Here is a 55,572-nt window from a genome sequence, read left to right on the forward strand (position 1 = left end):
AAAAAATCCAGATGCGAAGTGACAGTGCTGGAACTGGCACCGGTACTGATGGGACGCCAGCTTGATAAAACGGCAGGAGAAATGCTCAAGAAGATCAGCGAAGGACAGGGAATCCAGATCCACACCGGCGTACAGATCGAAGCCATCGAAGGCGGCGAAAAAGCAGAAGGCGTACGCCTCGCTGACGGCACCGTGATCCCGGCTGAACTCGTTATCGTATCCTGCGGCGTAAGAGCAAACACCGCACTTGCAAAAGAAGCAGGCATTGAGACAGACCGAGCAGTGATTGTCAACGAGAAGATGGAAACAAACATTCCGGATATCTACGCATGCGGAGACTGCGCACAGTACGAAGGCATCAATTATGCCATCTGGCCGCAGGCAGTAGAAGAAGGAAAAACAGCCGGAGCACAGGCGGCAGGAGACGACAACACCTACAGCACCGTACCGGCAGCATTAAGCTTCCACGGCATGAACACCGCCCTCTTCGCAGCAGGCGACAACGGACAAAATCCGGACCTCATCTACAAAACCGTAGAATACAAAGACGAAGGAAAAAAACAGTACCAGAAATACTACTTCCTCAACAACCGCCTCTGCGGCGTCATCCTCATCGGAGACACCAGCCGCATGGCAGAAATGACCGAAGCATTAAAACATCACAGACAGTATAAAGAAATAATTAAATAATGCTAATTTTGGGGACGTGTTCCGATGCACCGGAACACGTCCCCAAAAAAATAACCAAAAAAACATCAAATCAGCTTCTTTTTTTTGAATATAATGATGCATAGTATGATGATGAGAATGCAGAGTATGACGACGCTTCCATAGCCGTTGTCGAGCCCCGGCATGTTTTTGAAGTTCATTCCAAACCATCCGGTGATGAGGGTGAGCGGGAAGAAGATGGTGGAAATTACGGTCAGGAACTGCATGTTGTTGTTCTGCCGGGCATCGATCTGGGACTGGTAGGCTTCTTTAATCTGCTGTGCGTAATCCAACAGATGGTTTGTTTTACTCAGCAGCCGGTCGGCCCGGTCTCCGATCGTGCCAAAATACTTGAGATGCTTCTTGATAAAAAAGCCATTTTCATTCTCTTCAAGTGCGCGTCCAAGATCCATGATTTCATCATAATAGCTGCGGAATGTGAGCAGTTCGCGCCGCAGGGGAATCAGTTCGTGCTGAAAGTTTTTTACTTTTTCCTGTATGACATCCTCTTCCATTTGAAATAGTCGTTTTTCATAATTGCTCAGAATTTCCGGATCCAGACTGATAAACTCAGAAATATAATTATAGAGGAATCGTTCTTTTGTTTCACCCTGATGTGCTTTCTTCTGCTGTATTCGATATATCAGCCGGTCGGAGAATCCATCATCATCTACGATTACGATATTATGACGATTGACAAAGAGGTAAATGCGGTATCTGCTTCCGAGGACATCTGCCAGTTTGGGAATGCAGAAAGTGCTTACGAGACATTCCTGCTGGGTTTCCAGTTTGCAGAACCGGATTTTGGATAAGGAAATTTCATTTTCATATATGATATTTGCCTGCTCCAGAATATCCGGAGCATGTTTGGAGTCTGTTACAAATATTGCAGGCTCCCGCGCTGTTTCCCATTCGGCAAATGGAATGGGAAGGAGTTGTTCTCCATATTGATAAATCATAAAATCACCTGTATTTCCTGTCTTGTTGTTTGATTATAAAAGTAACCTGTAAATAAAGTGCAAATATTATGTTAGATCTGTGTAAATCATTCCGAATCCTGATCCGGCTGCGGGCGATGGCTCCGGTCTGCCATGGCCTTGATGGATGAGGCGTACTCGGAAGGTGTCATTCCGGTTACCTTTTTAAACTGCCTGGAAAAATAGTGGATGGAGGTGTAACCGAGTTTTTCTGATATCTGTGTAAAATTCATCTGTTCGGTGCGTATCAGTTCCTTTGCAGCTTCGATCTTCATATTGGAAAAGTATTCGATGATGCCAAGACCGGATTTTTTGCTGAATATTTTCTGGAGCTGAGATCTCCCGATCAGATTGTCTTTGCAGATTGTTTCGATTGTGACCCGCCCGGAAAGGTGCTGGCCGAGGTAGGCAACGACCCGGTTAAAGACCTCTGTATCGATATTTTCTTTCATGGTCTTGTCCGGCTTGTCCGGCTTGTCCGGCTTTTCGTCTGCCGGGGTGGAAAGATCGGAATATTTCCGGTAGAAATAGATCATCAGTTCCTCCAGATAAAGCTGAATCAGCTGGCCGGAAGCAGGAGGCTGAGAAGACTTTGGACGGAGCACTGTCTGATATGGATCGTCAAGCCGGCCCTCCAGAAAATTGCCGGCTTCTGTAATGATCCGGGCGAGCAGGCTCCTGGCAAAATCGTCGGTTCGTAAAATCTTTTTCCGGAAAAAGTTCATTATCGGGCTTTTTGAGGAAAAGGAGATGACGATCAGATTTGGCGCAATACTTCCATTTGCCTTTACCCAGTGAAATTCATTCGGCTCGTGAAAAGCAATGTCCCCCTTTTTCAGTGTGTAGATCTGATCACCGGCGCCGATGGTGACTTCCCCTTTATCCACACAGACAAATTCCCAGAAATTATGAGATTCTCCAGGAAAAGAAAAAGTACTCATGTATTCAAAATAATGAAGGGAAAATAACTGGTCAATAAGTAGTTCTTTTCGAAAAGAAATTCCTTTATATGTCATCGCATCCATCGCCTTTCTAATTATCATACGCTATCGGTTTCTTCTTGTCTCCATCATAGCCCATTCCGGTATAAAATGTCAAAGTAAAAATGCAGATTGTACAAATGAAATCAAATATCAGACAAAGATTTTTCCTCGGTTTTATCATACAATGATGTCAGAAACAAAAAGCGTGAAGAGGAACGGAAAAGTTCTGAAAAAAATAAGGAGGTTTCGGATATGAAAAAACCAGTTTTAGTAATTATGGCAGCAGGAATGGGAAGCAGATACGGCGGATTAAAGCAGATCGACCCTGTTGATAAAGAAGGACACATTATCATGGATTTCTCTATCTTTGATGCGAAGCGTGCAGGATTTGAGAAAGTCGTATTTATTATTAAAAAAGAGAACGAAGCTGATTTTAAAGAGGCAGTAGGAAAGAGAATGGAAGAGATCATGGATGTTGCGTATGTATTCCAGGATCTGAATAACATTCCGGAGGGCTTCGAGGTGCCGGAAGGACGCGTGAAACCTTGGGGTACTGCACATGCTGTTTTAAGCGCCATCGATGAAGTGGACGGACCGTTCGCGGTTATCAATGCGGACGACTACTACGGACGCCATGCGTTTGAAGTGATTTACAACTATCTGACAACACACGAAGATGACGATAAATACCGTTACACGATGGTTGGTTACCGTCTGAAAAATACAGTTACAGACAATGGCCACGTGGCACGAGGAATCTGCGAGCTGGATGAGAACAAACAGCTTGTTGCAATTAATGAAAGAACACGCATCGAGAAGAGAGACGGAGGCATCGCCTACTCTGAAGATGATGGGGAAACATGGGTATCTGTAGATCCGGACACGCTTGTATCCATGAATATGTGGGGATTCACAAGAAGTATTCTGGACGAGATCAAGGCAGGATTCCCGGCATTCCTTGAGAGTGGCCTGAAAGAAAACCCGATGAAGTGCGAATACTTCCTCCCGGCTGTTGTAAGCAAACTGCTTGGAGAAGAACGTGCAACAGTAACTGTTCTGGAATCGGAAGACAAATGGTACGGTGTAACTTATAAGGAAGACAAACCGGTTGTTGTAGCTGCCATTCAGGCACTTAAAGACGCAGGAGTATATCCGCAGAAATTATGGGAGGACAAATAGAGATGGCGCGTGTAAATAAAGTACAGATCGATGAAGCGATTGCAAATTTTCAATACGAAGGAATGCTGATTGATGAAAGACCGTACGGAAACGGACATATCAATGATACATTTCTTCTGACATTTGAGATTGCAGAGATGGGAAAGATCAAAGTGATTCTTCAGAGAATGAATAAAGAAGTATTCACAGACCCGGTAGCTCTGATGGAAAATATTATCGGAGTAACATCCTATCTGAGAAAGAAGATCATTGAAAACGGCGGAGATCCGGACAGAGAGACACTTAATGTTATTCCGGCCGTAGACGGTAAGCCGTACTTTGTTGACTATAAAGGAGAATACTGGCGTTCCTACAAATTTATCACAGATGCTTCCAGCTACGATCAGGTAGAAAAACCGGAAGACTTTTACCAGAGTGCATATGCATTCGGAAACTTCCAGAGACTTCTGGCGGATTATCCGGCAGACAGCCTGCATGAGACAATCAAAGGCTTCCATGATACAAAAGCAAGATTTGAAACATTTAAAAGGGCGGTAGAGGCGGATGTCTGCGGACGCGCAAAATATGTACAGGATGAAATCAATTTTGTTCTGGAACATGAGGACGTGGCAAATGTATTCGGAGAACTTCTGGAAAAGGGAGAAATTCCGCTTCGTGTTACACATAATGATACAAAGTTAAATAACGTTATGATTGACAACCTGACCGGAAAGGGCATCTGCGTCATCGACCTTGATACAGTAATGCCGGGTCTTGCGATGCATGACTTTGGTGATTCCATTCGTTTTGGTGCAAGTACAGCGGCAGAGGATGAACAGGATTTAAGCAAAGTATCCTGTGATATGAATCTGTTCGACGTATATGTAAACGGATATCTGGAAGGATGCGGCGGCAAGCTCACTCCAAGAGAAGTTGAGCTGCTTCCGATGGGTGCCAAAGTGATGACATTCGAGTGCGGTATGCGGTTCCTGACAGACTATCTCGAAGGCGATCATTATTTCAAGATCCACAGAGAAAACCACAATCTGGACAGATGCAGAACACAGTTTACACTGGTCAAGGATATGGAAGCAAAGTGGGATACAATGAACGAAATCGTGAAAAAGTATCAAAAATAGTGAAAAGTGTGATATAATCAACCTGATAATGTAAGAAATGAATCAATTTATCAAGGAGGAAAAGGCATGTCTATTTTAGTAACAGGAGGGGCGGGCTTTATTGGAAGCCATACCTGTGTGGAGCTCTTAAATGCAGGATATGAAGTAGTTATTGTGGACAATTTATATAACTCTTCTAAAGAAGCTCTGAAAAGAGTGGAGGAGATCACAGGAAAAACTGTGAAATTCTATGAAGCAGACATCCGCGACAAAGAGGCAATGAATGAAATTTTCGATAAAGAAGCAGATATCGAATCTGTTATTCATTTTGCAGGACTCAAAGCAGTAGGAGAATCTGTTGTAAAACCGATCGAATACTATGATAATAATATTGCCGGTACACTTGTGCTGTGTGATGTTATGAGAAATCACGGCGTGAAGAATATTATTTTCAGCTCTTCTGCAACGGTTTACGGAGATCCGGCATTTATCCCGATCACAGAAGAATGCCCGAAAGGAACATGTACCAACCCATACGGCTGGACAAAATGGATGTTAGAGCAGATCCTGACGGATTTACATACAGCAGATCCGGAATGGAACGTGGTACTGCTCCGCTACTTCAATCCGATCGGTGCGCATAAGAGCGGAAAAATCGGCGAGGATCCGAAAGGAATCCCGAACAACCTGATCCCGTACATTACTCAGGTTGCTATCGGCAAATTAGAGAAACTCGGCGTATTCGGAAATGATTACGATACTCATGACGGCACAGGAGTGCGCGATTACATCCACGTTGTAGACCTTGCTATTGGACATGTACGCGCTGTAGAAAAGCTGAAAGAAAAAGCGGGCGTATCCGTATACAACCTGGGAACAGGAAATGGATATTCCGTACTTGACATGGTAAAAGCATTCAGCAAGGCATGCGGAAAAGAAATCCCTTACGAGATTAAACCGCGCCGTGCAGGAGACATTGCAACCTGTTACTGTGACGCTACAAAGGCGAAGAATGAACTGCACTGGGTAGCAGAACGCGGACTGGAAGAAATGTGCGAAGACTCCTGGAGATGGCAGAGCCAGAATCCGGATGGATATGGAGATAAATAATATAAAAATGGGAAAAACAGCAGGGAGAAACTTAAATGTTTCTCCCTGTATCTTCTCTTCGAAGTGACCGGCTGATGCCTTTGACGGAGGATGAATACTCCAACGGGGACATTCCGGTTGCTTTTTTAAATTGTTTGGAAAAATACTGCAGCGAGCTGTAGGAAAGAAAATATGCAATTTCTGTAAAATTCATCGTACCATCACGAATAATATCCTTGGCACGTTCGATTTTCATATTGTTAAAATATTCAATAACGCCGCAGCCTTTTTCTTTGTGAAACAGGGACTGCAGGGCAGAACGGCTTAGAGAATGTGCCTCACAGATATCTGAGATTGTAAGCTGTTCGCAGATGTGAAATTCCATATATTCAATGATTTTTTCTATACGTTCACTCTTATTCATTACGCGTTCTGGAGAAATCTTTGGCACCGGGTTTTGCGGAGAAACATTTTGGGTGTTGGCGTGATTCCTTGCAACGGTAATCAGGAAAAACTCCAGATAAAGAAGAATCAGCTGTTCAGAGCCGAACGGTGTATTGGGGCGCAGTTTGACCTGTTCGATGGATGGAAGGTTCATCGGAGTGGCAAGTGTTTCGCGTGCAATGCTGATCAATTTGGATATGAGGGTACGTTCTTCCATTGTCAAAGTACAACGCTTCTGCCTGAATATCTGCATAGCAGAAGAGTGGGTAACGAATGATACGGCAACAAGATTCGGAGATGTATTGCCGACAGATTCGATTGCATGAAATTCGTTTGGCTCGTGGAAGATGATATCACCCGCATGAAGAAGATACTGTTCCTCACCGGCCTGGATCCGGACACTTCCCTTGTCTACATAGGCAAATTCCCAGAAATCATGAGCTTCGCCATGAAAAATAAAATCCCGTATGTATTCAAAATAATGTATGGTAATAATGGAATTAATGACAATTTCTCTTTTTAAATGTGTTTTTACATAGGTCATGAAGCTGCCTCCTTTTCGTTATTGTAGCAGAATATGGATAATAAGACAAGAAAATCATATAATAAGGCAAGCGGGTTTATGCAAAACCATGTATAATTGGAAATACAATAGGGTGAAACTGAACAAAATGGACAAAAAGGAAGGAAATTGGTATGATTGAGATCACTAAAGCAGGTACAACTCTTATATTCGATGAGAATAAGCTGACCTTTGAGATGCGAAGAGATCAGGAAGCATGGAGATGGGCCGGTAATTATGTACCGAAGATGATTTGTGAAGAAGGAGAATTTCTGTTTCAGGATGCCAGCAGAATTTCACATGAAAAAGCCGAGAATGGAACGGGAAGCGGAATCCTCAGTGTTTATGAGGGATTTTGTGTAAACGGTACAGAAACTCCTTACACCTTTGAAACATTTGTGTGGATTGAAGAGGCGACGGGGGACGTATTTTTTGAGTGGATTCCTGTAAAAGAAGAGGGGCTTCAGGTGCAGAAAGTACTCTGGCCGGGTGAAATGGAATTTGAAGAAGCGAAAGAAGACTGGTATACACTTCTGAACCAGGAACAGGGCATGTTGATCCCGAATACATGGCCGCAGGAGTTAAAGCCGGTGATTTTTGACGGATTTTTCGAAACTGCAGGAGGATATATGCCGTGGTTCGGCCAGGTGCGCGGACGTGCAGGATATATTGCGATCTGTGTAACGCCGTGGAATGCAGGATATCAGGCAGAGCATCCGGCAAACGGACCATATTCTCATGTCAGCGTGAGATTTGAGCCAAGTCTTGGAAAAATGGATTACAGAAGAATTATGAAATATACTCTGTTATCTGACTGCGATTATAATGATCTTTGTAAAGTATACAGAAATTATGTCAATGAACAGGGAAGACTCAGAACACTGGAAGAAAAAGCAGCAAGAAATCCTTCTGTAAATGACCTGATCGGATGTGCATTTGTACATAAGGGAATCAAGACAGAAGTGCAGCCGAATTCTGATTTCTTTGACCCGGAAAATCCGGAGAAAAACAACCATCTGACTACATTTGAAACAAGAGAAAAAGAAATCCGTCATCTTCATAATCTCGGTGTAGAAAAGCTGTATCTGCATCTGGACGGATGGGCACAGCCGGGATACGATAATCAGCATCCGGATTACCTTCCGGCATGTAAAGAGGCCGGCGGATGGGAAGGCATGAAATCTCTGGCAGATACCATGCATGAATGCGGATATATGTTTGGAATCCATGATCAGTACAGAGATTACTATCTGGCAGCTCCAAGCTTTGATGAAAATTATGCTTGCCGTCTCACAGATGGAAGCATTCCAAAACATCAGAGATGGGCGGGCGGACCACAATCCTATCTGTGTGCGACACAGGCTCCTTACTATGTAAAGAGAAACTTCCAGGAAATTGAGAAAAACGGAATCCGTCTGGATGGTGCTTATCTGGACGTATTTACATGTAATGAGGGAGACGAGTGCGATAATCCTATGCACAGAATGACAAGAAGAGACTGTTATGAATTCCGTGCAAAATGCTTTGAATACCTTCTTTCAAAAGGAATTCTTCCAAGTTCTGAAGAGGTAAGCGACTGGGCAGTACCAAGTCTGGTATTTTGCCATTACGCGCCGTATGATTTCATGCTGCGCCAGCCGGGAGAACCAAAGCAGGGAATTCCGGTACCGCTTTATAACCTTGTTTATCATGACTGCGTGATTGAACCGTGGATGATGGATAAAGTGAGTGAAGAAGAAGACTACATGCTGTATGCGCTTCTGAACGGCGGGGCTCCATACCTGATCCGTGACGCCGCTTATCCGAATTTTGACGGTGCATTTGAAGCAGGTGTGGAATTAAAGCTGGAAGAAGATATCAAACGCTGCAAAGTGGTTTCGGATCTTCATGAAAAAGTTGCAAAATGCGAGATGGTACGTCATGAGATGGTAGACAGCAATCCGATGATTCAGCGGACTACGTTCTCAGATGGAACGCAGGTAACGGTTGACTTTGAAAAACAGACATATGAGATTGCTTAAAAAGTAAATATAAATGAAAATGGCGGAATTTATGTGACAGCATTGAAATCATATAGATTCCGCCGTGTTTTTTAAGCGGCACTTTATTGTGCTAATATACAAAAATCAAACTGAAAAAATAGGACAAGGTGTACAGACAAAACAAATGATAAGAATGTGTATTATGCAATTAGACTAAAAGCAGGATGATTTGACAAGATAACAGGACAATAAGAAAAGCATTTATGCATAAAAAACTATATAATTAAGTCAATCGATAGTTGAAAAACACAATATAAAGGAAGAAAGTGAGGGGTAATGTTGAGCGGTAAGATTACAATTGCTTTGGCTGGCCTGGGAAGCCGCGGGAAAGATACTTACGCACAGGCAGTAAAAAAGTTTCCGGAGAAAATGGAAATTGTAGCAATCGCAGACATCGATCCTGCCAAGGTAGAGGAAGTGGCGGAAGAGTTCCATATTCCTCAGGAAAGATGTTTTACAAGTGCGGAGGATCTGATTGCACAGGACAAGCTTGCTGATGTGATGTTCATCACAACGCAGGATCAGCAGCATGTAAGGCAGGCTATACCGGCGTTGAGAAAAGGATATCATCTGCTTCTTGAAAAGCCGATATCACCGGATCTGGATGAGTGCAGAGAATTGGTTAAAGTCGCAAAAGAATGCGACAGACAGGTTATTGTATGTCATGTGCTCCGATATACACCTATCTACTCTAAAGTAAAGGAAGTTATTGATTCGGGAGTAGCGGGTGATATTGTTTCAGTTATGTCTATTGAAAATGTTGGATACTGGCATCAGGCACATAGTTTTGTCAGAGGAAACTGGAGAAATTCCAATACGACCAGCCCTATGATTTTGCAGAAGTGCTGTCACGATATGGATTTACTGCTGTGGCTGACAGGAAAGACATGCGAGTCGGTATCTTCTTTTGGGGATACATACTTATTCAAAGAAGAATGCGCTCCGGAAGGTGCTGCTCACCGCTGTATGGATGGATGTAAAGTAAAGGACAGTTGTCCGTATGATGCAGAGAAGATTTATCTGAAACATCCGAAAATTGGCGTTGAAAATGGTCATACAGAGTGGCCGGTGAATGTACTGACGCTGCATCCTACAGTAGAGAGTGTAACAGAGGCGATCAAGACGGGACCATATGGTCGGTGCGTGTATTACTGTGACAATAATGTGGTTGACCATCAGGTCGTGAACTTAAAGATGACAGATGGTTCAACGATCAGCCATACGATGTGCGGCTTTACAGGAACTGGAAGCCGTTATGCAAAGTTTATGGGAACAAAAGGCGAGATTATCGCCGATATGACAGCTAATACAATTCAGATTACACCGTTTGGTCAAGAAACGCAGACAATCGATGTAAACAAAATTGCTACGGATTTCTCCGGACACGGCGGCGGAGATGTCAGAATGGTAGAAGAGTTTATTGATATGCTGCTCGAAGGGAAGGGCCCTTCCGGAAGAACTACAACAGTAGAGCAGTCTGTAGAAAGTCATTATTGTGCACTTGCTGCTGAAGAGTCCAGATTACACGGTGGTGCTGTAGTGGATCTGGATACATTAAGAAATTAATGTTTGATATGTAAATGGGACACCATTTCATATATGCGAGAAACTGGCGAAAGCTAAAAAAGAAAAGGAGAGTGTTATTATGAAAAAGAACCTCAAAAAAATTACGGCTGTTGGTTTGACAGCTCTTCTCGGCGCTGGCCTCCTTGCCGGATGCGGCGGTGACGGTAAAAGCGGTGGAAGCAAAGATGGAAAAGTAGAACTGGTAATGAGTGTATGGGATTCTGACCAGCAGCCTGTAATGGAAAAAATGGCAGAAGCATACAACAAAGAACACCCGGATGTTGAAGTAACTACACAGCTTACAACATGGTCTGAATACTGGACAAAACTGGAAGCAAGTGCAACAGGCGGAAGTGCTCCGGACATCATCACAATGAATGTTCTTCATGTAGAAGAATATGCAGATGCAGGTATCCTTATGGATCTGACAGATGCAGAAGCAGAATCTGATCTGAAAATTCATGAGAACTTCCCGGCTCCGCTGGTAGATGGATATACAGTAGACGGTAAACTTTACGGAATTCCAAAAGACTTCGATACCAACGCAGTATTCTATAACAAAGAAATCTTTGACCAGGCAGGCGTTGCTTATCCGCAGGACGGATGGACATTTGAAGACTTCCGCAAGACATGCGAAGATCTTCAGGCAGCAGGACTTCCGGAAGGTGTGTACCCGACAGCAATCAACAGAAACTCCGGACAGACAACATATGATGCAACTGTATATGCAAACGGCGGATATTTCCTGAGCGAAGGAAATGAGAAATCCGGATGGGGCGAACAGGCTACAATCGACGGTATCCAGCCATGGCTTGATCTTGTATTAGACGGACTGTCTCCTACACTTCAGCAGATGTCCGATACAGACCCGGATGCAATGTTCCAGGGTGGACAGCTTGCAATGTACTTCTCCGGAAACTATATGATTACATCATACAACAAGACTCTGGAAGGAAAGTACGGTATTGCTAAGAGACCTACATTCAACGGAAAAGATACAGATATCATCAACGGACTTGCATTCTCTGTATCTGCAAATACAGAACATCCAGAAGAAGCAAAAGAATTCGCTCTGTGGTTAGGAAGCGAAGAAGCTCAGAAGATTCAGGGTGAATCCGGAGTATGTATTTCTGCAAGAAATGACTGCCAGCAGTATTTTGTTGATGCACATGACGAAGTAGACTGCCAGGTATTCCTTGACAATGTAGCAAACTCCGAATTACTGCCTCACTGCAAAGTAACATCTGAGCTCAGCCAGGTTGAAAAGAAATATCTTGAACCAGCTTGGAAAGGTGAAACAAATCTTGCAGATGCATGTAAAAACATTGCAAAAGAACAGGATCCGATCCTTGAAAAAATGAATTCTAAATAATTAAGGTGATACTATGAGTAAAGCAAATACTAAGGCGGTGAAGAAAAAAGCAACCAGACGCCAGAAAAAAGACTGGATTGCAGGATATCTCTTCATTGCACCGGTTACAATCGGATTGTTCATATTCTACGTGTTTCCATTCTTTCAAAACTTCTGGTTCAGTTTTAACGATGTAAACAAGTTTAATATGGCAACATTTAACGGAATAGAAAACTATAAACAGTTGTTTAATGAGCCGGAACTTCTTCTGGCACTGAAAAATACGTTTTTATACGCTGTTATCACTGTGCCGGTTGGATTGATTATTTCACTGGTATTGGCTACATTCCTGAATTCAAAAATTAAAGGGAAAGGTTTATACAGAACCATCTACTTCCTGCCGTCAGTTACCATGGCGGCAGCGGTAGCCCTTGTTTGGAAACTGATCTTCAATGGAGATTATGGTATTCTGAACGAAGTGCTTGGAATTTTCGGAATCGAAGGTCAAAGCTGGCTCACAAACCCGCACACGGCATTGTTCTGCGTTATGCTGGTTGGTATCTGGAGTGGTGCCGGTTATAATATGATCATTCTTCTTGCGGGTATGCAGGGAGTATCGAAATCATATTATGAAGCTGCAGAAATTGACGGAGCGGGCCCTGTGCAAAGATTTTTTAAGATTACAATCCCGCTGGTATCTCCTACAATCTTTTTCGTAACGATCACAGGATTAATTGGTGCATTCCAGGTGTTCGATACACTCTACATGATGGTAGATATGGACAAGAACCCGGCATTTAACGCAATTAAGACTGTAAACGTACTGTTCTATCAGAACGCGTTCGTATATGGATATAAAGGATATGCGGCAGCCATTTCTATCTTTATGTTCGTAATCATTATGATTATCACAGTGATTCAGCTGTGGGGACAGAAGAAATGGGTTAACTACGATTAAAAGAGAGGATGAGATATCGTGAAAACAGCGAGGGCTAGAAGCCATTTAATTATACATATTATATTGATTGCCGGTATTGCAATCACTGTATTCCCGTTTCTCTGGATGATTTTTACATCATTTAAGACATTGCCGGAATCTATGAAAATTCCTCCGACAATTCTTCCAGAAAGTTTAAATACGGAATCTTATCAGTATGTATTTGACGTATTACCATTTGCAAAGATTTATCTTAATACAGTGTTTGTTACTGTACTGACAGTATTATTTCAGGTAGCATTTTGTACAATGGCGGCTTATGGTTTTGCCAGAATCGAATTTCCGTTTAAGAATGCACTGTTCCTGATTTTGTTAGCAATTCTGATGGTTCCGGGACAGATTTTCCTGATTCCACAGTATCTGATTATTCAGAATTTAGGACTTGCCAACACCATTCCCGGCCTGTTTCTTCCAAACCTCTTTAGTGCGTTTGGTACCTTCCTTTTGAGACAGTTCTTCATGTCTTTACCAAAGGAACTGGAAGAGGCAGCGCTGCTGGATGGATGTAACCGTTTCCAGATTTTTGGAAAGATTATGTTACCACTTGTAAAACCAGGTATTGTAGCGCTGGTAATCTTTACAGCAAGATTTGCATGGAACGACTTTATGTGGCCGTTAATTGTCAACTCAGATCCTCAGAAGATGACACTTGCACCGTCATTGTCACTTCTGAAAGGACAGTATGCGACAAATTATCCTGTACAGATGGCCGGTGCAGTACTGGCAGTTATTCCGATGATTGTTGTTTTTGTTATTTTCCAGAAGCAGTTCATTGAAGGTGTTGCACAGTCTGGTATTAAAGGCTAAAAATTACATAAGTATTTTTGGGGCGCAGAAAAATCTGCGCCCTTGCTTTTTACCGCGGATTCTGCTATGCTGAGAGAATAATCTAATCACAAATCTATGTTCAAATCTGATTTATTTTCAATTCAAAGGAGGCTTCTGCCTATGCGTAAAAAGCAAAGAAAAACCATATCTAAAACTCACAGAAAAACCATATCTCAAAACAGCAGTGTTAATCGAAAGTACAAAGACACACTTTTCCGAATGATCTTCCGGGACAGGAAAAATCTTTTATCTCTTTACAATGCATTGAACAACTCTTCTTACACAGACCCCGATGAAATGGAAATTACAACACTGGAAGATGTTATTTATGTAGGAATGAAAAACGACGTATCTTTTCTTTTTTCCAGCATTATGAATCTGTACGAACACCAAAGCACAGTGAATCCGAATATGCCCGTACGTGGACTTTTCTATCTGGCGAGAATTTATCAAAACTATATAAAGAAAATGGACCTTAATATTTACAGCTCCGGGCAGATTCCTTTACCGGTTCCGGTATATGTGGTATTCTATAATGGAGGAAAGGCGGAAGACGAATACCAGGAATTGAAGCTTTCGGATGCGTTCATGAAATCGGAATTCACAGGGCAGGCAGCTTTGGAGTGCAATGTAATGGTGATTAATATTAACCTGGGACATAACGAAGAATTGTTGGAAAACTGCAAAATTTTGTGGGAGTACGCATACTTTGTAAACGAGGTCCGGGAGAACCAGAAGCATGGATTTTCCATAGAAGAAGCGGTTCGGAAAGCTCAGAAGAACTGTATTGAACAGGATATACTGAAAGAATTCCTGAAGAAAAACAGTGCGGAGGTGAAGGACGTGATTCTGGAAGAGTTCAATCAGGAGCAGTATGAGGAAGGACTCCGAAAAGAAGGACAGATGGAGGGCAGAAAGGAAACATTGATTAATCTTTACCGGAAACATCTTCTGACGCTGGAGCAGGCGGCAGAGGAATATGGAACGACAGTGGAAGAGTTTCAGAAACTCCTGTGATTGCTCCGGCGGGTAGCCGGATATCCTTTCCGGCCGTTATAAAGAAGATTTGAAAACCGGCCTTCTGGTGTTATAATAGTATTGTTGGGAAACATCAATTTTGAGTCAGGAGGTACATATCATGAAAGTATTGATGATCAATGGAAGTCCGAAGAAAAACGGGAATACATCGATTGCCTTGCAGGAAATGGAAAGAATTTTTGCAGAAGAGGGAATTGAGACAGAAATTCTGCATGTCGGAAACAAGCCGGTCAGAGGCTGCATAGCCTGCGGACAGTGTTTCGAGAAAGGCAGATGTGTCTTTGATGATATTGTAAATCAGACGGCAGAGAAGTTTGAGGAATGTGACGGACTTGTTGTAGGATCACCGGTCTATTATGCGTCAGCAAATGCAACACTGGTAGCATTTCTGACAAGACTTTTCTACAGTACACATTTTGATAAAACAATGAAAGTCGGTGCTGCGGTGGCAGTAGCCAGAAGAGGTGGACTTTCCTCTACTTTTGATGAGTTGAATAAATTTTTTACTATTTCAGGCATGCCGGTAGCATCCGGACAGTACTGGAACAGCATTCACGGAAGAGAGCCGGGAGAGGCCGCAGAGGATGCGGAAGGATTGCAGAGTATGCGCACACTTGCCAGAAATATGGCATTTCTGATGAAGAGTATTAAGCTCGGAAAAGAAACATATGGACTGCCGGAAAAGGAAGATCCGATCAGAACAAATTTTGTCCGTTAGACCATATTGTAATCGTTGACATTACATCGAAATGCGGATAAAATAGTATGCATGAAGGAGGAATTTACGATGCAGATTTCAAGTAGATTTACTCTGGCAGTACACATTTTTGCCTGTATCGATGTGTTTGGAAAAGATCATAAGGTCACAAGCAGTTTAATTGCGGAGAGTACCAATGTAAATCCGGTGATTATCCGGAAGATTCTTCTGCAGCTGAAGGCGGCGGGGCTTGTAAATGTGGCACGGGGTTCAGGAGGAACAACGGTTGCCAAACCATTAAGTGAAATCACATTTCTCGATATTTACCGTGCAGTGGAGTGTATTGAAAATGGAGAACTGTTCCACTTTCATGAGAATCCAAATGCCGACTGTCCTGTCGGGAGAAATATTCACAGAATACTGGATGATAAGCTGGAACGTGTGCAAACCGCAATGGAAAGAGAACTTGCATCCATCACTTTGGAGGATGTCAGACGGGATACGGAGAACTATATCTCCACAGGAGCCGTTGCAGACTAGATGAAAGAACATCTATGGAGCAATGGCTCCATTTTTACACCAATCTGTTTTTAAAGAGCAAATGAAAAGGAGAAAGAACGTGGAAGCGAAAGAAATCATCAAAAAAGACATGGAAGCCCTGTACCTTGGTAATCTGAATACAGTAGAGTTTAATCTGAATCTTCCCAAAAAGGGAAAGTATGGGTCAGAAATTATCTGGAAATCAGGACACGAGCGCTTCCTGGATTCTGAAGGAAATGTAAAAAGACCTCCGTACGGGACGGGAGACCGGACGATCTCACTATGGGCAACATTTTGTGCCGGCGGTGTTACAGAGGAGAAAGAGTATAAAGTCTGTATTCTGGAAGAGAAGCCTCAAATAGTGGTTGAAAGTGTAGAAGAACCGGAGCTAGATGCACAGGCGGGGGTACAGGTTTATCTTCCGTATGTGGCTGTGATTCATACCAGAGACGGGAAGACACTGGTACACCGGATAAACTGGAAAGAGGGTGCGCAAAGAGTATATGAACGGGTCGGAAACTTTCGGGAGGAAGGCATGCTGGACGGCCTGGACTTTCCGGTTTTCTGCAAAGTGACAGTCAAAAAAGAGATTCAGAAAGCGGAAAAGAACACAGAACCGCTGATTGGCTATTTTGACCATGGAGAAGCAGTCCTGGAGGAGGGAAGCAGATTTTATACAGCACAGGAGGAGATGCAGGAATTTCTGCTTCAGATGGATGATGACAGAATGCTTTATAATTTCAGGGAGGCCAGCGGGCTGGATGTGAAAGGAGCAGAGCCGATGACCGGATGGGACGCGCCGGAATGTCATCTCAAAGGGCATACAAGCGGTCATTATCTGTCAGCGCTTGCGCTTTGCTATAAGGCAGGCGGAAACAAAACGATTAAAGAAAAAGCATGTTATATGATTGAGGAACTTGGCAAATGTCAGGATGCTTTTGAAAAAATACCGGGAATCCGGAAAGGATTTTTAAGCGGGTACCCGGAAGATCAGTTTGATAAGCTGGAGGAATACACCCCGTATCCTGAGATATGGGCTCCTTATTATACACTTCACAAGATTTTTGCGGGTCTTCTGGACTGTTATGAGTTTGCCGGAATTGACCAGGCACTTGAAATTGCCGTAAAACTTGGTGAGTGGGTATATCGCCGTCTTTCGGGGCTTCCGAGGGAAAAGCGGATGAAGATGTGGGGAATGTACATTGCGGGTGAATATGGTGGAATGAATGACGTCATGGCCAGACTGTACCGGATTACCGGAAAGAAAGAATTCCTGGAGACCGCCGGATATTTTGATAACGAAAAGCTGTTTCTGCCAATGGAAAAAGGGATTGATGCGCTGGAAAACCTGCATGCGAATCAGCATATTCCTCAGGTGATAGGGGCAATGGAAATATTCCGTGCCTCCGGAGAAAAGCGGTATTATGACATTGCTTCCTATTTCTGGAAAGCGGTAACAGAGTCGCACTTATATACGATCGGAGGAACCGGAGAAAATGAGATGTTTCATGGTCCGGGGTGCATCGGGAATCTCCTGACAAAGCATACAGCGGAAAGCTGTGCATCCTATAATATGCTGAAGCTCACAAAAGAGCTGTACAGGTATGAGAATAAAAAGGAAATGATGGATTATTATGAGAGGACAATGACCAATCATATTCTTGGAGGCAGAGAACATGGTGCAACGGGAGAAACGGTATACTTTATGCCGCTGGCTCCGGGATTCCGTAAAGAATTTGAGCATGAGAATTCCTGCTGCCATGGAACGGGAATGGAGAGTCATTTCAAATATGCCGATATGATTTACGCATATCAGGGAGAGAAACTGTTTGTCAATCTGTTTGTAAAATCCAGGCTGGAATGGAAAGAGGCCGGAATCACCATCCGTCAGAAAACAGAGATGGAAGCTCCGGAATCGGTTATTCTGGAAGTGGAAAGCAAGAGAGAATTCCCGATGTATATCCGGATTCCAAAATGGAGCCGGGAAGGAAGAAAAATCTGGATGGATAGTGTGGAACAGAATGGATGGACCGAAGCGGATGGATATATCCAGATGGATGTGCCGGAAGGCAGGCATGAAATCCGCTGCCTGTTCCCGTGCGGATTTTATCTGGAAAAGACCCCGGACCGTCCGGAACTTCATACCCTGCTGTACGGACCATATGTCCTGGCGGCCTTGAGCGGTGACCAGAATTTTCTGGAACTGGATCTTGACGGTCAAAAGGCAGCTGATGAAGTACGCAAAACAGGGCTGGAATTTCAGTATCGGGATCTGACCTGGAAACCGCTGTTTGATATTGAGGAAGAAGCATTTCAGGTGTACTGGAAGGAGAAGTAACAAGGCAGCAATGTATGCAGTGAAAATTCCGGAGATGAACTTCGGGATTTTCCTGTTTATAGAAGAAATTGTTCAAAGAATTTACAACTATTGGGGAAAACACCCGTCAGGAATTGACATATTGCACAAAAAATGATACGCTATATCCAACCTATAATATAGCTTATGGCACCGGGAGGTAATATGAATCTGATTTTTGAACTGGGGCGGGCGCAAAGGCTGAGAGAAGATATCGAAAAGATGATTATTGTAGAAAAAAGAGAAATTACAGCCTATAAAAGCCTGGAAGGAAAGAAAAAGGACGGGCATGTATGTGCAATTGATGGACAATGGAAAGACTATGTAATGGGAACGGCGTGGAATCAGGTGGATGCCCACCGGTGGTTCCGTACAACAATTACGATCCCGGAATCTATGGACGGGAAGCATGTGGAGTTCCTGATTACAACAGGACGGGAAGGTGAATGGGATGCAACGAATCCGCAGATGATTTTCTATCTGGACGGACAGTTGATTCAGGGGATTGATGTGAATCATCGGGAAGTGACAATCTCAGGAAAGGCAAAGGCCGGTGACTCTTATGAAATTGCGGTTCTTGCCTATAGCGGGATGGTAGAAGGGGATCTTGTGATTCATACATACCTTATTGCAGTAGATGACCGGGTACAGAAACTGTATTATGATTTGCTGATTCCTCTTCAGAGTGCCTATGTATTGAAAAAGGCGGACGAAGAAAACTACAGAAGAGTACTTCAAAGTATGGCACCGGCGCTGGATGCACTTGATTTGCGGGATGCATACTCGGAGAAATTTTACAGTTCGATTGAAAAGGCTGAACAGATTTTAAAAGAAGCTTTCTATAGTGAAGAACGGGAGTGTCCGACAGTCAGCGCCATCGGGCATACACATATTGATATTGCATGGCTCTGGACGGTGGAGCAGACAAGGGAGAAAGTACTTCGCAGCTTTTCTACTGTACTTCGTCTCATGGAGCAGTATCCGGACTATAAATTCATGTCCAGTCAGCCGATTCTCTATCAGTTTGTAAAAGAGCAGGAGCCGGAAATGTATGAGAAAATCAAAGAACGGATCCGGGAAGGCAGATGGGAAGTAGACGGAGCCATGTGGCTGGAAGCAGACTGCAATCTGGCGGGAGGAGAATCACTTGTCAGACAGATCATCAAGGGGCATCGTTTCTTTCTGGAGGAGTTTGGAAAAGAAAGTAAATCTTTGTGGCTCCCTGATGTTTTCGGTTATTCTGCCGCACTGCCGCAGATTCTGAAAAAATCCGGAATTCCATATTTCATGACAACGAAAATCGCATGGAATCAGTACGACCAGCTTCCGAATGATACATTTATATGGAAGGGAATCGATGGATCGGAAGTCTTTGCATTTATGCCGACAACAACGGATTATGATAAGGATCAGGGACTGAATATTTCTTTCTCTGATACAAGAAATACAACGACCTATACAGGAATCGTAAACCCGAATATGGCGCTTGGAACATTTAAACGGTTCCAGAACCGTGATCTGACAGAAGATACTTTGATGCTCTTTGGATTCGGCGATGGAGGCGGCGGTCCGACCAAAGAAATGCTGGAGAGTGCCGAAAGGCTGAAATACGGAATACCGGGAATTCCGAAAATCCGTCAGGAATTTGAACAGGATTATTTTGACCGGACATATGAAAAGATCCATGATCTTCCGGACATGCCGACCTGGGATGGAGAACTGTATTTCGAATACCACAGGGGAACTCTGACTTCCATGGCAAGAAACAAGCGGAGTAACAGAAAGAACGAGATTCTGTACACGCAGATGGAGACGGCCTCCTGTATGGCCGGTATAGAAAAAGATGAACAGCTTCAAAATGTGCTGGACAAGGGCTGGGATATTCTTCTCATCAACCAGTTCCATGATATTGTACCGGGTTCCAGTATCAAACCGGTGTACGAACAGACAGATAAAGAGTATCATGAAATTGAAGAGGCGGGAAAAGAGGAATTGAATCGGGTTGTATCCGCGGCTGTCGGCAGGCTTTCAATGGAAAAAGAAGGCGTCGTAGTGATGAATACCCAGGGATATGAGAGAGATGATCTCGTAGTGCTGGATGATGGAACAGAAATCCCGAGACTTGTAGATGAAGACGGAAGAAATGTGCCTGCGCAAAAAACGGCAGATGGCAGATATCTGCTCTATGTAAGCCATATTCCGCCGCTTGGATATAAAAAATTATATGAAACAGAGGAATTACTCGAAGAAAGTACCGGAAAAGAATGGGATTACACATTTGAGAATCCATTTATCAAGGTCTGCTTTAATGAGAAGATGGAAATTACGTCGCTCTATGAAAAAGGAGCAGAAAAAGAGCTGATTCAGGAAGGCAGGTGCGGTAACGTTCTACGGACATATGAAGACCGTCCGATGCAGTGGGATAACTGGGACATTGACGTGTTTTATCAGAGAAAGCCGTATGAGGCAGACTGGTATTCCCCGGCAAGAGTCGTTGAGAATGGAGAAGTCCGCATGGTGGTGGAATTTGAATGCGGATTCCTTGACTCGACAGTGACACAGCAGGTATGTCTGTATCACCAGATTCCACGGATTGATTTCCGGACGAAAGCAGACTGGAAAACGCATCATGTGATTTTGAAAACACATTTTCCGGTAGATGTCAATACGACAAGAGCGTCATATGAAATCCAGTTTGGAAATGTGGAACGTGAGACGACAAACAACTACAGCTGGGATACGGCGAAATTTGAATCGTGTGGACACAAGTGGGCGGATCTTTCAGAAAACAGTTCCGGAATCAGTCTGCTCAATGACTGTAAGTATGGATATGGAATCAAAAAAGGTGATATGAGTCTGACTCTGATCAAATCCGGAACCTATCCGAACGAAGATGCTGATATCGGAGAGCATGAATTTACCTATTCCATCTATCCGCATGCGGGAAGATGGCAGGAAGCGAAAACCGTAGAGATGGCATACAACCTGAATGTGCCGATGCTGGCAAAGAGAACCGGAAGGCAGGAGGGCTGCGGCGGAGAATACGAAAGCTTTCTGAAATGCAGTCAGGAGAGCTGTTTTGTGGAAGTCATCAAAAAAGCAGAAGATGGAAACGGCGTGATTGTCAGAATGTACGAGAATAAAAATAATCGCGTCAGAGCACAGATTCAGACAGCATATCCGATTGCACATGTATATGAATGTAATCTTCTGGAAGAAAATGAAGAAGAACTTACGGCCGGCAAAAACTGTTTTGAGACCGTATTTAAACCATATGAGATTAAGACATTCCGGCTGATCTTTGAATAAATGGAACCGGGGAAAAGGAGAAAAAATGATCAAGGATTATACACAGACGTGGGGAGTAAGCGGACTGGAAAAAAATGTGTCCGACCTGATTATCAGGGAAGTCATGGATTATGCGGACGAAATTACAAGAGACGCAATGGGGAATCTGATTGTTTTAAAGCGGGGAAGCGGAGCTGACAAGAAAAAAATCATGTGTGCGGCACATATGGATGAGATCGGCCTCTGTGTAGTGAAGATTCTAGACAACGGACTTCTGAAAGTGAAGCAGATCGGAGGGGTGTCCGCACTGTGCTCCTTCATGAACAGAGTACGTTTTGAAAACGGAACTGTTGGAACAGTCGGAGTAACGGATCCGATAGATACCGTTAAGCCGAAAGAGATTGACAAACTTTATATTGATATCGGAGCGATGTCAAAGGAAGAGGCCGGAAAGTATGTCAAACCGGGCGACTGCGCGGTATTCTGCGGAGATTATGCAGAACTTGCGGGACGCAATGTGATGTCCAAAGCCTTTGATGACCGGATTGCATGCTATATTCAGACTGAAGCGTTGAAGAGAATCAAAAACTGTTATCATGATCTCTATTTTGTATACACTGTACAGGAGGAGGTCGGACTGTTCGGTTCTACAACTTCGGCAGAAACAGTAAAACCGGATCTTGGAATCGCTGTTGATATTACCGGATCTTTTGATGTCCCGGGTGATGAAAATGGGAATCCGGTACTCGGAAAAGGGGCAGCGATCAAAATCAATGACAGCAGTGTCATCTGCGACTGTGAGATGACCAAAGGGCTGATCGACTGCGCCGAAAGAAACCGGATTCCGTATCAGCGGGACGCACTTGTGGCAGGAGGTACTGATGCAGGGGCAATCAATAAGTCAGGAGGCGGTGTGAAAGTACTTGGGATTTCGATTCCGACCAGGTATGGTCATACACCGAACAGTATTGTCAATCTGGATGATGTGGAAGCATGTATCCGGCTGATGGAATGTTATCTTCAGGAGGAAATTCCGATTATCACACAGGAAAAAATCAAGTAAGGAGGAGAATGAGAGGATGAAACGATCAAAAATCAATCAGTGTATTAAAGACATGGAAGCATTGATCAAAGAGCATGGATTTGAGCTTCCGCCATTTTGTCACTGGACACCGGAAGACTGGCGGGAAAAAGGACATGAGTATGATGAGATCCGTGACAACATGCTTGGATGGGATATTACGGACTACGGGCTGGGAGATTTTGACAAGGTCGGATTTTCTTTGATTACAATCCGGAACGGAAACCAGAATAATCCGAAATATAAAAAAGTCTATGCGGAAAAACTGCTGATGCTGAAAGAAGGACAGCATTCCCCGATGCATTTCCACTGGAAAAAATCGGAGGACATCATTAACCGGGGCGGCGGAACTCTGATCATCCATCTGTATAATGATGATGGAGAAGGAGGGCTTGCGGATACTGATGTGACAGTAAATTCGGACGGAAGGTCATATCAGGTAAAAGCCGGAACGGGAGTCAGGCTGCAGCCGGGAGAGAGTATTACACTCTGGCCGCATCAGTATCACGATTTTGATGTAGAACCGGGAACCGGTGATGTGCTGATCGGGGAAGTTTCCATGTGCAACGATGACAATGTAGATAACCGTTTCTATGAAGAGGTCGGAAGATTTCCGGAAATTGAAGAGGATGAAGCACCATACCGTCTGCTCTGCAATGAATATCCGGAAGCAGAGGAGTAAGGAAGAATCATGGAGCAGAAAAGAGGAGATGAAATCATGGATTATACAAGATTAAGGGAAAAAATCCGGGAAATGCAGGATGAGATTATCGGAGGAATTCAGGACTGTATCCGGATTGACAGCGTAGGCGGTGAGCCGGAAGAAGGTGCACCATATGGAAAAGGCCCGAAAGAAGCGCTGGATTTTGCGTTGCAGCTGGGGAAAAAATTAGGATTTCGTACGGGCAATGTGGATAACAAGGCCGGTTACGTAGAGATGGGAGAAGGGGATGAGATGATTGCGGTTCTCGGACATCTGGACGTAGTACCGGTGGGTGATGACTGGAAATACCCTCCATTTGGAGCTGAGATCCATGATGGAATCCTTTACGGAAGAGGTGTGGCTGATGATAAAGGGCCGACGATCGGCGCTATCTATGCAATGAAAGCCATTCAGGATCTGAACCTTCCGCTGGACCGCAGAGTACGTGTGATCTTCGGAACGAATGAAGAGCGTGGATGTGACTGCATCAAACATTATGTTGAAGCCGGGGAAGAACATCCGGTGCTGGGAATCACTCCGGATGCGGAATATCCGCTTATCTTTTTTGAAAAGGGAATGACAACCGTGATCGGAGGGAAAAAACACCCGGAACAGGGAGAAATCCGTGTCCTTGAGTTCCGGGGCGGAACTGCCGGAAATATTGTGCCGCTTCATTGCAGACTTGTTCTGGAAGGAGAGCATGAGCTTGCAGATGACAGTGTTACAGTAAGCATCCGGGATGGAAATACGGTAATTGAGGCAGAAGGAGTCAGCGCGCATGGCAGCAGACCGGAACTCGGAGAAAACGCGGTTGTGAAGCTTCTTCTTGCAGTCCGGGGAATGGGAATCGGTGGAGACTTCCAGAAAATGGCTGATTTTGTATGCCAGAAAATCGGAAAGGAAACAAATGGGGAAACACTGGGAATCTGTTTCCGGGATGAGGAAACCGGTGAGACAACTGTCAATCTCGGTGTAATCGAATATACAGAGGAGGAAATGAATCTGAATCTGGATATCCGTTATCCGAAAAACGGTGATGCGGATGTGGTATATCATCAGCTGCATTCGGCGCTTTCCTCCTATGGAATGGAGATTCTTTTACACAGAACAACTGATATGCTCTATGTTCCGAAAGATTCTGAACTTGTCCGGAAACTGATGGAAGTATACCAGGAGGGAACCGGCGAAGATCCTGAACCAAAGGCAATCGGAGGAGGAACGTATGCCAAAATGTTTAAAAACATGGTGGCATTCGGACCGATGTTTCCGGGAGAACCGGATGTAGCCCACCAGCCAAATGAGCAGATGCCGGTTGAAAATCTTATGAAATCTATTGAGCTGACAGCGGCAGCCATGGCGGAACTTGCAAAAAAATAATACGAAATAATCCGGACGGGAATGTGCTTCCCGTCCTTTTTTTATGAAAAAGTATACGTAAATTTTACATTGAATAACAGAAATTTTACGAAAATAAGAAAGAAAAACAGTCCGGTTTGCGCTGAAAAACCGCGGAAATAAAGGGAAAAGAAAAGGAAACAAGAGGGAAAAAATCTTTAACGACCATTTAACAAAAATTCCATCAAACATTAATGATGAATCAATATAATTTCTCGTGTTGTGAAAGAAATAAGGGAAAAAGAGAATAAAACTTCAGAAAGGGAGGAAAAAGCCGTGTCAGAAATTACATTGAGAAATGTATGCAAATCCTATGACAAAGAGCATTACGCGGTAAAGGATTTTAATCTGGAAATCCATGATAACGAATTTGTCATCTTTGTCGGACCGTCCGGCTGCGGGAAATCGACTACACTTCGTATGATTGCGGGACTGGAGGAAATTACGAGCGGAGAACTCTGGATTGACAAGCAGCTCTGTAATTATGTGGAACCGAAGGACAGAGACCTGTCCATGGTTTTCCAGAACTATGCGTTATATCCACAGATGACAGTCTATGATAATATGGCCTTTGCGCTGCAGATCCGGAAGGTTCCGAAAAATGAAATTGATCAGAAAGTGCATGAGGCTGCGGCCATTCTTGGCATTGAATCTCTTTTAAAAAGAAGACCGGGACAGCTTTCGGGAGGACAGAAACAGCGGGTTGCCATTGGAAGCGCGATTATGAGAAAACCAAAGGCATTTCTGATGGATGAACCATTGTCCAACCTGGATGCAAAGCTGAGAGCCCAGATGAGAGTAGAGCTTGCGGATTTACATAAACGGCTTGGGACAACGATCATTTATGTTACGCATGACCAGACCGAGGCCATGACACTTGGAACAAGAATTGTTGTCATGAAAGACGGATTTATTCGTCAGGCGGATGCGCCGAGAACAATTTATGAAGATCCGGCGGATCTGTTTGTTGCCGGATTTATCGGATCCCCGTCCATGAACTTCATGGAGGGTACAATCCGGAAAAACGGAAGCGGTGTAGATTTTGTGCTGGCATCCGGACAGAAACTGGAGGTTCCGCAGACGAAGGCGGCTCTGCTGGCAGGACAGTATGCAGACAAGAAGGTAATTCTTGGAATCCGTCCGGAACATTTTTCAGAAGAAGTCAAGGAGGAACACGCAAACCTGAATCCTTCCAGATGCAGGCTGACCGGAAAAGTCGTAGTAAAAGAAATGCTCGGATCAGAGTCCATCTTCTACCTGAAAGAACAAAGGGCGGGCGAATATGCGGCACGGCTTACGGTAGATACAAAGGGAGCTCCGGGAGATGAAATGACCTTATATGTGGACATGAACCGGGTGCATTTCTTTGATGCAGATACAGAGAAAAATATTTTTTATCATGGAGGTAAGCAATGAAACAGTTGATGGAGAAAACGAAGGGCAGAAATGCTTATTTCTATTTGATTCCCTGCTTTCTGGTGTTTGCGGTTTTCCTGTTTTATCCTTTTGTGAAAACGATCTACCTGAGTCTGTTTTTGACAGACAAGCTGGGACAGGCAAAGGTGTTTGTGGGACTGGACAATTACGTGGATCTGCTCACGTCAGAATCATTTTATAACAGTCTTTTAGTAACCGTGATTTTTGTTGTAATCGTTGTAATCGGCAGCATGCTGATTGGTCTGATCGGGGCGGTGCTCTGCAGCAAGGCCTTTCCGGGAATCAGGGTGTTCAGCACATCCTATGCACTCCCGATGGCGATTGCGTCCAGTGGAGCCGCAATGATTTTCAAGATTATTCTGAACCCGACAATCGGTATTCTGAACAAACTGACCGGACTGGATATCAACTGGATCGCAGATCCGAAATATGCGCTGATCTGTGTGGCGGTTCTTACAGCATGGCTGAACAGCGGGATCAATTTCCTGTATTTTTCGGCAGGACTTGGAAACATTGACGAGTCCATTTATGAGCGTGCTTCTGTAGACGGAGCGAACGGAATTCAAAAATTCTTCCGTCTGACGCTTCCGGGATTAAGCCCGATTATGTTCTATACACTTGTAGTCAATATCATCCAGGCATTCCAGTCCTTCGGACAGATTAAGATCCTGACGGCCGGAGGACCGGGAGAGTCCACGAATGTAATTGTATATTCAATTTACAGGGACGCGTTTTTTAACTACAAATTTGGAAGTGCGGCGGCACAGTCCGTTGTACTGTTCCTGATCATCATGGTACTGACACTTGTGATGTTCAAGATTGAAAAGAAAGGAGTCAAATATTAAGATGGCTGGAATGAATAGTGCGATTTCAATAGAGCTTGATTCTTATAATGCAGAGGAAGTGGAGAAACTTCACAGACTGATGAACGCCCGCGCCTTGAGGAAAAAGAGAATCCGTAAAACGGTGCTGGTTGCTGTAAATATCATTTTTGCCCTGTTTATGCTGTTCCCGCTTTTATACTCTGTCAGCGTATCTATTATGCCGGGAGATGAGCTTTTTACGATGGATCTGAACATTATTCCATCACATCCGACATTTGAAAATTATATCAGGGCATTCACACAGGTGCCGCTTGTACAGTTTATCCTGAATTCTTTCCTTGTAGCAGGATGCATTACAATCGGACAGATTATTACCTGTTCTCTTGCGGCTTTTGCGTTCTCCTTTTTGGAGTTCAAAGGGAAAAACTTTCTGTTCATGCTTGTCATGGCTACCATGATGGTTCCGGGAGAGGCGGTTATCATCTCCAACTATCTGACGGTCAGCAGCATGGGAATTCTGGATACTTATCTGGTTCTGATTCTTCCATCGCTGACATCCGCAATGGGAATCTTCCTCTTCCGCCAGTTCTATATGACATTCCCGATCTCTCTTTATGAGTCGGCGAAACTGGACGGATGCGGAAACCTGAGATTTATTGTAAAGATCCTGATTCCGCTTACAAAATCTGCAATCGGGGCAATGGCAGTGTATACATTCATCAATGCATGGAATATGTATATGTGGCCGCTTCTTGTAACGGGATCTGAAGAAATGCGGACCGTACAGATCGGTATCAGTATGCTGAACAGTGTAGATGCCCAGTCTATTACGCTGATGATGGCGGGCGTTGTGGCAATTATCATTCCGTCCATGGTGATTTTCATCGTAGGACAGAAACAGCTGATCAGCGGAATGTTTTCAGGTGCAGTCAAAGGTTAGACTGGTCTGTTTACATATATCAACATGAAGGCAGACGCTGGATGAACCCGGAAAGGGCACCGGCGGAAAAAGAAAAGGAGAAAATATCTATGAAAAAACGAGTAATCGCAGCGATGCTCGCTGCTCTGATGGTTGTTTCTACCCTTGCTGGCTGTGGAAGCGGGAAAAGTGCTTCTGAGATGAACGGGCAGAATTCAGAAGGGGAAGAAAGCACCGGGTCCGGAGTGATCACTGACAATTTTAAAAACGTTGACACAAATGGAACAACGATTACATTCTGGCATTCCATGGGCGGTGTTAACGGAGAAGCCATGGATTACCTGGTAAACAAATTTAATGAAGAAAATGAAGATGGTATCACAGTAGAAGCTGTATACCAGGGCGAATATGATGATACGATCAACAAGCTGAAAAGTGCTCAGATCGGAAACATGGGAGCGGATCTTGTACAGATCTACGATCTGGGAACCCGTTTCATGATCGATTCAGGATGGATCATTCCGATGCAGGAAATGATCGATGCGGACGGATATGATATGTCGGAGCTCGAACCGAATGTAGCCGCATATTATACAACAGAGGACGGAACGATGTACTCCATGCCGTTCAATTCTTCCACACCGCTTCTGTACTACAACAAAGATATGTTTGATGCTGCGGGTATCACAGATATTCCGACCAGCCTTCCGGAGATCGCAGAAGTAGGTGACGCATTGAAAGAGAAGGGTAGAGCTCAGGAAGTATTTGCAATCAGCATTTACGGCTGGTATTTCGAACAGTTCCTCTGCAAACAGGCTCTGAATATGGTAAATAACGGAAACGGACGTGAAAAAGCAGCTACCAAAGTGGAGTTTGATGAAAACGGCGGCGGTCTGAACATCTTAAATGCATGGTATGATCTTTTTGAAAAAGGTTATGCTCCGAACGTCGGACGTTCCGGAAGTGATACTGCGACAACAGACTTTACATCCGGAAAAGCAGCTATGATGGTTGGATCAAGTGCTTCCCTGAAACAGGTTCTGGAAGACAGCGGCGGAAAATTTGAAGTAGGAACCGCATACTATCCGGCAGTCAGCTCAGATGACAAAGGCGGAGTTTCTATCGGAGGCGCATCTCTGTGGGCACTGAACAATGAAGACGAGACAAAGGCGGCAGCAACATGGAAATTTGTTAAATTCCTGATTTCTCCGGAATCCCAGGCATACTGGAACGCACAGACAGGATACTTCCCGATTGTTACAGGAGCACAGGAGGAGCAGACGTTCAAGGATAACATTGCCAAATATCCGCAGTTCCAGACAGCTCTCGATCAGCTGCATGATTCCACACCGGAATCCGCAGGAGCACTCCTCAGTGTATTCCCGGAATCCCGCCAGATTGTTGAGACTCAGATCGAAAATATGCTGAACGGAGATGTAACGCCGGAAGAGGCAGTGGATAACATGGCAAAGGAGATCAATGATACGATTGAAGAATACAATCTTGTCAACGGCTAAAAAGTAAAAACGGATCAATTCTGTCCACAGTAATTGGAAAAGCGTGTCTGAAAGAGAATGAAATGATTTCCGGCACGCTTTTCTTTATCGCGAAAAATGTTATGATGATACAGGAGGTATAAGATCATGAAAGAAGTAAAGATTTTTGCGCACAGAGGGGCAAGCGGATATGCACCGGAAAATACACTTGCAGCATTTCGGCTCGCAGAGGAACAGGGTTCCGATGGGGTAGAACTGGATGTACAGCTTACAAAAGACGGGGAAGTGGTTGTCATCCACGATGAGAAAATTGACCGGACCAGCACCGGAACCGGATTTGTCAGAGACTATACATTGGAAGAGCTGAAAAAGTTCTCTTTCCACAATCATATGGAAGCGTATGAAGGAGAAACGATACCGACACTGGAGGAAGTGCTGAATCTCCTGAAACCTGGAAAAATGGAAGTGAATATTGAACTGAAAACCGGAATTTTCTGGTATCCGGAAATCGAAGAGAAGACAATGGAAATTGTAAAAAAGACGGGGATGGAGGACCGTGTCATCTATTCATCTTTCAACCACTACAGTATTCAGGAAGTTCGCCGGCTGAATCCGGAGGCTGAGACCGCGTATCTGTACGGGGACGTCATACTGGATGTGGAGAAATATGCAGCGGGAACAGGTGTACAGGGACTGCATCCTGCATTGTACCATCTGTATATGTCTGATTTCCTGAAACGCTGGAAGGAGAGCGGTCTGAAAGTACGTGTCTGGACTGTAAACAGGGAAGAGGATATGAAGCATTTTATCGAGGCAGGGCTGGAAGCCGTGATTACCAACTATCCGGATACAGCAATTGCGGTACGCAGGCAGGTGGAACATGCTGAAAAATAAGAAACTCTTTCTTCTCGATATTGACGGTACGGTCTGTATCGGACAGAGACTGATCAGCGGGACAAAAGAGTTTCTCGAGGATGTCAGGGACAATGGAGGCCAGTTTGTGTTCATCACAAACAATTCTACCAGAAGCATTGAAGATTATATCCATTCTTTTCAGAAGATGGGAATCATGACCGATTATTCCAACTTTATTACTGCGTCTTTTGCCACTGTGCAGTATCTGAAAAAGAATTATGAAGGAAAGCTGATCTATGTGATGGGAACAAAATCCCTGCTCAGAGAACTGAAACGTAACGGGATCAGGGTGACGGTAGACTGTCTGGATCCTGAGATTGCCTGTGTTCTGGTGTCTTATGATAATCAGCTGACTTACGAAAAGATTCAGGACACCTGCCAGATCCTGAGCACACGGCCGGAAGTGGGCTATATAGCCACAAATCTGGATTATGTCTGCCCGATCGAATTCGGCTATGTACCGGACTGCGGCGCCATCTGTCAGATGATAGAGCATGCGGTGAAAAGGCAGCCGGAATATATGGGGAAACCCGGGACGGCTATGGTCGAGTACTCTCTGAAACTGAATCATTTCTCAAAAGAACAGGCTTTGATTGTGGGCGACAGGCTTTATACGGACATTCTCTGCGGACACAAAACCGGAGTGGAGACTGCTCTCGTACTGACCGGAGAGACCACGCGTCAGGAAGCAGAAGCATGCGGATATGGGCCGGACTACATTTTTTCCTCAATCGACGAACTGGCAGAGGCATGGCGGGAATCATGACCTCTGCCCTTTTGTACAATTTTAATAAAAAAAAGAAATCAGTTGACGTGGAATTGGAAGAAGTATATAATGATCCCAAGGAACATGATAGGGAGAACAGTGATGGCAAAACCGATCAAAAGAGTTTCTTTACAATCAGAAATTATTAAGTACATTCAAAGCTACATAGAGGAACATGATCTGAAAGAAGGTGACAGACTTCCTTCTCAGGGACAGTTCATTGAAATGATGCAGGTCAGCAGGACAGCGCTTAGAGAGGCAGTGAAGACTCTGGAGGCGGAAGGCATTGTGGAAGTGAAGAACGGCAAAGGCATATTTGTAGGATGCCGCGGAAGGAAAGCAACGGCACTGGAGTCTTTGATCGGTTTTACAATGGAGAGAGAGTCTCTGATCGAAGCACTGGAGGCCAGAAGAGCGATGGAGACAGAACTGATGGCCATGGTAGTGCGGAATGCCACTGATCAGGAGATGGACGAACTGGGGGAGATCACGGAGGTCCTTATGAAGAAGGTACGGGCGGATGAGCGGGATACCGAAGAGGACAAGGCATTTCATGAGAAGATCTACCTGATGTGCCACAACAAAGTGTTTTATGCAGTACTGAAAGTACTGGATGAATATACGGATAAGCTCTGGCAGTTTCCGCTGGATATTGAAGACCCGTTCAAGGCAAGCATGCCGTATCATGAAATGCTCTATCAGGCGTTGAGAGAGCGTGATATCAAGAAGGCACAGAAGATTAACAACAAGCTTTTGGACTGCGTATATGATGATATTGCAATAGCACATCAGTGAATCCGCAGAACTGATGTGCATTTATTTTAAACAATCAAGCTATATTATAGCATATAGATGATACCTGGCAGAATATAGTCTACAAATAACAAAAGGAAAGAGGAAGGAAAGCGATGAAAGAGAAAACAGGTATGATACTCGCACATGCCGGGGAGGAATACGATCAGTATTTTAATGCGATCGTTCCGCCGGTTTTTATGAATTCATTAAATATTTTTCCCACAGTGGACGAGTACTATGACTCGGATAAGCGGGATAAACACACGTACTGTTATGGACGTGTCCAGAACCCGACTGTAAGAATTCTCGAAGAAAAGATTACCGAACTTGAAAAAGGAGTAGAAAGCTACGTGTTTTCATCCGGAATGGCGGCAGCGACAGCGGCGGTTCTTACTGCATGTTCCTGCGGCGGACATGTAGTCTGCATCCGCACTGCCTATGGCCCGCTGAAAGATTTTCTTCAGAATTACTGCAGAGAGCATATGAATGTCCGGACGACTTTTATTGACGGGGATGATCCGAAAGAGATTGAAGAGGTTCTGGAGGATGATACACAGCTGCTGGTGCTGGAGAGTCCCTCCTCTGTTGTATTTCGAGTTCAGGATATAAAAAAGGCGGCTGAAGCGGCTCATGCAAAAGGAGCCCTTGTATATATCGATAATACATTCTGCACACCGATTTACCAGAATCCGCTGGAACTGGGAGCTGACTTTGTAATGCATACCGCATCCAAGTATCTGGGAGGACACAGTGATATTATCGGAGGATCCCTGACGGTAAAAGATCCGGAACTGGGAAAACGGGTAAGGACAATCCGGGAACAGATCGGAAGTATTATAGGACCGATGGAAGGCTGGCTGATGATGAGGGGGCTGCGTACTCTGGAAGTGAGGGTAAAGGAACACGGAAAGACAGCACTTGCTGTGGCGCAGTATCTGGAACAGCATCCCAAAGTAAAGAAGGTACACTATACCGGACTTGCATCCCATCCACAGCACGAACTGATCGAAAGACAGCAGTCAGGACATACCGGACTATTGAGCTTTGAACTGGACAGTACAACGCAGGAGGCAAAAGAATTCTGCCAGGCGCTTCGGATTTTTAAAATCGGAGTATCCTGGGGAGGATTCGAAAGTCTGGTGATGATGCCTTACGCGAGGGAAGATGAAGAAACCTGTAAGAAGATGGGAGCCGGACAAAACGTAATCCGCATCCACTGCGGATTGGAAGGGACAGAAAATCTGATTGAAGATCTGGAACAGGCTTTCCAGCAGGTTTTCTGATAGAGAGGAGAAGACATGCCGATCATATTTCATAAAAACACAAAAGAGTTTCATCTTTATAATGATGAGATCAGTTATATTTTCTGCATCTTAAGAAACGGACAGCCGGGACAGATTTATTATGGAGAGAGAATCAAAGACCGGGAAAGCTTCCAGCATCTGATTGAGTATTCCCTGCGTGATATGGCGCCTTGTACTTATGAGGGTGACCGGACATTCTCCATGGAATATCTGAAACAGGAATATCCTTCCTACGGCCACGGGGATATGAGAGAACCTGCCTATGAGATTCTGCAGGAAGACGGAAGCCGTATTACAGAATTTACGTTTGAAGACTATGTGATTCTGAAAGGGAAGAGGAAACTCGAAGGGCTGCCGGCTGTTTATACAGAATCCGATGAGGAGGCAGAAACATTGGAGATCTACCTGAGAGACCGGGTGATGAATACAAAGATAATTCTCTCCTACACGATTTTTGAGAATCTGCCGGTAATTATCAGAAATACAAGATTTGTCCATGAGGGAGAGAGCAGCATTGTGCTGGAGCGTGCCATGAGCCTGAATCTGGATCTGCCGGACGACAGATATGAGATGGTCGAGCTGACCGGGGCATGGGCAAGAGAACGTTATGTGAAAACAGCACCTCTCCACGAGGGAATTCAGGCTATTTACAGTATGCGCGGGCACAGCAGCCACCAGTTCAATCCATTTTTTGCACTGAAGCGGCCGGAGACGACAGAGGATGCCGGAGAAGCAATCGGGATCAGCCTGGTTTACAGCGGAAATTTCCTGGGACAGACAGCAGTGGATACATTTGGAGTGGCAAGAGCCATGATCGGGATTCATCCGGAAGGATTTTCCTGGACACTGAAAAAGGACGAAACTTTCCAGACTCCGGAGGCGGTACTCGTTTATTCCGGAGAGGGACTCGGAAAGATGAGCAGGACATTTCACCGGCTTTATCGCAAACGTCTTGCAAGAGGATACTGGAGAGATCGTGTCCGACCGGTGGTAATCAACAACTGGGAAGCCACCTTTATGGATTTTACAGAAGATAAAATTCTGAAATTCGCGGAAACAGCCCGGAAACTCGGGGTTGAGATGATGGTGCTTGATGACGGCTGGTTTGGACATAGAGATGACGATACTTCGTCTCTCGGGGACTGGTATCCTGATCCGAAGAAACTGCCGCAGGGAATCCGCGGACTGGCAGAAAAGATTGAAAACATGGGAATGAAATTCGGGCTTTGGATTGAGCCTGAAATGGTAAATAAAGACAGCAGACTTTATGAGGAACATCCGGACTGGGTGATCAACGTACCGTATCGGGATGCATGCCACGGGAGAAACCAGTTTGTGCTGGACTTTTCGAAAGAGGAAGTGGTGGATTATATCGGTGACCAGATTTCCGGAATTTTGCGGAATGCGCCTGTATCGTATATCAAATGGGACATGAACCGAAGTATCTCGGAGGCATTCTCGCAGGGAAGAAAAGCAGAGGAGCAGGGAAAACTGTTCCACCGGCATATTCTCGGCGTCTACCGCCTGTATGAACGTCTTACATCTGAATTCCCGGAGGTGTTGTTTGAATCCTGCGCGAGCGGCGGGGCCAGATTTGATCCTGGAATGCTTTACTATGCACCGCAGTGCTGGACGTCGGATAATACGGATGCGGTAGAACGGCTTCGGATTCAGTACGGAACTTCTTTTGTATACCCGCTGAGTTCCATGGGATGCCATGTATCGGAGGCCCCGAATCAGCAGACATTTCGAAACACGCCGCTTTCCACAAGAGCGGAGACGGCATACTTTGGATGTTTCGGTTATGAAATGGATCTGGATACTCTGACAGAAGAAGAAAAAGAAGAAGTCAAAGAGCAGATTCAATATTATAAACGAATCCGGAAACTGATTATGGAGGGAACATTTTACCGGTTAATCAGTCCGTTTGAAGGAGACGAGGCGGCATGGATAGTCGTGTCAGAAGATAAAAGACATGCGCTGGCGGGATATTACCGTATGAGGCAGCCTGCCAATGCGCCGTTGAAACGGCTGACTTTGAAAGGTCTGGACGAAAACCTCTGTTACAAGATAAAGGAAACAGGCCTGGAAGCATGCGGAGATGAGTTGATGCGGGCAGGAATGGCAGTCTCGGATTATGCAAGCGGTATCCGCGAGAAAAAAGAGAGACAGGGAGATTATCAGTCACGGCTTTTTGAACTGACAGCACAGTCATAAGGAAGGGAATATGGGAAGATGAAACAGATCATTACATGTGCAATTGCAGGACTTGGAAACAGGGGAAATGATATCTATGGAAATTACCAGTTTGTAAGCCCGGAAGAAATGAAGGTTACAGCTGTTGCCGAACCACAGGAAGAAAAACGCGAAGCAGCCAGAATGCGATACGGCCTGCCGGAGAACAGATGCTTTTCGTCCGCGGAGGAAATGCTGGCGTAGCCAAAACTTGCCGATGTGATGGTGATTGCGACACAGGACCGGTAGCATGTAGAGCAGGCGGTAAATGCGATTAAAAAGGGATATCACGTACTCTGCGAAAAACCAATCTCACCGGATCCGGAGGAATGCAGGCGTCTTCAGAAGGCAGCGCATGAATATCAGAGAATTGTCGCAGTTGGGCATGTACTCCGTTATACGCCATTTTATTCAAAGATTAAGGAACTGATTGCAGGCGGAGCTATTGGGGAAGTTGTTTCAATTCAGGCGATGGAGCAGGTTACCTACTGGCATCAGGCTCACAGTTATGTGAGAGGGAACTGGAGAAGGACAGACGAGACGAGTCCGATGATTCTTGCAAAGAGCTGTCATGATCTGGATATTTTTGTCTGGCTCCTTGGGAAACAGTGCAAAAAAGTTTCTTCTTATGGAGGGCTGTATCTCTTCAGGCCGGAAAAGGCACCGGAGGGCGCTGCAAAGCGATGCCTGGACGGATGCCTGGCGAAAGCTGACTGTCCGTATGATGCAGAGAAGATTTATATTACAAATGAACGCACAGGAATCCGGACTGTAGTCCGGGAAGGAAAGACCGGAGATGCAGCCTGGCCGTGTTGTGTGCTGACGCCGAATGACCTTTCGGAGGCAGCAGTACGGAAGGCACTTGAAACCGGACCTTACGGCAGATGCGTTTATGCATGCGATAACGATGTAGTTGACCATCAGGTCGTCAACATGGAATTTGAAGATGGAATTACGGTAGATTTCCAGATGACAGCCTTTACGGGAGAGGGTGGGCGGACCATCCATATCTGCGGAACAAAAGGAGACATCAAAGGAAATCTGGGAAAGAATAAAGTAATACTGACACAATTTGGAAGGACACCGGTAAGCTTTGAGGTCGCAGAAGGCGACATGAGCGGACATGCCGGAGGTGATAATCGTCTCAACCTTCTTGTCAAGCTTCAGAGAGAACTTGGCCTGACTTACCTGTTTATTGCACACGATCTGTCTATGGTGAAACATATTTCCGACCGTGTCGGCGTTATGTATATGGGACATATCGTTGAACTTGCGTCAAGTAAAGAGTTGTACGCAAACCCGCAGCACCCATACACAAAAGCACTTCTGAGCGCGATTCCGATCCCGAATCCGGAGAAGGAGAAAAACAAGGTTGTGCTCCCGCTCGAAGGAGAAGTGGGAAGCCCGATCAACTGCGGTCCGGGATGCCGATTCGCAAGCAGATGCAAATATGCTACAGAAAGGTGCAAAAACGAAACACCGGTATTAAAAGAGATCGAAAAAGAACACTTCGCAGCATGCCATCTGTTCGACTAAGGACGGACAGATGGGGCTGCAAAACCCCGACGGGAGCAGTGAAAGCTGCTCCTTTTTCTATGATAAAAAGACAAGGGATAGATTTTTTCCCGATGCGGGCTTATAATAAAGGCATAGAATTCCTCTGTATATGGAGGAAGAATATGGCGAAAAAGAAAACATTACAGGAATTGACAATCAAGGACAATTTTCTTTTCGGAGCAGTCATGGTGAATGAAGAGAACTGCAAAGAATTTCTGGAGAATATGCAGAGATTCCTAATACTTATGTGATCTTTGTATGCGATTTTGACCCATTTGGAGAGGCAAAATATCGATACAGTTTCCAGAATATATGTAAAGAAGTGCCAGACATCCAGTTACCGGACGGCAGAAAAATCATCTATTTGAGCACCTGCGGAAAGAATCCGGCGGAAGTTCCGGAAAAGCTGGTGAAATTTCTTGCGTTTGTAAAAGCAGATTTAAAAGAAAGTCAGAATAACTTTGCAGATTCATATGTACAGAAGCTACAGGAATTTATCGTGGATGTGAAGAAAAGCCGGGAAATGGAGGCGAGGTTTATGATTCTGGAAGAGATGCTGAGAGACGAAAGGAACGCCGGAAAAACAGAAGGAGTAAAGTACACTTTACTGGAAACTATAAATGCCTATGGAGAAATTCCTTCCGAACTTCAGGAAAAAATTGAAAAAGAAACAGATCTGGAAGTTTTGAAAAGCTGGTTTCAGACAGCGCTTCGAGCGGGATCTGTTGAGGCATTTGAAGAGGCAATTCAGAGCAGATAATCAGCGGTCATTCTGAGCCGCAAAAGAGATTCATTTTTGACTGTCGGTATCACAGTGAATTCATAGCTGCATATCGACAGTCTCAGATCTATGTTACATATCAAAATTGCCGAATCGGCAAAGATTCAATTAATGATACAGAGGAATTCTATTTCAATTTAAAAGCGAATTGAGTTTTCCGAAAAAGGGTATTATGATAAAAGAGGAGGAAAACTGCAAAAGAATCGGAGGTACTTGAATATGGCGAAGACAAGAAATATGTATGACGTGATTATTATCGGGGCAGGACCGTCAGGTATTTTCTGCGCGTACGAGCTGATGCAGAAAAGGCCGGATCTGAAGGTTCTGATGCTGGAAAAAGGACGTTCGATTGAAAAACGGACATGCCCAAAGAGAAAGACGAAAGTCTGCATGGGGTGTAAGCCTTGTTCCATCACGACAGGATTTGCAGGAGCAGGAGCATTTTCCGACGGGAAACTTTCTCTCTCTCCGGAAGTCGGAGGGACTCTTCCGGACATTTTAGGTTATGAAAAAGCGGAAGAGCTGATCCGGGAGGCGGACAGCATTTATCTGAAATTCGGAGCAGATGAAAAGGTTTACGGTCTGGATGATATGCAGGCGATCGAGGACATCCGTGCAAAATCCATCCGTGCAAATCTGAAATTGATTGAGTGCCCGATCCGGCATCTTGGTACAGAAGAAGGATACAAGATTTATACAAGACTTCAGAAGCATCTGGAGGAAACTAATGTAGAAATCCGGTTTATGACGATGGTTCAGGATATTCTTATAGAGGATGGAAAAGCAGTCGGAGTGGTCACAGAGAAAGGAGAAACCTTCTATGCGCCGGAGATCGTTGCAGGCGTCGGCAGGGAAGGCTCTGAATGGTTTTCGCATATCTGTCAGGAACATGGAATTGAAACGCAGAATGGAACGGTTGATGTGGGGGTACGTGTAGAGGTCCGGGATGAGATTATGAAAGAGCTAAATGAAAAGCTCTATGAAGCGAAGCTTGTCTACTATACACCGACATTTGACGATAAGGTGCGTGTATTCTGTACAAATCCATCCGGAGAAGTAGCGACAGAATACTATGAAGGCGGACTTGCGGTTGTGAACGGGCACGCCTATAAATCAAAAGATATGAAGACAAAGAATACAAATTTCGCTCTTCTGGTGTCAAAGAACTTTACCGAACCGTTTAAAACTCCGATTGAGTACGGAAAACACATTGCGCAGCTTGGGAATATGCTCTGTGATGGAAAAATTCTCGTTCAGAGATACGGGGATTTCCGGCGCGGCAGAAGAACAACATCAGAGCGTCTCGTAAGAAACAACCTGATTCCGACTTTGAAAGATGCAGTGCCGGGAGACCTTTCATTGGTATTCCCGCACAGAATCATGGTTGATATTGATGAAATGATCAAAGCCCTTGATAAGGTGACTCCGGGAATTGCAAGTGATGAGACACTGCTCTATGGAGTGGAAGTCAAATTTTACTCCAATAAGGTTGTAACGGACAAAGAATTTGAGACAAATATAAAAGGCCTCCGTGCAATGGGAGACGGAGCAGCCATTACAAGAGGCCTTCAGCAGGCATCGGCTAACGGCCTTTATACAGCAAGGTGTATTCTGAACAAGATGGAACAGGCGGAGGAGTGATCGCATGAGGCAGGACGGCAGGCCGGTGGTGATGAATTTTACTGGCATTTATGAGAAAGAGACATTTTACCGGAGCGAAAAAATCTGCTGGATCGACTGCAGAGATATCCACGGGACAAACTGCTACTGTGATGAACAGGCGGAGCAGATTCTGGAAGAGCGGATAAGGAAACTTCCGCCGGAAGGGATTCACTTTATTGACTCCGGAAATTATCACTATATGACAAAACTTTGGACCGATAAGATCAGGGAGCCGTTTGTCCTTATTTTAATCGATCATCATCCGGATGCCCAGCCATCTCTGTTTGAAAATCTGCTTTCCTGCGGATGCTGGGCTGCGCGGGTGCTGGACGAAAATCCGCATGTAAGAAAGATCGTTCTGCTTGGAGCGGAAGAGGAACTTGTAAAAAGTCTTCCGGAAAAATACAAAGACAGAATTGCCGCCTACAATGAAGAGGCTGTGGTGCATGACCGCATCTGGGAGGAATTCCGGAAGAAACATATTGAAGTGCCGGTGTATCTTACGATCGACAAGGATATTCTGGATCCTTCGCAGGTGAAGACAAACTGGAATCAGGGGAAAATGAAACTTGCGGATTTGAAAAAGGTAATTTATCAGATTCTGCTTCATGAGCAGGTGATAGGTGTAGATATCTGTGGAGAATGTACCGGTTCTATTCTGGAAGAAGCAGGCAGGAAGGAAATGGAACAGGACGACCGGATTAATGGTAGTTTACTTCATCTGCTGGAATGCTGAGAGAAATTTGCAATTCATGCCTTATTTATAATGGAAAAAAATGTTATACTATATATAAATAGGTAACGAAAGGGATTGATTGAGCAAAGAAAGGCGTGAGCGCATGTTTAAAGTTGGAGAGTATGTTGTATATGGTCATAATGGCGTCTGTCGGATCACAAAGATCGGGCCGCTGGAGACAGTGGCAAAAGATAAGGACAGGCTGTATTATACCCTGATTCCCTTTGGGGAGACGGGAAGTACAGTATTTGCTCCCGTAGACAGCCAGAAGATACCGATGAGAAAGATTATCAGTAAAGAGGAGGCTCTGTTGCTGATTGAGGAAATGAAGGAAATTGCGGTACTTGGGATTACGGAAGAGCGGAAGCGTGAAGAGACTTATAAAAACGCACTTAAGACATGCGACTGCAAAAAGCTGGTCAGTCTGATTAAGACCATCTATCGCAGAAAGCAGGAACGGGAAGCACAGGGGAAACATCTGACAGCGGCGGACAGCCGGTATTTCCGGACAGCGGAACATGTGCTTTATGATGAGCTGGCTGCGGCTCTGGAGATCGAGAGCGGTAAGGTGAAAGATTTTATTTCGGAAAAATTAGGTGAAGAATAGTCCCGCGTTTTACACGCATTTAACGAAACAGGCGGGGTGAATTTAACCGTGTTCTCTTATACTGATAAGAAATTGTATGAAAAGAGAGCACGAATCATGGAAAAAACAATTACATTTTTTGTAAACCGGTCAACACCGGCAAAACTGGAAGAAACGATCACAATATCCAAGGCAATGAAACGAATGACAATCACTTCAAAAACAGACTGGGCCGGATATATTGTGATCAGAGATGAAAAGAACAGGATCCGGCTTTTACGTATGTGCGGATACGGAGAGGAAGACTTTACGATTGCACGACATGCTTCCCACACGTCTCCGGGCGGCGTCCCGGGACCTGTTGGAGCAGGCAGATGGAAAATCTGCCTGTATCTTTTTCCGGAATTTTTCGAGACGATTCCAGAAGGTGAGACGATACCGCTGCGGATCTGCATCAGCGGAGAAAAGGGAGAATTGCAGGAAACAATGGGATCAAAAGTCTGGGTTGACCGGCATTATCGCGAGCAGTTATGGCTTGGATATTTTAACAGCAAGGAGTTTTACAGCAACAGGACAGGGTGGTATCTCGGAGCTCTTCATACACGTACCCGGATGTCCGGCGGGGAAAATACGATCCGGGAGGCTGTAAAGAGAGCGAAAGCAGATGGCGTCGATGTCTATGTCACGACAGAGAGAAATGTGGTGGCGACAGGTTGGAAGGACAGCTCCGTCATGACAGTCCCGGGCGTGGAACTTACATCCTGTTTCGGAGACATAGGATTGATCGGAATTGATAAGATGCCGGAACGTCTGGAAGAACTGATAGAGAGCAGAGGGACAAAAGAGAGCGGACAGTATCTTTATGAGACAGTTCGGGAAGCGGTAAAGAGAGGATGGATTCTGAATCTGGAACATCCGTTTCAGAAAGGAAGCGAATGGAAAGAGGATGCCATTCCGGTTTCGTCACTGACCTGTATGGAAATCGGAAAAAGTATGGAAGAATTCGCGAAAACATCGGTACTTCTGGACAGGTTATGGGGAGAAGGATACCGGATCTGGGCGACAAAAGAAAAAGAAACTCTGATACATTGCGAGGCACTTACACCGGAAATCTTTCTGGAAAATATTAAAAAAGGTCATATGGTTCTGGCGGAAAACAGGAATTCAGAACTGAACATACGGTCAGAAGGAGAAGAGTATCTTCCGGGAGATGAACTTCCGGAACAGAACAGGAAGATTGATATTCGCATTTACATTGAATCAGCCAGGAAGCCGGAAGTTTATATCATACATAACGGAGAGAGAATCCGTATGGACGTGGTACAGACAGAGAGCGGGTGGAAAGCAGAAGAGAAAATCCGGTTCCGCAAAGGAGAGTGGAACTGGGCGAGAGTTGAGGCATTCCATCCGGAGAAAGGCCTGCTGTTTTACAGTAATCCGGTATGGCAGGGGAATAAAGAAACTTTGTGATTAACATTCATAGATAAAAACAGTAAAAATAAAAGAACAGTTTGTTCTCAGGCACTGGGAGCAGGCTGTTTTTTTGTTTAACAGGAAACTTTGTTCCCTGTTAAATAAAAACGCTTCGCGGGATGCGCACTCGCGCAAAGCAGAAGCTTGCCTCTAAAGCGACCACGCTCGGTGCAAGAGTTCCGCAAGCGCAACTCTTTGTTATGGAAACAGGCAATATTTCTAATTGGATCATAATTATAGAAAAAACAAATAAGAAAAAAGGAAGTTATAGAAAATGTGCGAAACATACAAAAATAAAAATTGAGTTTGTAGAATAATCATGATGAAAATTTTGCGATAAAAGTTAAAATGAAGAGGTATGTAAAATATTAATTATGAAAGAGTGGAGTAAGTGCGATGTTCAAAGTAAGTTATTTTATGGAAGTGCTTCCTGTTATAGCGAGCAAGGTAAACGTTACTTTTGAGCTTACGATTGCGGCAACGATTTTTGCACTTCTGGTAGGTGTGGTGATTGCGGTCATAGGCTATTATAAAGTACCTGTTTTAAGCCAGCTTACCAGAGTGTATGTTTCGGTTATGAGAGGAACACCGGTTGTGGCACAGCTGTATTTTTTCTATTATGGAATTGCGCTGTACAGCAACTTTGTAAAAAATATGACACCTTTGGTGGCGGTAGCGGTAGTTATGAGTTTGAATATGGGGGCTTTTATGTCAGAAAGCATCCGTGGTGCACTTCTTTCTGTAGATGAAGGACAAAAAGAAGCTGCATATTCTCTGGGAATGACCAATCTTCAGCTGGTGGTCCGTATTATTATTCCACAGGCTGTGCGGATTGCGCTGCCTCCGCTTTTTAACGATGTCATCAATCTTATTAAAATGACATCACTGGCATTTATGATCGGCGTGCCGGATATTATGGGAGCCGCCAAGATTGAAGGAGCCAAAACATTCCGTTATTTTGAAATTTATGCGGCGGTTATGCTGATTTACTGGATTATTGTTTTTATACTTGGAATTGTTCACAAGTTCCTGGAGAAAAAATGCGCAAGTATGTATTAATATTCAGCTGTTTTATGGGATCTTAAACGGAGTGCCGTTGAGATAAACATGATACTTAGAAAGAAAAGGAGTAATGATTATGAAAAAACGTGTATTAGCAGCAATAATGGCAGCGATGATGGTGGTTCTTACGGCAGGCGGCTGTGGGGACGGATCGGGTTCTGATTCAGATTCCAATAAATCCTCTGATCAGAAAGCGAATGATAAAAAAACAGTAACTGTTGTAACGGCCGGAACTGGAGAACCGTATTCCCTTTTGGCAGATGATGGATCATGGACAGGGATTGATTCCGATATGTGGGCCGAAATTGAGGAACGGACAGGGTGGAATGTAGAAGTAAAACAGGCTGCATTCGACGCAATGTGGGGAGAACTGGATACAGAACGTGCAGACGTTGTTGCAAACTGTACAGCTGTGACAGACGAAAGAATGGAGAAATATAATGCGACAATCCCATATTATGGTGATGCACAGTGTATTATCGTAAATAATGAGAACGAAGATCTTCAGACAGTTGAGGACTTGAAAGGTCTGACTGTAGGATGTACTAATGGACAGGCGGCACAGAACATTATTCAGGGCCTCGCAGAGCAGTATGGATTTACAGTCACTCTTTATGAAGACAGCGCAGTAGGAATGAACGATCTGATGCTTGACAGAATCGATGCTTATGCGAATACGACTACAAACGTAAACCAGTTTATGCATAATAACGAAGAGGCTGATTTCCGTTTCTTTGATGAAAAGCTTTTGGCGAATAATGTTGCCTATTTCCTTCCGAAAACAGATGAAGGAAAGGAACTCTGTGATGAATTAAACGGTCTGATTCAGGAAATGCTGGATGACGGAACCATTGCGGAGATCACAGAAAAATGGATGTATGCAGACATGACACAGTTGATTCAGGAAGAGTAATATGATGGAGAAAGAAAAACAACTTGTAAAAATTGAACACCTTTATAAAGAATTTGACAGTGATACAAAAGTACTGAAGGATATCAACCTGACAATCAATAAAAATGAAGTGATTGCAATCCTTGGACCGTCCGGAACCGGAAAATCCACACTGCTTCGGTGCCTGAATTATTTGACTGAACCGACATCAGGAGTTATTTCCATCAGTGATGTTACAGTAGATGCCGCGCATCACACGAAGAAGGAGATTTTGGAACTTCGCAAACATTCTTCTATGGTATTTCAGAGCTACAATCTTTTCAAAAATAAGACAGCTCTGGAAAATGTAATGGAAGCATTGACACAGGTTCAGAAGAAACCAAAGGCCGAAGCGGAAAAAATTGCCCTGGAATTATTAGGAAAAGTAGGAATGCTGGAAAGGAAGGATTTCTATCCTTCAAAACTCTCCGGCGGTCAGCAGCAGAGGGTAGGAATTGCAAGAGCACTGGCGGTTAATCCGAATGTTCTTCTGTTTGATGAGCCGACTTCTGCACTGGATCCCGAACTGGTAGGTGAGGTACTAAATACGATTAAAAAACTTGCGGAAGAAGGCACGACTATGATTCTGGTGACACATGAGGTAGGGTTTGCCAGAGAGGTAGCTACCCGCGTCCTCTTTATGGATGGAGGGCAGATTGCTGCGGATGGAACACCGGAGGAAATTATTGATCACCCGGAAAATCCGAGGATTCGGCAGTTCCTGAATTTTGTAAATCGAAAGTAGATAGAGAGATGGCCTGCACGGATCTGGTGCAGGTCTTTTTCTAAAAGAGGAGGACTGACAGTGGAAGAAAAATTATTTGAAAAAAGTCCTGACATGGAAGAAAGGATCAAATATCTGGCGGAGAAGGAGGAACAGACACTCATACGGATCCGGAGAGAGCTGCATAAGGTGCCGGAAACAGGAGTGTATCTTCCGAAGACGTATGAAATTATCCGAAGAGAACTTCAGAAGATTCCGGGGGTGGAAGTAATCGAACATGCGGCGGAAGGATACGGACTGATTGGAATTATGCGTGGTAAACTTCCCGATGGGAAAACCGTACTTTTGAGAGCTGATATCGATGCACTGCCGGTAGAGGAGCCGGAAGGACTTCCATATCGTTCAGAACATCCGGGATGTATGCACGCATGCGGTCATGACGGCCATGCGGCCTGGCTCATTGGAGCTGCCAGAATTCTCTCAGACATCCGGGACAACTGGGGCGGATGTGTTAAGTTTGTGTTTCAGCCCGGGGAAGAGGTCGGAAAGGGAGCAACAGCATTGATTGAAAAAGATCAGGTGCTGGAAAACCCAAAAGTAGACATGGCATTTGCGGCGCATGGATGGCCGTCTGTGGAAAGCGGGAAAATAGGAATCGCGAGAAGATACGCATTCGGATGTGTGGGAGGATTTTCTATAAAAATCATGGGGAAAAAGGGGCATGCTTCCTGGCCGGAAGAGACAGTAGATCCGATTGCCGCTGCCATTGAGATTTACCAGCATATGCCGTCTGTTCTGACAAAAAAAATATCCGGAACAGAAGCAAAAGTCTTTTCTGTAACCTATATGCAGGCTGGAGACGTGAAAATCCACAATGTGATTCCGGAGACATGTGAATTTGGTGGCACAATGCGTGCGGCGAATATGGATGTATTAAAGAGAATGGGGAAAGAACTGGAAAAAGAAGTCAGGGCAGTCTGCCATGTGGCAGGTGCAGAATATAAGGCGGATATCCGGATACATGGAGGAGCTGTGCACAATGCGGTAGATCTGTTGGAAGGAACTGAGAAAACAGCAAAAGGAATTCTTGGAGAAGATAAAGTGTATTTTATTGAGCATGACCATCTGGGAGGAGAAAATTTTTCTGAATTCAGCAGCCGCGTTCCGGCTGTCTACCTTTTTATCGGAATTCGGCCCAAAGAAAAAGAACAGATTCCGGGACTTCACAGCGCGGAGTATCGGTTTGATGATCACGTTTTAAAAGGAGCAGCGGGAGTATTTGCGGCACTTGGCTACTATGGGTGCATGGGCATTCTACAAAAACAAGAGAAGGGTACAGGTACAGAAGAGTGGAAGAAATAAAATATGTAGACAGAAGAAATACGAATTGTAATAAATGGGATGGACAAAGCAATATGTTCGGAGAGGAAGGACTTCACGCCATGTGGGTGGCGGATATGGATTTTCAGGTCCCTCAGTGTGTGATAAATGCGCTGCGGAAGTATGTAGATCAGGGGGTATACGGATACTATAAAATTCCGGATTCCTATTATCAGGCTTTCATAGACTGGGAAGAAAAACGGCACCATTTCAGAGTAGACAAAGAATGGATCAGGTTTTCTCCGGGTGTGGTTGCCGGTTTCCATTGGCTTGTTCAGATACTAACTCAGCCGGGGGAAGCCGTGATTGTTCATACGCCGGTATATTACCCGTTTTTAAATGCAGTGAAAAATAACAACAGGACACTGATCTGCTCGGATCTGATCACTAATCAAGGGAAATACACGATTAATTACGAGGATTTTGAGAATAAAATTGTAGATAACAAGGTAAAGCTATTTATCCTTTGTTCGCCACACAATCCTGCCGGGCGTGTGTGGAAGAAAGAAGAACTGGCAAGGCTGTTTAAGATATGCAAAAAGTACGGGGTCTATATTATCTCGGATGAAATTCATCAGGACTTGATTTTTGATGGCAGCAGACATATTCCGTCTCTGTCTGTTGAAGGGTATCAGGATCATATGATTATGCTGGCTGCCCCATCAAAAACATTCAATCTGGCAGCCGGACAGAATTCGCTTGTAATTATTCCGGATGAAAAGCTTCGAAATCTGTGGGATCAGTACACGACGGCAAACCGTGTCATTTCCGGGAATGCCTTCGGCTATATTGCGGCACAGGCAGCGTATGAAGGCGGGGAAACATGGCTCGAAGATGTTCTCAAAAAAATATGGGATAACTATCAGTATGTAAAAAATGAGCTTGCCCGGAAACTTCCGGATGCGGTTGTGACACCGCTGGAAGGGACCTATTTGTGCTGGATTGATCTTGGGGCTTATGTCAGCAGAGAGAATATGAAAGAGCTGATTCAAGGGAAATGTCGCATAGCTGTAGATTATGGAGACTGGTTTGGCGGAGAACGGTTCGGAACATATATCCGGATGAATCTTGCGACTTCCATGGAAAATGTAGAAAAAGGTGTGGATGCACTGGTTTTAAATCTTATCTGATGCATGAAAAATACATGGATTTAAAGGCTGATAGAAGCGCTCTATGGATTTCGTGGAAAAATTCAATTTGACATTCCGGGGCAGTACATTACATAATATTCCGCAAATGGAGTGAGAAACATGTATGACATTAATGACTGTTATAAGATTATTTTTGAAGCAATGGCTGAAAATCTGTCCCTGAATAATATAGCAGAACGGATTTACAGATATACGAAACAAGGAGTCGTATTTATTTCAGGGAGCGGACGGTTGATGGCAAGTGCCGGATTTGGAGGGGATAAGAACTCATTTTCCTTTTTTCGGAAAGAACATTTGTCATGGAACGGATACGAACTGTTTTTTGTAAAAAAGAAGGTCGGAAAAAGCACTCTTTATACAGAACCGATTTATGATAAAAAGAAAGTATCAGGATATGTGCTGCTCATATGCGAGGATATGAAAGACGGAGAGTTTTTTGAGAAACTGGGGCGGTTTTTAGCAAAAATCGTAGAACGTTTTTTTGCGCAGGAACAGAAAAGGTATCTGTATAATCAGTCTCTTCGAAGACATATTATTGCATGGGCAATGATGGAAGACGATATCGATACCGGGCAGGTAAAAGAATTGCAAGGCGGAAAGTATATGGCGGTCCTGTTTTTAAAAAGGGGGAATACTGCTGCCGGTCTTTCCGGATTTTTAAGAGACAATGGAAGTTCCGCATATGTATATGAGAATGAATGGGAAGTCCGGGTATTGTTCTGTAAACTGACGGACAGGAGTGCAGGGAGAATCCGGAAAAGAATGGATGAATGTCAGCTTACCGGCTGTGTGAGCGAGCTTTTTTCGGACTGGCATCTCTGCAGAGCAAAACAGCATCTTCTGGCACGTATCATACGGTCCGGCAAGTCTGTACCGGGAGAACAGGGAATCAGACAGGAAAAGGAATGGTTTATTCCGGGAATATACAGTTATGCGACTCCTTTAATTGAGGAGGCCGGACTGATGGACTACTCCATTCAGCGGCTGCTGGAAGAAGATGAAGAAAAACATACGGGACTTTATCATACGCTAAAAGTATATCTGATATGTGAAAATAATATTACACTGGCAGCCAAAAAACTTCATATTCACAGAAACACACTTGTATACAGATTGAAACAGATTGAAAAATGTCTGGAAGTGGATTTGAATGACACCGAAAATTCATGGGATTTATTAGCGTTCATCATGATGCATGATATGGTAAGGCGTAAAACAGGAGAAAGAAAAGAACGATGAAAGTAATTCAGAATTTACCGGAAATATTTGAAGAATTTGGAGAACAGAGACGAAAGGCGTTTCTGGAAATCAAAGAATATAAAGATAAAAATATCCCAGTAGTAGGAATGTATTGCGCATATTTTCCGACAGAACTTGCGATGGCAGTAGGAGCGATTCCGGTAGGACTGTGCTCCTATGCTAACGAGACAGTAGCGGCAGCAGAGAGAGATCTGCCTAAAAGTATCTGTCCTCTCGTCAAATCCAGTTATGGATTTGCGGTGGAAGATAAATGTCCCTTTTTTCATTTCGCGGATCTTGTAATCGGCGAGACAACGTGTGATGGAAAGAAAAAAATGTTTGAAATGATGTCTGAATTCAAACCTGTCTATGTAATGGAGCTGCCAAACAGCCAGTCTGAGCGGGGAGTGAAATTCTGGAGAGAAGAGATCGTCCGGACAAAAGAGTATTTTGAAGAGTTCTTTCATGTCGTGATAACGGAGCAAATGCTCAGGGATGCTGTTCATCTGAATAATCGCATCCGTACTGCTCTCAAAAATCTTTGTGATGTGATGAAACTGGATCCTGCTCCGGTTACAGGAGAGGATATTCAGAAAATGGTACAGGGCAGTAAATACCGATTTGATTTTTCTTCTACTCCCGAGGTGGTAAATGGAGTGCACGATAAGATTTTGGAGGAATATAAACAGGGTAAGCATCTGGAAAAACGACCGAGGATTCTTGTGACCGGCTGTCCGATCGGGGGAGACAGTATGAAAGTTATCCGCGAAATAGAGGAAAATGGCGGTGTAGTAGTTGCGATAGAAAACTGCAGCGGAGTCAGGACACTGGGGACCATGGTCGATGAGAATGCGGAGGATATTTATGAAGCAATTGCCCGGAAATATCTTTCCACCGGGTGCTCCATCATGACACCAAATGATCATCGTATCGATTTGATTGGAAAAATTATTGATGAGTATCATGTAGACGGAGTAGTTGAAATGATTCTGACCGGATGCCATTCGACAGGAGTAGAATCATTTTATATTCGAAAATTTGTAAACGAGGAGAAACATCTACCGTATCTGGCTGTGGAGACCGATTACTCTCAGGCGGATACAGCGCAGATCTCTACCAGAATGGCGGCCTTCCTTGAAATGATTCAGCCGGAGCGCAGAGAGACCACCGAAATGAAAGCAAATTTTGATATTAATTACTGCTATAAAATCATACTGGAAGGAATTGTAAAAAGAAAGTCTCGCAGGGAAATTCTGGAAGAAATATGGAGATATACCGGGGTTGCGCTATGTGTGTCGGATCCTGGTAATCAGGAAGTATTTTGTATAGGTGAAAAACCGGCAGATTTGAAAAGCTGCATAAGAGAGCTGCCGGAAGGAGGAAAAATAACAGGATATCTGACTTCGGAAACGGATAAAGAAAAAGTAGAAGAACTGCTGGATGTTATCATACAAAGCTATCGTGTGGACTGTGAAAGAGACAGAAACGAAGAAGAACGCCCTGACTTTATCTGGATTCTCACGGATATGGAGGAAAATGCGGATCAGATTTTCAGGATGCTGAATGAAGAACAGGACCTTTTTTTGAAAGTGCAGAGGGAAGGCAAAAAGGAACTGTTTATTTCCGGAACTGACGGAAAAGAAGATAGGGACAGGATGACTGCGAAAGTAAAAGAACTGATGAAAGAAAGGGATGGTAAAATCCTAATAGGAAACGGATTTCAGACCTTTGAGAGCAAAGAAAAGAACAGGGAACTACAAAGGTACGTATTTTCTATTATAAAAAGTAAAAAAGAACGCAGGAAAGTCTGTCTCGTGGAGGACTATTATCACGATCTGGCAGTTACTTACATTGGAAAAAGAATCGAAAAAGAAAATCTGTACGTAGATGAGCTGGAGTGTGTGGAAAAGGAGGACAAAGAAAAAGGGAAAGATCTGTATGAAACACTGTACTGGTACCTGAAGATGAAAAGAAATGCCGCCCAGACGGCAGCAAAACTCAGAATTCATCGAAATACGCTGATGCCGAGAATTGTCCAGCTGAATGATATGATTGGAATTGACGATAAAGACGGTGCAGAATGCGAGAGACTTCTGATGGTTATGGAAATGAAAAAAGTAAAAAACATGTAAGTTAGGAAAACAGACAGAAATTGTGAGGAAACTGTAAATAAATAAGGAAAAGACTTGACTTCATGCTTGGCCATGTGATATTCTGATATGGCGAATGGAAGTATAGGTCTTTTTTTTATGCCTAAAATCAGGCAGCTTCGCAAACTGCCGCGTAACCAGTAAAAAAGAAGTAAAAAAAAGCGAGGTGGAAGTTGTGCGTACAAGAATTACATTAGAATGTACAGAATGTAAGCAGCGTAATTACAACATGACAAAGGATAAGAAAACTCATCCGGAGCGCATGGAAACAAAGAAATACTGCAGATTCTGCAGAACTCACACAGTACACAAAGAAACGAAATAGTCGTTTGAGAAGGAGCGGATGTTATGGGCGATTCTAAAACGAAAGCAAAGAAGCCTTCCAAAATCAAAGGCTTGAAAGCAGAGTTTAAGAAAATTATCTGGCCAGACAAGAAGACTCTTGCAAAACAAACGGTGGCAGTTGTCTCTGTTACTGTAATCTTGGGAGCGATTATCTCGGTAGTCGATGCGCTTCTAACATTCGGAATCGATTTCTTGGTTCGCTAAGAAACTGATGACCTGACAGTAAGAAAGGTGATTAATATGTCAACGGCAAAATGGTATGTAGTTCATACTTATTCAGGGTATGAAAATAAGGTAAAAGCCAACATTGATAAGACAATCGAAAACAGACACCTGGAAGACCAGATTCTGGAAGTCAGGGTTCCGATGCAGGACGTAGTGGAGCTCAAAAACGGAGTTCAGAAAGCTGCCCAGAGAAAGCTGTTTCCGGGCTATGTACTGATTCATATGATTATGAATGACGACACCTGGTATGTTGTACGTAATACACGGGGCGTAACCGGGTTCGTAGGACCGGGATCCAAGCCGGTACCGCTCACAGATGAGGAAATGGCGCCGCTTGGAATCAAGAAAGAAGATATTGTTGTGGACTTTGAGGTAGGCGATACAGTCAGCGTCGTATCAGGCGCATGGGCTGACACTGTTGGAGTCATTCAGGCGATCAATACGCCAAAGCAGAGTGTTACAATCAATGTTGAGTTATTTGGCCGTGAAACACCGGTTGAGATCGGTTTTTCAGATGTCAAGAAAATGTAACGTAAATGAAGTGGGAGGGAAATCCCCGCAAATACCACAAGGAGGTACAATATAATGGCTAAAAAAGTAGAAGGTTATATCAAATTACAGATTCCTGCTGGAAAGGCAACACCGGCTCCTCCGGTTGGTCCTGCTCTTGGTCAGCACGGAGTTAACATCGTAGAATTTACAAAGCAGTTCAACGCAAGAACAGCTGATCAGGGAGATCTGATCATCCCTGTAGTTATCACAGTTTACAATGACAGAAGCTTCAGCTTCATCACAAAGACACCGCCGGCAGCAGTTCTGATCAAAAAAGCCTGCAACATCAAATCCGGATCTGGTGTTCCGAACAAAACAAAAGTAGCTACGATCACAAAAGCTCAGGTTCAGGAAATCGCTGAACTCAAAATGCCAGACTTAAACGCTGCAAGCGTAGAATCTGCTATGAGCATGATCGCTGGTACATGCAGAAGCATGGGTGTTACAGTAGTTGACTAATTGTAAACGTTAGAAATGTGGGAGGGCTCGCTCCCGATATTACCACTAGGAGGTTATAAGATGAAAAGAGGAAAGAAATATATCGAAGCTTCTAAACTGATTGAAAGAGGAAATCTTTACGACAGAGATGAAGCAATCGCATTAGTTAAAAAAGCTGCAACAGCTAAATTTGACGAGACAATCGAAGTTCATATCAGAACAGGCTGTGACGGACGTCACGCAGATCAGCAGATCCGTGGTGCGGTAGTACTTCCGCACGGAACAGGTAAAAAGGTTCGTATCCTTGTATTTGCAAAAGACGCTAAAGCTGAAGAAGCAAAAGCTGCCGGAGCAGATTACGTTGGAGCAGAAGATCTGATCCCGAGAATCCAGAACGAAAACTGGTTTGACTACGACGTAGTTGTAGCTACACCGGATATGATGGGTGTAGTCGGACGTCTGGGACGTGTACTCGGACCAAAAGGATTAATGCCGAACCCGAAGGCTGGTACAGTAACAATGGACGTTACAAAAGCCATCCAGGACATTAAAGCTGGTAAGATTGAATACAGATTGGACAAGACAAACATTATCCATGTACCGGTTGGAAAAGCTTCCTTCACAGAAGAACAGTTAGCGGACAACTTCCAGACGCTTATTGATGCAATCAACAAAGCAAGACCGGCAGCTGTAAAAGGTCAGTACCTGAAGAGTGTAACAATCACATCTACAATGGGACCTGGCGTAAAAGTAAATCCGGCTAAATTAGCTTAATCAGATTTGCGTAGATAAAGGGGAATCCTGCAAAAGCAGGATTCCTTTTTGTTATACAATTCTATAACTGAAATCAATTTGCGGTTTTATTTTAAAGATTTTATAATAGAATTATAGAGTCCACCTAACCACGGACCTGGCAGCTGATGGATTGTTTATAGTAGGAAGAAAGAAGGTAACAAAATGATTTACAAAGATTTTCAAGGTTTGAAACTGTCTGCCCTTGGACTTGGTACAATGCGTCTTCCAGTGATTGATGGAGACGATGCCAGAATCGATGAGAAGGCAACAGAGGAAATGGTGGCTTATGCGATGGAGCATGGTGTCAACTACTATGATACTGCATGGGGATATCATAATGGAAACTCCGAACTGGTTACAGGAAAGATGTTAAGCAAATATCCAAGGGAAAGCTTTTATCTTGCTACGAAGTTCCCAGGTTACGATCTTTCCAACATGGACAAAATAGAAGAGATTTTTGAAAAGCAGCTGGAAAAATGTCAGGTAGAGTATTTTGATTTTTATTTGTTCCACAATGTGTGCGAGATGAATATCGATGCCTATCTGGATCGTTCTAATGGAATCTACGAATATCTGATGAAACAGAAAGAAAACGGACGGATCCGTCATTTGGGATTCTCTGCACATGGAAGCTATGATGTCATGAAGAGATTTCTGGAAGCATATGGAGAGTGCATGGAGTTCTGCCAGATCCAGCTCAACTATCTTGACTGGTCATTCCAGGACGCCAAGGCGAAAGTAGAACTGCTGAAAGAATACAAGCTTCCGGTCTGGGTTATGGAGCCGCTCAGAGGAGGAAAACTTGCCAAACTGAAAGACAGTGAAGAAGAAATATTAAAATCCATGCGGCCGGATGAAGGAATCCCGGCATGGGCTTTCCGTTTCCTTCAGTCTATTCCGGAAGTGACGATGACCCTGTCCGGTATGTCCAACATGGAACAGCTTCAGGATAATATCCGTACCTTTGAGACGGAAAAACCGCTTTCCAACGAAGAGATGGATAAGCTGTTGTCTGTGGCAAACAGAATGCTGGACGGTACACTTCCTTGTACCGCATGCCATTATTGTGTCAGCCACTGTCCACAAGGTCTTGATATCCCGAACCTGTTAAGCCTGTACAATGAACACAGCTTTACAGGAGGCGGCTTCATTGCGCCAATGGCACTGAGTGCCGTTCCGGAAGACAAACAGCCGGGCGCCTGCATCGGATGCAGAAGCTGCGAAGCAGTCTGCCCGCAGCAGATCAAAATTTCCGAGGCAATGGCAGACTTTTCGGCAAGACTGAAAGCATAAAGAAGAGAATGAAAAACCGGGAGAAATGCACGCTCATCTTGTGAATTTCTTCCGGTTTTTGAAATATGCCAAATCGTCTCTACATTACAATAAAAATTTTCGGAACTCCTCTGCTGTTGTCCCATACTCCTCTGCGGCCTGTTCCAAAGTCAGCAAATGTTTACGGTACAGATTGACCAGCAGTTCTTTCTTTTCCAAGGCTTTACCCTCTTCCATGCCGGCGATTTTGCCATCTTCCCAGCTTTCCCGCCGAAGATCTTCCTCATATTTTTCCTGATCAAATTCTTCCAGGATCACATCGCTCACCTCCGCGCTGTTTTGTTCCAGGAATTCTTTCAGGATATCCTTTTCAATACAGCTTTTCTGCGCTTCCCGGACCGCTGTTTCTATGGCAAGCCCCTGTTTCTGGTTTTCTCTTACTTCGTTTATAAAGTAGGAGTATTCCCATAGAACCTTACAGCTTTCGAGAAGTTCCTGATTATGCCCAAGATTGATGTTGAGCATCAGTGCCCGGCATTCCAGTGCCGCCTGTTCCGTAAACGCAGATTTCATAAAGGAATCTGAAAGGTTTAATTCCCGGTATTCCGATTCTTCGCTTTGTCCATTATAGAATACCACATATACCGGTACGGGTAAAGGAATCCGTCGGGTGCTGTAAAGATTCAGCCCGTGTTTCTTGATATAGTTCTGGTAAATGCGTGCCATATAAAACAGGCCGCGGATCGGCATATTTGGATTCAGGGTGCTTTGATGTTCGTACAGATTCAGGGTACTGGAAAAGAGAAAAGATACGTCATTTTTCATTCCTACATAGATGACGTCTTCCAGAGTGGTGATTTCAAGATCTTCTTCGTTCGTATAGGAAGAGTGGTTTAATGCG

51 protein-coding genes and 1 pseudogene (1 of these 52 cut by a window edge) are annotated in these 55,572 nt (G+C 44.2%); 48 read left to right on the top strand and 4 right to left on the bottom strand.

Features of this window, described 5'->3' with window-relative positions:
* Nucleotides 1-690 carry the end of an FAD-dependent oxidoreductase gene (locus tag H6A32_RS07210; protein WP_204864012.1) on the top strand. It extends 1,839 nt beyond the left edge of the window, so only the last 690 of its 2,529 coding nucleotides appear in the window; its start codon lies off the left edge, out of view; its stop codon occupies nt 688-690.
* A 65-nt stretch (nt 691-755) separates the two neighbouring features.
* On the opposite strand, the gene H6A32_RS07215 is transcribed toward H6A32_RS07210, so the two are convergent.
* On the bottom strand, nt 756-1,667 hold the full coding sequence (locus tag H6A32_RS07215; RefSeq protein WP_204864013.1) for a magnesium transporter CorA family protein: 912 nt from the start codon (nt 1,665-1,667) through the stop codon (nt 756-758).
* 86 nt (nt 1,668-1,753) lie between these two features.
* Nucleotides 1,754-2,728, bottom strand: a complete 975-nt coding sequence (locus tag H6A32_RS07220) for an AraC family transcriptional regulator (protein ID WP_243424871.1) — start codon at nt 2,726-2,728, stop codon at nt 1,754-1,756.
* Nucleotides 2,729-2,920: 192 nt separating this feature from the next.
* Between H6A32_RS07220 and H6A32_RS07225 the strand changes: the two genes are divergently transcribed.
* The 3 genes from H6A32_RS07225 to galE all read left to right on the top strand — a co-directional run bounded on the left by H6A32_RS07225 (nt 2,921) and on the right by galE (nt 6,054).
* Nucleotides 2,921-3,847, top strand: coding sequence for a nucleotidyltransferase family protein (locus H6A32_RS07225; protein WP_087166645.1), 927 nt, complete (start codon nt 2,921-2,923; stop codon nt 3,845-3,847).
* A gap of 2 nt (nt 3,848-3,849) precedes the next feature.
* Nucleotides 3,850-4,965: a phosphotransferase enzyme family protein gene (locus H6A32_RS07230; RefSeq protein ID WP_087166646.1), complete on the top strand. Its 1,116-nt coding sequence runs from the start codon at nt 3,850-3,852 to the stop codon at nt 4,963-4,965.
* A 66-nt stretch (nt 4,966-5,031) separates the two neighbouring features.
* On the top strand, nt 5,032-6,054 hold the full coding sequence (galE, locus tag H6A32_RS07235; protein ID WP_204864014.1) for a UDP-glucose 4-epimerase GalE: 1,023 nt from the start codon (nt 5,032-5,034) through the stop codon (nt 6,052-6,054).
* Between the two features lie 31 nt (nt 6,055-6,085).
* Here the strand turns inward: galE and H6A32_RS07240 are convergent, their stop codons facing one another.
* Entirely contained in the window at nt 6,086-7,021 is a 936-nt protein-coding gene (locus tag H6A32_RS07240) for an AraC family transcriptional regulator (protein ID WP_204864015.1), read from the bottom strand.
* A 152-nt stretch (nt 7,022-7,173) separates the two neighbouring features.
* Here H6A32_RS07240 and H6A32_RS07245 point away from each other — a divergent pair, with 152 nt between their 5' ends.
* The 44 genes and pseudogenes from H6A32_RS07245 (at nt 7,174) to H6A32_RS07455 (ending at nt 54,692) form a co-directional block, all read left to right on the top strand.
* A complete protein-coding gene (locus H6A32_RS07245; RefSeq protein ID WP_204864016.1) occupies nt 7,174-9,060 on the top strand; it encodes a DUF5696 domain-containing protein in 1,887 nt (628 codons plus the stop codon).
* A gap of 300 nt (nt 9,061-9,360) precedes the next feature.
* Nucleotides 9,361-10,647, top strand: coding sequence for a Gfo/Idh/MocA family protein (locus H6A32_RS07250; RefSeq protein WP_138372647.1), 1,287 nt, complete (start codon nt 9,361-9,363; stop codon nt 10,645-10,647).
* Between the two features lie 79 nt (nt 10,648-10,726).
* Nucleotides 10,727-12,019, top strand: a complete 1,293-nt coding sequence (locus H6A32_RS07255; RefSeq protein WP_204864017.1) for an ABC transporter substrate-binding protein — start codon at nt 10,727-10,729, stop codon at nt 12,017-12,019.
* A 13-nt stretch (nt 12,020-12,032) separates the two neighbouring features.
* Nucleotides 12,033-12,956 (top strand): carbohydrate ABC transporter permease, encoded by a 924-nt coding sequence (locus H6A32_RS07260; protein WP_191434338.1) that lies wholly within the window; start codon nt 12,033-12,035, stop codon nt 12,954-12,956.
* A gap of 141 nt (nt 12,957-13,097) precedes the next feature.
* Nucleotides 13,098-13,802, top strand: coding sequence for a carbohydrate ABC transporter permease (locus H6A32_RS07265; RefSeq protein ID WP_346342254.1), 705 nt, complete (start codon nt 13,098-13,100; stop codon nt 13,800-13,802).
* A gap of 318 nt (nt 13,803-14,120) precedes the next feature.
* Nucleotides 14,121-14,840 carry an Rpn family recombination-promoting nuclease/putative transposase gene (locus H6A32_RS07270; RefSeq protein WP_242958826.1) on the top strand — a complete coding sequence of 240 codons (720 nt, stop codon included), beginning with the start codon at nt 14,121-14,123 and terminating at the stop codon, nt 14,838-14,840.
* A gap of 121 nt (nt 14,841-14,961) precedes the next feature.
* Nucleotides 14,962-15,579 carry a flavodoxin family protein gene (locus tag H6A32_RS07275; RefSeq protein WP_204864018.1) on the top strand — a complete coding sequence of 206 codons (618 nt, stop codon included), beginning with the start codon at nt 14,962-14,964 and terminating at the stop codon, nt 15,577-15,579.
* Nucleotides 15,580-15,648: 69 nt separating this feature from the next.
* Nucleotides 15,649-16,098, top strand: a complete 450-nt coding sequence (locus H6A32_RS07280; protein ID WP_138372632.1) for an Rrf2 family transcriptional regulator — start codon at nt 15,649-15,651, stop codon at nt 16,096-16,098.
* A gap of 79 nt (nt 16,099-16,177) precedes the next feature.
* A complete protein-coding gene (locus tag H6A32_RS07285; RefSeq protein ID WP_204864019.1) occupies nt 16,178-18,436 on the top strand; it encodes a beta-L-arabinofuranosidase domain-containing protein in 2,259 nt (752 codons plus the stop codon).
* A 183-nt stretch (nt 18,437-18,619) separates the two neighbouring features.
* Complete coding sequence (locus H6A32_RS07290) at nt 18,620-21,763, top strand: alpha-mannosidase (protein WP_204864020.1); 3,144 nt, start codon at nt 18,620-18,622, stop codon at nt 21,761-21,763.
* Between the two features lie 25 nt (nt 21,764-21,788).
* Nucleotides 21,789-22,805 (top strand): M42 family metallopeptidase, encoded by a 1,017-nt coding sequence (locus tag H6A32_RS07295; protein WP_087251816.1) that lies wholly within the window; start codon nt 21,789-21,791, stop codon nt 22,803-22,805.
* Between the two features lie 16 nt (nt 22,806-22,821).
* Nucleotides 22,822-23,505: a D-lyxose/D-mannose family sugar isomerase gene (locus tag H6A32_RS07300; RefSeq protein WP_087166657.1), complete on the top strand. Its 684-nt coding sequence runs from the start codon at nt 22,822-22,824 to the stop codon at nt 23,503-23,505.
* Between the two features lie 9 nt (nt 23,506-23,514).
* The gene (pepV, locus tag H6A32_RS07305) at nt 23,515-24,903 is read left to right on the top strand and encodes a dipeptidase PepV (protein WP_243424872.1); all 1,389 of its coding nucleotides are present in this window, start codon (nt 23,515-23,517) and stop codon (nt 24,901-24,903) included.
* A 294-nt stretch (nt 24,904-25,197) separates the two neighbouring features.
* Complete coding sequence (locus H6A32_RS07310) at nt 25,198-26,337, top strand: sn-glycerol-3-phosphate ABC transporter ATP-binding protein UgpC (protein WP_204864021.1); 1,140 nt, start codon at nt 25,198-25,200, stop codon at nt 26,335-26,337.
* Nucleotides 26,334-27,203, top strand: coding sequence for a carbohydrate ABC transporter permease (locus H6A32_RS07315; RefSeq protein ID WP_087166659.1), 870 nt, complete (start codon nt 26,334-26,336; stop codon nt 27,201-27,203). Before H6A32_RS07310 ends, H6A32_RS07315 begins: the two co-directional genes overlap by 4 nt.
* Nucleotides 27,204-27,360: 157 nt before the next feature.
* Nucleotides 27,361-28,122 carry a carbohydrate ABC transporter permease gene (locus H6A32_RS07320; protein ID WP_430749577.1) on the top strand — a complete coding sequence of 254 codons (762 nt, stop codon included), beginning with the start codon at nt 27,361-27,363 and terminating at the stop codon, nt 28,120-28,122.
* Between the two features lie 89 nt (nt 28,123-28,211).
* Nucleotides 28,212-29,618 (top strand): ABC transporter substrate-binding protein, encoded by a 1,407-nt coding sequence (locus tag H6A32_RS07325; protein ID WP_204864022.1) that lies wholly within the window; start codon nt 28,212-28,214, stop codon nt 29,616-29,618.
* Nucleotides 29,619-29,744: 126 nt separating this feature from the next.
* Complete coding sequence (locus H6A32_RS07330; RefSeq protein WP_087166660.1) at nt 29,745-30,491, top strand: glycerophosphodiester phosphodiesterase; 747 nt, start codon at nt 29,745-29,747, stop codon at nt 30,489-30,491.
* On the top strand, nt 30,478-31,278 hold the full coding sequence (locus H6A32_RS07335) for an HAD-IIA family hydrolase (protein WP_087166661.1): 801 nt from the start codon (nt 30,478-30,480) through the stop codon (nt 31,276-31,278). Before H6A32_RS07330 ends, H6A32_RS07335 begins: the two co-directional genes overlap by 14 nt.
* Nucleotides 31,279-31,380: 102 nt before the next feature.
* Nucleotides 31,381-32,073, top strand: coding sequence for a FadR/GntR family transcriptional regulator (locus H6A32_RS07340; protein ID WP_087166662.1), 693 nt, complete (start codon nt 31,381-31,383; stop codon nt 32,071-32,073).
* A gap of 113 nt (nt 32,074-32,186) precedes the next feature.
* Nucleotides 32,187-33,356 carry a trans-sulfuration enzyme family protein gene (locus H6A32_RS07345; RefSeq protein ID WP_087166663.1) on the top strand — a complete coding sequence of 390 codons (1,170 nt, stop codon included), beginning with the start codon at nt 32,187-32,189 and terminating at the stop codon, nt 33,354-33,356.
* 15 nt (nt 33,357-33,371) lie between these two features.
* Entirely contained in the window at nt 33,372-35,594 is a 2,223-nt protein-coding gene (locus H6A32_RS07350; protein WP_204864023.1) for an alpha-galactosidase, read from the top strand.
* An 18-nt stretch (nt 35,595-35,612) separates the two neighbouring features.
* Nucleotides 35,613-35,816: a hypothetical protein gene (locus H6A32_RS07355; RefSeq protein ID WP_204864024.1), complete on the top strand. Its 204-nt coding sequence runs from the start codon at nt 35,613-35,615 to the stop codon at nt 35,814-35,816.
* Between the two features lie 57 nt (nt 35,817-35,873).
* A pseudogene (locus tag H6A32_RS16665) lies at nt 35,874-35,987 on the top strand (Gfo/Idh/MocA family oxidoreductase); the annotation flags it as partial.
* 42 nt (nt 35,988-36,029) lie between these two features.
* Nucleotides 36,030-37,148 (top strand): oligopeptide/dipeptide ABC transporter ATP-binding protein, encoded by a 1,119-nt coding sequence (locus H6A32_RS16670; protein ID WP_430749578.1) that lies wholly within the window; start codon nt 36,030-36,032, stop codon nt 37,146-37,148.
* A gap of 143 nt (nt 37,149-37,291) precedes the next feature.
* The gene (locus H6A32_RS16850) at nt 37,292-37,420 is read left to right on the top strand and encodes a hypothetical protein (RefSeq protein ID WP_330677541.1); all 129 of its coding nucleotides are present in this window, start codon (nt 37,292-37,294) and stop codon (nt 37,418-37,420) included.
* Entirely contained in the window at nt 37,417-37,929 is a 513-nt protein-coding gene (locus H6A32_RS07370) for a hypothetical protein (RefSeq protein WP_343284029.1), read from the top strand. Before H6A32_RS16850 ends, H6A32_RS07370 begins: the two co-directional genes overlap by 4 nt.
* Before the next feature lie 213 nt (nt 37,930-38,142).
* The gene (locus tag H6A32_RS07375; protein WP_430749579.1) at nt 38,143-39,591 is read left to right on the top strand and encodes an NAD(P)/FAD-dependent oxidoreductase; all 1,449 of its coding nucleotides are present in this window, start codon (nt 38,143-38,145) and stop codon (nt 39,589-39,591) included.
* Nucleotides 39,592-39,595: 4 nt separating this feature from the next.
* Entirely contained in the window at nt 39,596-40,348 is a 753-nt protein-coding gene (locus H6A32_RS07380; RefSeq protein WP_087166666.1) for an arginase family protein, read from the top strand.
* 103 nt (nt 40,349-40,451) lie between these two features.
* The gene (locus tag H6A32_RS07385) at nt 40,452-40,955 is read left to right on the top strand and encodes a CarD family transcriptional regulator (RefSeq protein WP_087166667.1); all 504 of its coding nucleotides are present in this window, start codon (nt 40,452-40,454) and stop codon (nt 40,953-40,955) included.
* A gap of 96 nt (nt 40,956-41,051) precedes the next feature.
* Nucleotides 41,052-42,404 carry a hypothetical protein gene (locus tag H6A32_RS07390; RefSeq protein ID WP_204864025.1) on the top strand — a complete coding sequence of 451 codons (1,353 nt, stop codon included), beginning with the start codon at nt 41,052-41,054 and terminating at the stop codon, nt 42,402-42,404.
* 399 nt (nt 42,405-42,803) lie between these two features.
* On the top strand, nt 42,804-43,466 hold the full coding sequence (locus H6A32_RS07395) for an amino acid ABC transporter permease (protein ID WP_087166670.1): 663 nt from the start codon (nt 42,804-42,806) through the stop codon (nt 43,464-43,466).
* 79 nt (nt 43,467-43,545) lie between these two features.
* The gene (locus H6A32_RS07400) at nt 43,546-44,382 is read left to right on the top strand and encodes a transporter substrate-binding domain-containing protein (RefSeq protein ID WP_087166671.1); all 837 of its coding nucleotides are present in this window, start codon (nt 43,546-43,548) and stop codon (nt 44,380-44,382) included.
* Nucleotide 44,383: 1 nt separating this feature from the next.
* Entirely contained in the window at nt 44,384-45,145 is a 762-nt protein-coding gene (locus tag H6A32_RS07405; protein ID WP_330680088.1) for an amino acid ABC transporter ATP-binding protein, read from the top strand.
* A gap of 60 nt (nt 45,146-45,205) precedes the next feature.
* Nucleotides 45,206-46,486 (top strand): M20 metallopeptidase family protein, encoded by a 1,281-nt coding sequence (locus H6A32_RS07410; RefSeq protein ID WP_087251807.1) that lies wholly within the window; start codon nt 45,206-45,208, stop codon nt 46,484-46,486.
* A complete protein-coding gene (locus H6A32_RS07415; protein ID WP_191434931.1) occupies nt 46,474-47,634 on the top strand; it encodes a MalY/PatB family protein in 1,161 nt (386 codons plus the stop codon). Before H6A32_RS07410 ends, H6A32_RS07415 begins: the two co-directional genes overlap by 13 nt.
* A 120-nt stretch (nt 47,635-47,754) precedes the next feature.
* Nucleotides 47,755-48,894, top strand: a complete 1,140-nt coding sequence (locus H6A32_RS07420; RefSeq protein ID WP_204864026.1) for a helix-turn-helix domain-containing protein — start codon at nt 47,755-47,757, stop codon at nt 48,892-48,894.
* Nucleotides 48,891-51,026 (top strand): double-cubane-cluster-containing anaerobic reductase, encoded by a 2,136-nt coding sequence (locus H6A32_RS16855; RefSeq protein WP_204864027.1) that lies wholly within the window; start codon nt 48,891-48,893, stop codon nt 51,024-51,026. Before H6A32_RS07420 ends, H6A32_RS16855 begins: the two co-directional genes overlap by 4 nt.
* A gap of 193 nt (nt 51,027-51,219) precedes the next feature.
* On the top strand, nt 51,220-51,369 hold the full coding sequence (rpmG, locus tag H6A32_RS07430) for a 50S ribosomal protein L33 (RefSeq protein WP_087166676.1): 150 nt from the start codon (nt 51,220-51,222) through the stop codon (nt 51,367-51,369).
* Between the two features lie 23 nt (nt 51,370-51,392).
* The gene (gene secE / locus H6A32_RS07435) at nt 51,393-51,593 is read left to right on the top strand and encodes a preprotein translocase subunit SecE (protein WP_087166677.1); all 201 of its coding nucleotides are present in this window, start codon (nt 51,393-51,395) and stop codon (nt 51,591-51,593) included.
* 36 nt (nt 51,594-51,629) lie between these two features.
* Nucleotides 51,630-52,145 carry a transcription termination/antitermination protein NusG gene (nusG, locus tag H6A32_RS07440; protein WP_087166678.1) on the top strand — a complete coding sequence of 172 codons (516 nt, stop codon included), beginning with the start codon at nt 51,630-51,632 and terminating at the stop codon, nt 52,143-52,145.
* Between the two features lie 54 nt (nt 52,146-52,199).
* The gene (gene rplK, locus H6A32_RS07445) at nt 52,200-52,625 is read left to right on the top strand and encodes a 50S ribosomal protein L11 (protein ID WP_204864028.1); all 426 of its coding nucleotides are present in this window, start codon (nt 52,200-52,202) and stop codon (nt 52,623-52,625) included.
* A 60-nt stretch (nt 52,626-52,685) separates the two neighbouring features.
* The gene (gene rplA / locus H6A32_RS07450; protein WP_087166679.1) at nt 52,686-53,378 is read left to right on the top strand and encodes a 50S ribosomal protein L1; all 693 of its coding nucleotides are present in this window, start codon (nt 52,686-52,688) and stop codon (nt 53,376-53,378) included.
* Between the two features lie 183 nt (nt 53,379-53,561).
* Entirely contained in the window at nt 53,562-54,692 is a 1,131-nt protein-coding gene (locus H6A32_RS07455; RefSeq protein ID WP_204864029.1) for an aldo/keto reductase, read from the top strand.
* 84 nt (nt 54,693-54,776) lie between these two features.
* Here the strand turns inward: H6A32_RS07455 and H6A32_RS07460 are convergent.
* A partial coding sequence (locus H6A32_RS07460; protein ID WP_204864030.1) for an Rpn family recombination-promoting nuclease/putative transposase occupies nt 54,777-55,572 on the bottom strand: 796 nt, incomplete at its 5' end.

The organism is Drancourtella massiliensis (assembly GCF_016900655.1).
GTDB classification, from domain to species: domain Bacteria; phylum Bacillota; class Clostridia; order Lachnospirales; family Lachnospiraceae; genus Sellimonas; species Sellimonas catena.

Excerpts from the sequence above, each read along its gene's own strand:
- H6A32_RS07215 (WP_204864013.1), bottom strand. The coding sequence starts at position 1,667 with ATGATTTATCAATATGGAGAACAACTCCTTCCCATTCCATTTGCCGAA.
- H6A32_RS07220 (WP_243424871.1), bottom strand. The coding sequence starts at position 2,728 with ATGATAATTAGAAAGGCGATGGATGCGATGACATATAAAGGAATTTCT.
- H6A32_RS07225 (WP_087166645.1), top strand. The coding sequence starts at position 2,921 with ATGAAAAAACCAGTTTTAGTAATTATGGCAGCAGGAATGGGAAGCAGA.
- H6A32_RS07230 (WP_087166646.1), top strand. The coding sequence starts at position 3,850 with ATGGCGCGTGTAAATAAAGTACAGATCGATGAAGCGATTGCAAATTTT.
- galE (WP_204864014.1), top strand. The coding sequence starts at position 5,032 with ATGTCTATTTTAGTAACAGGAGGGGCGGGCTTTATTGGAAGCCATACC.
- H6A32_RS07240 (WP_204864015.1), bottom strand. The coding sequence starts at position 7,021 with ATGACCTATGTAAAAACACATTTAAAAAGAGAAATTGTCATTAATTCC.
- H6A32_RS07245 (WP_204864016.1), top strand. The coding sequence starts at position 7,174 with ATGATTGAGATCACTAAAGCAGGTACAACTCTTATATTCGATGAGAAT.
- H6A32_RS07255 (WP_204864017.1), top strand. The coding sequence starts at position 10,727 with ATGAAAAAGAACCTCAAAAAAATTACGGCTGTTGGTTTGACAGCTCTT.
- H6A32_RS07260 (WP_191434338.1), top strand. The coding sequence starts at position 12,033 with ATGAGTAAAGCAAATACTAAGGCGGTGAAGAAAAAAGCAACCAGACGC.
- H6A32_RS07265 (WP_346342254.1), top strand. The coding sequence starts at position 13,098 with ATGAAAATTCCTCCGACAATTCTTCCAGAAAGTTTAAATACGGAATCT.
- H6A32_RS07270 (WP_242958826.1), top strand. The coding sequence starts at position 14,121 with ATGGAAATTACAACACTGGAAGATGTTATTTATGTAGGAATGAAAAAC.
- H6A32_RS07275 (WP_204864018.1), top strand. The coding sequence starts at position 14,962 with ATGAAAGTATTGATGATCAATGGAAGTCCGAAGAAAAACGGGAATACA.
- H6A32_RS07280 (WP_138372632.1), top strand. The coding sequence starts at position 15,649 with ATGCAGATTTCAAGTAGATTTACTCTGGCAGTACACATTTTTGCCTGT.
- H6A32_RS07290 (WP_204864020.1), top strand. The coding sequence starts at position 18,620 with ATGAATCTGATTTTTGAACTGGGGCGGGCGCAAAGGCTGAGAGAAGAT.
- H6A32_RS07295 (WP_087251816.1), top strand. The coding sequence starts at position 21,789 with ATGATCAAGGATTATACACAGACGTGGGGAGTAAGCGGACTGGAAAAA.
- H6A32_RS07300 (WP_087166657.1), top strand. The coding sequence starts at position 22,822 with ATGAAACGATCAAAAATCAATCAGTGTATTAAAGACATGGAAGCATTG.
- pepV (WP_243424872.1), top strand. The coding sequence starts at position 23,515 with ATGGAGCAGAAAAGAGGAGATGAAATCATGGATTATACAAGATTAAGG.
- H6A32_RS07315 (WP_087166659.1), top strand. The coding sequence starts at position 26,334 with ATGAAACAGTTGATGGAGAAAACGAAGGGCAGAAATGCTTATTTCTAT.
- H6A32_RS07320 (WP_430749577.1), top strand. The coding sequence starts at position 27,361 with ATGCTGTTCCCGCTTTTATACTCTGTCAGCGTATCTATTATGCCGGGA.
- H6A32_RS07325 (WP_204864022.1), top strand. The coding sequence starts at position 28,212 with ATGAAAAAACGAGTAATCGCAGCGATGCTCGCTGCTCTGATGGTTGTT.
- H6A32_RS07330 (WP_087166660.1), top strand. The coding sequence starts at position 29,745 with ATGAAAGAAGTAAAGATTTTTGCGCACAGAGGGGCAAGCGGATATGCA.
- H6A32_RS07335 (WP_087166661.1), top strand. The coding sequence starts at position 30,478 with ATGCTGAAAAATAAGAAACTCTTTCTTCTCGATATTGACGGTACGGTC.
- H6A32_RS07340 (WP_087166662.1), top strand. The coding sequence starts at position 31,381 with ATGGCAAAACCGATCAAAAGAGTTTCTTTACAATCAGAAATTATTAAG.
- H6A32_RS07345 (WP_087166663.1), top strand. The coding sequence starts at position 32,187 with ATGAAAGAGAAAACAGGTATGATACTCGCACATGCCGGGGAGGAATAC.
- H6A32_RS07350 (WP_204864023.1), top strand. The coding sequence starts at position 33,372 with ATGCCGATCATATTTCATAAAAACACAAAAGAGTTTCATCTTTATAAT.
- H6A32_RS07355 (WP_204864024.1), top strand. The coding sequence starts at position 35,613 with ATGAAACAGATCATTACATGTGCAATTGCAGGACTTGGAAACAGGGGA.
- H6A32_RS16850 (WP_330677541.1), top strand. The coding sequence starts at position 37,292 with ATGGCGAAAAAGAAAACATTACAGGAATTGACAATCAAGGACAATTTT.
- H6A32_RS07380 (WP_087166666.1), top strand. The coding sequence starts at position 39,596 with ATGAGGCAGGACGGCAGGCCGGTGGTGATGAATTTTACTGGCATTTAT.
- H6A32_RS07385 (WP_087166667.1), top strand. The coding sequence starts at position 40,452 with ATGTTTAAAGTTGGAGAGTATGTTGTATATGGTCATAATGGCGTCTGT.
- H6A32_RS07390 (WP_204864025.1), top strand. The coding sequence starts at position 41,052 with ATGGAAAAAACAATTACATTTTTTGTAAACCGGTCAACACCGGCAAAA.
- H6A32_RS07395 (WP_087166670.1), top strand. The coding sequence starts at position 42,804 with ATGTTCAAAGTAAGTTATTTTATGGAAGTGCTTCCTGTTATAGCGAGC.
- H6A32_RS07400 (WP_087166671.1), top strand. The coding sequence starts at position 43,546 with ATGAAAAAACGTGTATTAGCAGCAATAATGGCAGCGATGATGGTGGTT.
- H6A32_RS07405 (WP_330680088.1), top strand. The coding sequence starts at position 44,384 with ATGATGGAGAAAGAAAAACAACTTGTAAAAATTGAACACCTTTATAAA.
- H6A32_RS07420 (WP_204864026.1), top strand. The coding sequence starts at position 47,755 with ATGTATGACATTAATGACTGTTATAAGATTATTTTTGAAGCAATGGCT.
- H6A32_RS16855 (WP_204864027.1), top strand. The coding sequence starts at position 48,891 with ATGAAAGTAATTCAGAATTTACCGGAAATATTTGAAGAATTTGGAGAA.
- secE (WP_087166677.1), top strand. The coding sequence starts at position 51,393 with ATGGGCGATTCTAAAACGAAAGCAAAGAAGCCTTCCAAAATCAAAGGC.
- nusG (WP_087166678.1), top strand. The coding sequence starts at position 51,630 with ATGTCAACGGCAAAATGGTATGTAGTTCATACTTATTCAGGGTATGAA.
- rplK (WP_204864028.1), top strand. The coding sequence starts at position 52,200 with ATGGCTAAAAAAGTAGAAGGTTATATCAAATTACAGATTCCTGCTGGA.
- rplA (WP_087166679.1), top strand. The coding sequence starts at position 52,686 with ATGAAAAGAGGAAAGAAATATATCGAAGCTTCTAAACTGATTGAAAGA.
- H6A32_RS07455 (WP_204864029.1), top strand. The coding sequence starts at position 53,562 with ATGATTTACAAAGATTTTCAAGGTTTGAAACTGTCTGCCCTTGGACTT.